The following is a 57,671-nucleotide window of genomic DNA, read 5'->3' as shown; positions in this document are numbered from 1 at the left end:
CCGCCCCGCGTGGCACCGAATCGCCCGATGCCTCCCCGGCGGGGCCCGGCGGCGCTCATCGGAGCGCTCCGCGGGCGAGCATCTGCGGCAGATCTCCGAGCGCGCCCACCGTCATGACGGCGAGCTCTCGGGCGGTGCGCATGGTCGGCTGCTCGCCGAGCTCGCTGCGGACGGCGACGGCCTCGACCGCGGCCGGCAGCTTCACGGACGCGTGGCGGAGTCTCTCGAGCGGCATCCGAGATCCGGTCAGCAGGAAGCCCATCGACAGGTCGGGATACGACTGCGCGGTGAGCGCGGTGACCGCCTCGAGCCGCATGACACGGTCGGCCGCATCGATCGTCGAGGTCGCGTCGAGCAGCGCCTTGGGGGTGACCGTCGGAAGGGTGCGGATAGACAGGACCTCGGTCGCGCTGTGCTCGGGGATCTCGTTGCTCACCGAGAACAGCACCTCACGCCCGTCTCGCACTCCCTGCAGGGCGAGGGATGCCGCGGCACTGACCGTGTTCTCGAACTCGTCATCGCTCTCGTACGATTCCGCATCGAGATCGAGGATGATCGCGATGCGCGCATGCCGCGACTCCTCGTACTGGCGCACCATGAGCTTGCCCGTCTTGGCGGTCGACTTCCAGTGCACATGGCGCTGCGAGTCGCCGACGACGTACTCGCGCACGGCGTGGAACGACAGGTCGGCGTCGACCAGCGCCGTGCTCGGCGTGCCCTCGAGGTCGCGGATGAGTCCCGCGCTCGTACTGGGCAGGCGCACGGTGACGGGATGCACGTGGATGCGCTGCACGTCGGGCCAGCGCAGTTCGCGGCGCAGGATGCCGATCGGGTCGCCGCGGGTGATGGTCATGGGCCCGACGTCGATCACACCGCGTCGATGCGCCGCGATCGTGAGCTGCTCCCGATGATGTGCGCCCGGCCGCAGGAGCGGGACGTGCGCCTCGACGAGCCCCTCCCCGACGGGCACGTCGACCACGCCAGGGAGCGAGAGTCGCTCGCCGTTGTTGCGGACGTCGAGCGTCGCACCGATCTCGGCACCGGCCACCACACGATCCCGATCGAGTTCGAGGTCGATGCGGTAGTCGTGCGCACCGAGGATGAACGGGATGCAGACGATCAGCAGCACCAGGGCGATCGCCGCGACCGCCCACGCCTCGACCCACCCGAACGCGAGCCCGGCGACGACGCCGAGCACGAGGGCCACGGCGACCAGCAGCCCGGCGGTCGTGACCGTCTCCCGCACCCACTCGGCGCTCCGTCGGATCGTGCGCGTCGTCGTGCGCAGCGCGCGTCGCACGCCGAACACCGCGCCGCGGACGGGGCCGCGGCGCGTGCGGTCGTAGCGCGTCACCGTCGACGTGCGGGTCGAGGTGCTCGTGCCCGCCGTGGTGCGCGTCAGGCGCGATTCGGTGCTGAAGCTCACGCAGTGCCGTTCTCGCGCGGGGGCTCGACGTCGAGGAGGATCTGCCCGACCACGGCGACGGCCGTGACGCCGTCGAACTCGGCCTCGGGCTCGAGCACGAGACGGTGCGCCAGCGCGACGACGGCGAGTTCGCGGACGTCGTCGGGGGTCACGAAGGTGCGCCCGTTCTTGGCGGCCCAGGTCATCACCAGGCGGGAGAGCGCGAGCGCTCCGCGCACGCTGGCCCCGAGACGCACCTCGGAGGCGCGGCGCGTGGCGTCGACGATGCGCATGATGTAGTCGGAGACCAGGGGGTTCACGTACACGCCGCGCGACATCTCGGCCATCGTGAGGATGGTGTCGGTGCTGACGATGCCGTCGAGCACGTGCTTCGGCTGAGCGGCTCCCTGGAGGATGCGCATGGTCGCGGCCTCGTCGGGGTAGCCGATCGAGGTCTTGATCATGAAGCGGTCGAGCTGCGCCTCGGGCAGACGATACGTGCCGCCCTGCTCGATCGGGTTCTGAGTGGCCATCACCAGGAACGGCGAGCCCACCGGGCGGGTCACGCCGTCGACCGTGACCGTGCCCTCTTCCATGACCTCGAGCAGCGCGGACTGCGTCTTGGGGCTCGCACGGTTGATCTCGTCTGCGAGCACGATGTTCGCGAAGACGGGACCGGCGTGGAACTCGAAGGCGCCCTCCTTCTGGTCGTAGACGGTGATTCCGGTCACGTCACCCGGCAGCAGGTCGGGCGTGAACTGGATGCGAGTGCTCGTGCCCGTCACGGTCTGCGCGATCGCGCGGGCGAGGGCCGTCTTGCCGGTGCCGGGGAAGTCCTCGAGCAGCACGTGCCCGCCGCTGACGGCCGCGGCGAGCACCAGCTCGACGACGTGCCGCTTGCCCAGGATCGCCTGTTCGACGTTGGCGGTGAGGATCGAGAACGTCTCCTGGAACCAGGCGGCCTGTTCGGCGGCGATGGTCACGGGAGCAGCGGAGGGAGCAGGCATGGGGCAACCGTATTCGTCTCAGGCGCCTGCACGGTGCAGGGCGGTGGGCAAAGGCACGTGGGGGTGGTCATCACCGCGGGCTCATCCCTCGGGATCGACCGGGTCGAGAGGGTCCGCCGGGGGCGGGGTGCCGGTCGGTTCGGGTTCGGGCTTGGGCGGCTTCGGGGGCGGCGGCTGCGTGCACAGCGGCGCCCGGTGCGTGATCGCCTTGAGCGCGGCGAATGCCCCGGTCCAGGTGATCTTCGCGTCGATCACGGAGACGCCGTCGACGATCCTCGGCGTGAACGTCGGTGTGTAGGAGCCGCGGGCCGCGGCAGTGACACTGAACAGGTCGTTCGCGTCAGCCGGCACGCACTTCTGGAACTGCACCGCCACGGTGGTGGGCGCGGTCCTGGCGGTGATCTCGACGTTGTCGGAGCAGTACTGGGTCAGCACCGCATGGCACGAGCGCGCGCTGACCGGCAGCGGTGAAGCGTCGGAGCTGAGCTCGAACGCATCGCGCCACGATCCGTACAGGTAGTACTGCGGCGTGAAGCCGTCTCTCACCTGGATGTTCGGCGCTGACTCGAGTCCGTAGGAGTAGCGGTTGCCGTCGATCGTGGGCTGGGTCGCGACCGTGTAGCTGGTGTTGCCCTTCGGGCCGTCCACGAACACGAACGTGAACACCTGGGTCGTGGCGGACTCCGCGACGCCGTACCCGTTCGAGGCGCACGCCTTGACGTTGTAGGTCGAGTACTCGGCGAGCTTCGTGAGCGTCTCGGACGAGGACTGCACCTCGGCGCCCGAGACGACCAGGCGCCCGTCGCCGTCGGCGGTGCAGCTCGCGTTGCCCGATCGCCAGGCGAGATACACGACGTCGAGACCCTGCGCACTGCCGTTGGCCTGCGCGCGCACGCCCGAGACGTTCACCGAGGTGTTCGACGCCGCAGCCGCCTGTGTGCCCGCGGGATCGAAGTACACGGTTCCGGCGACCGTCACCGTGGTGCGGAACGCACCGCCCTCGTTGCCGCCGTCGCCCGTCGGGGGCTGGAACTGGCTGATCGGCACGAGCGTGAGCGTCTGCGCACCCGGCGACAGCGTGATGTCGGCCGTGGTCGTCACCCCGGTGCGTTCGATGACCTGCCCCGTCTCCTCGATGCGGAACGCGCGGGCGTCGTCGGATGCGGCGACCGACAGCGCGGCGACTCCGCGACCGCGCTCGGTCACGCCAGGGCGATAGACAGGGGCAGCCGAGGCGTTCGACACGACCGGAGCCGCGTATGCCCAGGTGGTGTGGGCGGAGGTCGCGGCGGATGTTCCGACCGCGTTCACGGCGGATGCGGTGAACGCGTGGGGCTCTCCGTTGACCAGGCCGCTGACGGTGCAGCGGTAGACCCCGCCACCCGACGGGCTGCAGGATGCGTTCGCGGGTGCGCCGTCCTGCAGGATCGTGATCGCGCTGACGGCGGGATGCGCGCGCCCGGCCTCACCGAGCGGCACCTCGAGTTCGACGGTCGACCGTGTGAATCCGACCGTCGAGACGCTGGCCGGCGCCTGCGGGAAGCCCTGCAGGTCGAGGGTCAGCGTGCCCGTGCCGGTGCGTCCCTGCGCATCGGACACGACGAACGGGATCACGCACTGACCGCCGGGCGCCTGACCGCCACCCGGCCAGGTGGCCGTGATCGCCGTGCTGCCCGACGCCGAGATCGACGCGACGTCGCACCGCGCGCCGCCGCCGAGTGACACCAGACGCAGGCCGGAACCGGCCTTGCCCGCGAAGGGGTCGTACTCGCCCGCGACGTCGACGACCTCGATCGAGCAGCTGGGGTCCGTGACGACGCACTGCCGTGTGAGGGTGGCGCCTCGCGGCGCATCCGGTGGTGCGGCTCCCACGACGAGCCGCACGGAAGCCGAGGGCTCGCCGTACCGGGGCACCGTGACGCTCACCGTCTCGCTGTTCCCCGGTCGAGCATCCGCGCGGGCCTCGATCGTGAGCGACGACCCGTTCTGCGTCACGACGAACGCCGAGCCGTTGTAGACGACGCGGTAGTCGAGGGATCCGACGTCGCCTTCACGACCGCCCTCCCAGCTCGCCATGTTCGCGTACAGGTCGATGGTCTCGGACGCTCCGGGGGCGACCGTGTGCGAGATCGACGAGAGCAGCAGCTGCGGCTCCGCCGGGCGGATGCTGATCGGCACGTCGATGTACGACCACCGTTCCTGCCCCTGCAGCCGGACCGGCACGAGGCACGTGTCCGACCAGGGTGCTTCCCGGCCCGCCTCGTACGTGGCACCACCCGCACCGTCTGCGGCACAGGTGGCGGCGGCGCGCTGGGCCGTGAAGTCTCCGGTACCGACATCGATGCTGTCGGAGGGCGCCAGGTCGACGTAGTCGCTCAGCCCGAACGAGACCGACGCGTCTTCGTCGACCACGACGGGAGTCGTCCCGGGCTTGATCTGCACCTGCATGTCGTCGAAGGCGGGGATGTGCAGGAAGCCGTGGCCGACCACGTCACGCCCGCCCTGCGCCGTGCCGGTGAGCTGGAAGGGCACGAGCGCACCTTCTTCGGGTGCCTGTCCGATGATGCGGTCACCCTGCACCGTGAACCCGGGCTGGTCGCCCCACAGGCTCAGCTTCAGCGAGCCCACATCTCCCGAGGGCCAGCTGACGCGGTTCGTGACGACGTCGATGCCGCGCTCGGCGATCTCGTCCCGATCACGCGTCGTGAGCACCGTGTCGGCGACCGCCGGCTGGTCGGTGACCGCACCGTCGGTGACCGTCACGACGATCAGACCCTGCGACGTGCTCGATGACCGCGTCGATCTGACCGTGTAGAAGTAGGAGTTCGTGCCTGCCGTGTCGCCGGCACGCAGCACGACGCGACCGTCCTTCAGCGAGGTGTCGGGGTCGATCAGCGACGTGAGCCGGTCATAGAGCGGGTTCCCCTTGACCGGCGGCGCGTTGGGCACCAGCTCCGTGATCTCGAGTTCGCTCTGTGCCGGGTCGAGGTCGTTCGATCGCGGGTCGAGGACGACAGGCGTCGACGACCCCGCCTCGACGCGCACGTAATCGCTGAACGTCACGGGCGCGGTGTCGTCGATGTCGGCGTCCAGGACTCCGACCCTGACGATGCCGGTACCGGTCTCTCCCTGCGGATCGCGGACGGTGTACCGGAAGGACGCCTGCCCACCGGGCACGCCGCCGGCGGGTGCTCGATAGACGATCGCGTCTCCGCTCGCAGAGATGGTCGCCGTTCCCGTTCCGCGTTCGGGCTGATCGACCCCTGCGAGCACGACCCGGTCGCCGTCGCTGTCCATGCCCGTCGTGGGCACCGGCATCGATACCGTCTGGCCGCTCAGCACCCGACCGGTGAGGGTGGTGGGCGTCGGCGCCCGGTTCGTGCCGGCAGGCAGCACCGTCACTGTGACCGCGCCGTTGTCGTAGAGCGAGGGGTTGCGCTCGAGAGAGACCGAGTAGGTGAGGCGATACGTCCCGGGCGTCGTCGGCGCGAGGTAGCGCAGCGCGTTGCCGTCGGCGAAGACCAGCTCCCCCGCCTCTCCGGAGCCCGTGACCTCGGGGAGCACCACGAGGGGCTCACCGCGGGGGGCGACGTCGTTCGCCGCGACGCTGATGCGTGTGAGCGAACCGGCGCGCACCGTGATCGCATCCGGGAAGACGATCGGGCGGGTGACCGTGGATGGCGGTGCGAGGAAGACGGTGACGGTGCCCTGCACAGCGGCGCCCGCCCCGTCGGCGACCGTCACGGTCGCCGTGCCGATCACGCCGGGGTCTCCGCTCTCGGTCGTGCCGTTCACGCGGATGCTCTCGTTGCCGACCACGCGCACGTTGAGCTGCGGGGTGGAGCTCACGGCATCCGAGAGCATCAGCACCCGACCGCTGGTGTTGGCCACGGAGTCGAGCACGTCGACCGTCGTGTCCTCGCCCTCGCGCACGAAGGCGGTCAAGGGCGCCATCGCGAGCGCCGCCGATCCGTCGACCGCGGTGACGCGGATGACCGCCGACTGCTCGGCCTGGGTCGACGTGTCCTGCGCGGTGTAGGTGACGACGTACTGGCCGGGTTCGGCGACCGTCAGCTCGACCGTGCCGGCGGCCGTGTTGGGGGTGACCTCGAGACCTTGCGCCGTCGCCGCGGTCTGCACGGCATCCACCAGCCGGTACGAGCCGGAGCCGCCGGAGAGATGGTCGGAGACCCGGATCGACTGCCGCTCCCCCACCCTTGCGGTCACGGCGACCGGTGCCGCGATCAGCGCCGGGCTGCCGGTGACCTGCACCTCGAGCGTCTTCTCCGCCGTCGCTCCGTGCACATCTTCGACCACGACCGTGACGGGGATCACGGCATCCGCCGCGTTGGGATCCGTGTGACGGATCGCGACCCGTCCGTCGGCCATCGGGACGACCATGACCGGCGACGACGGATCGGTCTCGTAGGCGTCGCTCAGGACGAAGGGGTCGCCCTCGGGGTCGACCCATCCCGACAGGGCGGACACGATCGTGCTGCCGCCGGGGAGCAGCTGCGGGGTCGGCCACTCCTGCTGACAGGCGTCGACGCCGCACCACACGGGCGCGGAGTTCGACGCGTCGTCGACGACGGTGAGAGTGACCGTCGCGGGCGCCGAGGTCGCGGCGCCGTCGGTCACGGCATACGTGAAGCTTGTCTGTCCCGACCCCGCGCGCACGCTCACGACGAGCGACTGGCCGTTCGCGACGAGCGACAGGTCTCCGAACTCGGCGTCGGCGAGTCCGGAGATCGACCCGGGCTCGATCGACAGGACGTCCTTCTTGTTCGGGTCGTGGTCGTTGAAGAGCACCGGCAGGATCACCTGCTGACCGGAGCGCACACCGAAGGCGTCGTTCACGGCCACCGGAGGCATCTGCTCGGCGACGTCCTCGACGATGACGGTGCCCTCCTCCTGCTCCGTCTCGTCTTCGATCGCCCACTGCTCGAGAGGGATCAGGACTCCGTCGGGTGCCGTCCAGATGAGCCCGGTGCCGAGCTCGCTCAGCACCGCGCGATCGCCGTTCTGCTGGAAGACGGGTTCGATGGTCGCAGAGTCCAGTGCCTCGTCGGGCACGATCAGGGGCACGGTCTCGTCGCCGGTCCACAGAGTGCCGGATGCCGTGTCCAGCCATGCGGCGAACGTTCGGTCGCCGACCACGACCGGAGTCGCCGGCACGCCGGACGCGTCGACGGTGCGGTCGGCTTCGCCGGAGGAGAGATCGACGGTCATGAGTCCGTCGGAGTCCGCGATGACGAGCTCGTCGCCGCTGGCGGCGCCGGCCTGAAGCGCGGCGTCTTCGGCGACGTCGAGTGTCGTGGGCTCGTCGCGACCCGAGAGCCAGAGGTCGCCCGTGCTCGCCTGCAGCATCGCCCACCGGTCGCCGATGACGGTGAGCGCGAGGTCGTCGCCGGCGTCGGGGGCGCCGGTGAGCGCGGTGCCGTCATCGAGGAAGCGGTACTCGTCGACGTCGAACCGTCGGACCGCGCCCTCCTCCGCCGAGTAGAGCACGAGCAGGCCGTCGGGCGACAGACCGACGGCATCCGCGGTGTACGTGGGCGGGTCCTCGCCCTCGTCGACCTCGACCTCGGCGAACGGGTCGACGAGAGCGGTCGCGGCCCCGGACTCGAGCGTCGACACCGAGACCTGGCCGGTGTCGGTGCGGTACGCGACGTAGGCGCCGGCCGAGATGATCTCGCGTGTGCCCGCCGGCGTCGGCTCCGAGGCGATCGGGGCGCCCTCTGCCGCCGGATCGGAGAGGAGGTCGGTGGGGCTGGCCGGATCGACGTCCCAGCGCTGCCGGTTGCCCTGCGCGTAGAGCACCGCAGCAGAGCCGCTCTGCCAGACCGCCTCGGGATCGTCGACGGTGCGGACGGTGTCGATCTCGGCGAGCTCGGTGTTGACGCGGGCGTACTGTCCGCTGTCGCGCATCACCCAGACGGCGGACTCGAGTCGCGGGACCTCCTGCGACTCGTAGCCCTGCGCGGTGATCGCGAGGGTCACGACGACGGCGAGGGCGGCGATGCCCGAGATCGCGGCGATGAGTCGGCGACGCGGGCGCGGGTTCGCGTCATTCCTCGTGCGGTCGCCGATCGCCATCACAGGACCCCCGTCAGGAACAGCGCGGCGATACCGACGCCGGCGAGGACGGCGGCCCCGATGACGGCGCCGATCACGCCCGCGACGAGTGGTGAGCGGGTCTTCGACCGCGGTGTGGACGGAAGGTCGTCGCGGTCGCGGGGTGCGGCCTGGGGGCGTGCTGCTCGTGCGGCGCGGCGCGAGTCCGGCGCGACCGTCGTGATGACGGGACCACGGGGCGCCGAGTCGGAGAAGCTGACCGGCGCGGCCGCGGCCCATTCGGCGGAGGCGGCTTCGAAGGCGGTCGGGTGGATGCCGAGTTCGTACTGCGCCCAGCGCAGGCGCTCGGCGAACTCGGCCATGCTCGTGAAGCGCTTGGCGGGATCGCGCTGCATCGCGGTCGCGAAGATGTCGTCGATGATCGGTGGGATGCCCGGCACGGGCACCGCCGTGTACCGCGCCTTGACGATGCGGTCGGTCAGCTGATCACGCGAGTTGGAGCCGCGGTCTGCGCGTTCGAACGGGCTCCGGCCCGCGAGAAGCGTGTAGAGCGTGGCACCGAGACTCCAGATCTCGCTGGGGACGGATCCGGTGACCCGTTCCTGCAGCACCTCCGGCGAGCTCCACGGTACGGACATGGCGATCGTCTCGCCGTCGCCCTCGTCGATGACGGCGGCGGCGATGCCGAAGTCGGCGAGCACGGGCGCGCCGAGCGAGTTGATCAGCACGTTCGAGGGCTTGATGTCTCGATGCAGCAGCCCGGCGCGGTGCACCGTCTCGAGCGCACCGGCGATGCGCACGCCGGTGTCGAGCACGTCGGCGAGCGGAAGCGGGGCCTTCTTGTAGCGCGCGCTCATGGTGTCGGGGCAGTACTCCATGGCGAAGTACGGGCGCCCGTCGGCAGAGATCGAGGCCTGATAGATCGTGACGATCGACGGGTGCGCGCTGAGGCGGGCGGAGATGTCGGCCTCGACGTTGAAGGTGCGCAGCACCTCGGGGTTCACGGCGTCGGCCAGCAGCACCTTGACGGCGGCGACACGGCGAGGCATGTCCTGCTCATAGAGGAAGACGTCGGCGAACCCGCCGGAGCCGAGGGGGCGCACGTAGCTGTAGCCCGCCAACGTCGGCGGGGTCGATGCCATGCGCGTGGCCACTCATGCTCCTCACGGTCGGTGCAGGGAGACCGCGCCGTGCCTGAGCCTGACGCCACGCGCAAGGCGTTCCCCCCGGTCACCGAGTATATCCGGGGAGTCCGCTCAGCCCCGCCAGCATCCGATGACGTGGTCGTCGACCATTCCGGTCGACTGCATGAGCGCGTACATGGTCGTCGGCCCCACGAAGCGGAACCCTCGTCGTCGCAGTTCTGTGCTCATGGCCGTCGACTCGGGCGTGACGGGCGGGACGTCGGACAGCGTCGCGGGCCGCGCGCCGGGCACGGGCGCGAAGGACCACATCAGCTCGTCGAGCTCGCCGTCGGCCATCGTGCGGACGATGCGCGCATTGTCGATCGTCGCCTCGATCTTCGCGCGGTTGCGGATGATGCCGGCATCGGTCATGAGCCGCTCGACGTCGCTCTCGTCGAACTCTGCGACGGCGGCGACGTCGAACCCGGCGAACACCTCGCGGAAGCGCGGCCGCTTGCGCAGGATCGTGATCCACGAGAGCCCGGCCTGGAACCCCTCGAGCGCCATCTTCTCGAACAGGGCCCGATCTCCGTGCAGAGCCGTGCCCCATTCTTCGTCGTGGTAGCGACGATATTCGGCGTCGTCACCCACCCAGGCGCAGCGGGCGCGTTCATCGGGGCCGATGGCAAGGGAGGTCATGCGACCACGTTAGCGACGAGCGCCGACATCGGTCCGGAGAACACAGAACCGCGGACGGGAGCCGAAGCCCCCATCCGCGGATCGCGCGCTGCTCGCCTGCGTCAGGGATCACGCAGGCAGGCGGCTCAGTCCGCGAAGGTCGACCCGTCGATCACGAAGCGGTACCGCACGTCCGACGCCAGCACGCGCTCGTACGCTTCGTTGATCTGCGCGGCCGAGATGACCTCGATCTGCGCGGCGATGCCGTGCTCGGCGCAGAAGTCGAGCATCTCCTGGGTCTCAGCGATGCCGCCGATGTTGGACCCTGCCAGCGAGCGGCGGCCTCCGATCAGCGACGAGACGTTCACCGCGAGCGGCTCGGCCGGAGCGCCGACGCACACCATCGATCCGCCCACGTCGAGCAGTCCCAGGTAGGCGCGCAGGTCGACAGGAGCGCTGACCGTGTTGAGGATGACGTCGAAGGAGTTGCGCAGCGAACGGAACGTGTCGGCATCGCCCGTCGCGTAGTAGTGGTCCGCTCCGAGCCGCAGCCCGTCGTCCTTCTTGTTCAGCGTCTGCGACAGCACGGTCACCTCGGCGCCGAGCGCATGTGCGATCTGCACACCCATGTGTCCGAGACCGCCGAGACCGACGACCGCGACGCGCGAGCCCGGACCCACGTTCCAGTGCCGCAGGGGCGAGTAGGTGGTGATGCCCGCGCACAGCAGCGGCGCAGCCACGTCGAGTGCGAGGGCGTCGGGGATGCGGACGGCGAACGACTCGGTCACGACGACCTGCTCCGAGTAGCCGCCCTGCGTGACCGTGCCGTCGCGGTCGGTGCTGCCGTACGTGAAGATCGCACCGTTCGCGCAGAACTGCTCGTCGCCCTGCAGGCAGCTGCGGCACTCGCCGCACGAGTTGACGAGGCATCCGACACCGACGCGGTCTCCGACGGAGTGCTTCGTGACGTCGGCGCCGACGGCGGCGACGGTTCCGGCGATCTCGTGCCCCGGGGCGAGCGGGTACTGCTGCGGACCCCAGTCACCGCGCACGGTGTGGATGTCGGAGTGGCAGATGCCGGCGAACGCGATGTCGATCAGGATGTCGTTCGGGCCGAGCTCTCGACGCTCGATGACGGTCTTCTCGAGCGGAGCGGCTTCGCTGGGTGCGGCATAGGCGTGGACACGGGTCATCGAAGACTCCTCGGGTCGGTTCGGGTGGGCCAGGTCGACACTACTCGCGCCTGGCTCTGCGACACCTGACCGCACACGAGACGGGCCGGGATCGCACGATCCCGGCCCGTCTCGCCGATGCTGCGGATGCGGCGTCAGCGCTTCGACTTCTTCAGCGTCTTCTCCTGCACCGGTGCCTCTCCGGATGCCGCGAGGTCCGCGTAGTACGCACGGGCCTCGTCCTGGCGCTGCTTCTCGGCACCCGATGCGATGGGCGCTCGCACGTGCTCGGGCTCGTAGCCGAATGCGTCGACGAGGTCGAGGGCGTAGGGCCGCAGGCGCGCGCACAGACGATCGATGTAGCTCGAGACCGCGGCCGCCCGCTGCGTCGAGAGACGCCCGTTGATGAGGTGCCAGGCCAGATGCTTCTCGATGAGCTGCAGACCGAAGAGGTCACGCAGCCACGTGAGCACCTTCTTGGTGTCGGCGTCGTCGACGCGGCGAACGGCATCCGTGAACGCCTCCCACTGCAGCAGCTCGCCGTGCGCCCGCGCCGCCTCGATCAGCTCGGCCTGGTTCTCGTTGAAGAGCCGTGCGCCGAGCACCTTGTCCTTGCCCGCGGGCCGCAGCCGACCGGCGACATCGGCCACCATCTGCTGCACACGCTCGGCGAGCAGCTGGTGCTGCTGCTCCTCGCGCAGGCCGTTCTCGACCGATCGCGAGACCTGGCCGAGATCGACGACGGACTGCCCGAATTGACGCAGCCCCGCGCCGTGGAACACCTTGCCGGCGGTCATCCCCACCGCGAACTTCGCCAGGGCCGCGGCATCCTTGCCGGTGAACTGCTTCGCGTAGTCGGTGAGCAGTCGCTTGCCGACGAGCTGCAGCAGCACGTTGTTGTCGCCCTCGAAGGTCACGTAGATGTCGAGGTCGGCGCGCAGTCCGACCAGGCGGTTCTCGAACATGAAGCCGGCCCCGCCGCAGGCCTCGCGCGCCTCCTGCAGAGTGTCGAGGGCGTGCCAGGTCGACAGCGGCTTGAGCGCCGCGGCCAGGGTCTCGAGATCCTCGCGGTCGGCAGGCGTGTCGATGCGACCGGAGAACACGCCGTCGAACTTCTGCAGGAACTCGTCGTGCGCGAAGATCTGCGCATAGGTCGTCGCGAGACGCGGGAACAGGCGGCGCTGGTGCTTGCCGTAGTCCATGAGCACGACCTCCTGCCCGTCGGCACCGTCGAACTGCCTGCGCTGCGTCGCGTAGGTGATCGCGATCTTCAAGCCGAGGGCGGATGCCCACGAGGCGGCTCCGTCGAGCGAGACGCGACCCTGCACCAGGGTGCCGAGCATCGTGAAGAATCGACGACCGGGGCTGTCGATCGCGCTCGAGTACGAGCCGTCGGCGGCGACGTCGCCGTAGCGGTTCAGCAGGTTGGTGCGCGGGATGCGCACGTGGTCGAACGACAGCCGGCCGTTGTCGATGCCGTTGAGCCCACCCTTCAGGCCGTCGTCCTCGCGGCCGATGCCGGGAAGATCGATGCCGTCGTCGCCGCGCAGCGGCACGTAGAAGCAGTGAACGCCGTGGTTGACGCCGTTCGTGATCAGCTGGGCGAACACCGTCGCCGCGACACCGTGCAGCGCCGCGTTGCCGAGGTACTCCTTGGTCGCTCCCCGGAACGGCGTGTTGACCACGAACTCCTCGGTCTCGGGATCGTAGGTCGCCGTGGTCCCCACAGCCGCGACGTCGGATCCGTGCCCGATCTCGGTCATCGCGAAGGCGCCGGGGATCGAGAGGTCCATGACGCCGGGCAGCCACTTCTCGTGGTGCTCGGCCGTGCCCAGCTGCAGGATCGCCGAGCCGAAGAGCCCCCACTGCACGCCCGACTTGATCTGGAGGCTGGGGTCGGCGACGACGAGCTCCTCGAACCCCGCGATGTTCGCGCCGTTGTTCTCCTCGCCGCCGAGCGACTTCGGGAACGCGCGATGCACGGCCTTGTTCTCGACGAGCAGGTGCAGCTGGCTCAGCACCCGCTCGCGATGCTCGTCTTTGCCGAGCGCATCGTCTCGCCAGAACGCGGAGTCCTTGATGAGCTCGCGTGCGTCACGACGGGTGTCGGCCCAGGTGCCCAGCAGCAGATCGGTGATCCGAGCGACATCGACCTGCAGTGCGGCATCGGTGGCGTGAGGAGAACCGAGAGCGGGACTCGACTTCGGACGGACGGCGGCGTCGACCATGTGCATTCCTCTCGAGGAGAAGTAGGGATGCTGTCATGGTAGATCTGCGACAATCGAGAAGGAACTCGCCTGTGGGCATCCTCCAACCGCTTCCGGCGGCGTCGCCGCACCCGATTGTCGTCAGGCCACAGTCCCCGGCGGTGCGCCGCCCGCCGTCGGATTCTTCGCGGCATTCCATCGCCGCACCGTGCCCGCGCTCAGCCGCGACCACGTGCGATCGCGGATGAAGATCGAGTCGATCGCGATCATGGTGAGCGAGAACCAGGGCAGGCCCATCAGCACGGCGATGCCGATGTGGAACGACAGGATGCCGAGCAGACCGAGCAGCCGAGTGGGCCGCGTCAGCAGCATGAGCGGGAACGCGACCTGGAGGATGATCGACCCCCAGCTCGCCGCCACGACCATCGGCCCCCACGCGGTGACCAGATCGCTCAGCACCGGCCAGGTACCGAAGCGAGCCGTCTGCAGCGGGTTGTAGACGGCGTATCCCTCTTTCCAGGGTTCACCACCGGCCTTGTACAGGGCACCCGAGGCATACACAAAGCACACCTGCGCAGTGAGGGCGACGAGGGCGAGGTTGTGGAACATGGTGCCCAGCAGCGCCGGCTGGCTCGTCGGCGGGAACCACTCGCCGCTCTTGGCCCGCCGCTTCGCATCGAGCGACCACCGCGCCGCGGGGTCGGCGAAGAGGAGCAGCAGCAGAGCGATGCGGAACATGTTGTCGCCCTGGTCGCCGACCATGTCGTTGGCCTCGATGAAGCCGACCCACAGGCAGAAGAAGACCGGAAGCACGATGCGGAACCGCCAGCCGAGCACGAACAGCACCGCGAGCACGCCCAGCAGCAGATAGAGGGCGGTGTAGAGGACGTCGTTGCCCATCGCCGCATGGAAGGCGCTGAAGAGCCAGATCTTCGGGAAGTCGCTGACGGGCTCGGCCATCTCGCCGTTCCACGCCGAGCCGGAACCGAACGTGTACAGACGAGTGGCGAAGTTCGATGCCAGCAGTCCGATCGCGGTGAGTCCGAACAGGATGCGGGTGACGGCGAGGCCATACAGGGCTTTCTTGCCGTTGAAGAGCCAGTCGCCGATGAACGCCGAGATCCTGTCGATCGCGGAGATCACCATGGCCCAGAGTCCGCCGATCATCGACGACACGAACGTGAGGACGCGAGCGGGCAGCGATGCGGGCGGTGTCGACGGGGCGGGCTGCGACGTCGGAGCCGTGGTCTCGTCCGGTGCCGTGGTCTTCGCCGCGCTCTTCGGCGCGCTCTTCGCCGCGGTCTTCACCGGCGCGCTCACGGCTGGATCCTCTCGAACTGACTCCGGAAGGTGTTCGCGAAGTTCTCGCGACTCTGCCCTTCCTCTTCTATAGGCGAACGCCATCCCGTGGTCGAGAAGGTCGGATCCGGGCGCTGCGCACCGGGGTCGTTCCGTTCCGCGTAGGGCACCACGTTCTGCCGGCTGACGCGGTACTGCACCTTGATCACGGCATCCGATCCCCAGATCGCGTAGGCGACCTGCGTCGCATACGCGGTGGAGAGGTGCTCCTCGGCCATGTACGCCTCGGTCGACGGGTTCTCGCCCTCGAGCTCATCGAAGGAGCGGACCATCCAGTCCTCCCACCCGTCCTCGGTGAAGTCGAGCGCGGCGACCGCCTGCTGCTGGTCGTTCAGCTTGTTGAAGGCACCCATCTGTCCGCTCGCGACCTCGCTCGACTGGATGCCGGCGCGCGGCGGGAAGAGGTTGTAGCGGATCATCGAGAGCTCGACGTCGGTCGCGCTGACCCATCCGGTCTCGACCTCCTCGCCGTCCTTCTCGATCACCGCGCGGACGTTGAAGTGGTAGTCGCCGTTGATGGGCTCAGGCGCGAACACGCTCCACGACTGACCGAACATCGGCAGCATGTAGCCGGCGAGCACCTGCTGCGTGGGGATCTCGCGCAGCGCGGAGTACGGTGCGATCCACAGGAAGGAGGCCCCGATGTGCCACAGCGTCAGCAGACAGGCCGCGAAGGCGATGAGCTTGACCCACCACGTGGGGCGGGTCCGCGGTGGGGCTGCCGCGGGGGGATTCTCGTCCTGTGCGTCCGGTGACGCCTCGGTCATCGTGCTCATTCCCATACCTTCTCATCACTGAAGGTCGGGACCGCCGCATTGACGGCCCCGACCTCTCAGCGTTTCCTACTCGATGCTCACTCGGTGTCGACGAGAGGACGCCGGGTGCGAGCGACCCGCATCGCTCCCAGACCGAACATGAGCAGCAGCGCCGCGAGTGCGATCCATCCGCCCTGCACCTCTCCACCCGTGGTGGCGAGGCCCGTCGCGACCACCTGGAACGTCGTCGCGATGCTGCCGGACGTGGGTCCGGTGAGCGTCACGGTGTGCGTTCCGAGGTCATAGTCGGCCGGGATCGTCCAGGTGAAGGTGACCGTACCCTGCGCGTTCGCCACCTGCGTGCCGAGTGCGATCGGGGCGGAGGTCATCACACCGGTGACCACCTCTCCCGGCCGGAAGCCGGTGCCGATCGCGGTCTGCTTCTCACCGCGCTCGATCACAGGAACCAGGACGCGGATGCCGAGCTGCTGCTCCGGGTCGGCCCCGGCGTCCGCGGATGCGGACGCCTCAGCCGTCGCGGAGGCGGAAGCCTCAGCCGTCGCTGCCGAGGAAGCCTCAGCCGTCGCTGCCGAGGATGCCTCGGCCGCCGCTTCCGCCGAGGCGTCAGCCGCCGCCGTCGCGGAGGCCGTCGCCGACGCCGAGGCGTTGGCGGCCGCTGCCGCGGAGGCGTTCGGGTCGGCATCGGCCGAGCCCGACGAATCCGCCGCGCTGGTCGAGGTCGCGTCGTTCTGCGCCGCCGCCTGAGCCGCCGCCTGAGCCGCCGCGGCCGCCGAGGCGTTCGCGTCGGTCGTCGCCGTCGACGAGGCGTCCGTGGATGCGTCATCGGTCGCTGCGGCCTGCGCTGCCGCGTTCGCGGTGACGTCAGCCGCGGCCGAGGCCGAGCTGGTCGCGTCCGCGAGAGCCGCCGCTTCCGCCGCGGCCTGGGCCGAGGCGTTGCTGTCGTCATCCGCCTGAGCCGATGCCGCCGCCGAGGCCGAGGCGTTGGTGTCGGCCTGTGCTGCGGCCGCCGCCTCGCTCGAGGCATCCGTAGACGCGTTCGCGATCGCTGCCGCATCCGCCGCCGACGAGGCGTTCGCGTTGGCGACTGCCGAGGCCTGAGCTGCGGTGTCGTCGGACGCATCCGCCTGTGCCGCCGCCTGCGCAGCCACTGCCGCGTTGGCGTTGGCCGCCGAGGTGGCGTCAGCCGTGGCCGTCGCCGAGGACGTGGCCGTGGCCGCGGACTGCGCAGCCGCTTCGGCCGACGGGTCGGCTGCCGCCGAGCCCTCGGACGTCGCGTCGGCGAAGGCCGCTGCCTGCGCAGAGGCTTCCGCGACTGCCGCGGTGGTGGCATCGGCGTTCGCGGAGGCGGATGCCGAAGCAGCCGCATTCGTGTTCGTCGAGGCGTCCGCCGAAGCGTCGTCGCTCGAGTTCGCCACGGCTGCAGCCTGTGCTGCGGTCGAGGAGTTCGCGTCGGCGACGGCCGAGGCCGAGACGTTCGTGCCATCCGAGGCGTCGGCCTGAGCCGCAGCCTGAGCGGCCGCCGCAGCCTGCGCGTTCGCATCCGAAGTCGAGGTCGTCGACGCATCCGACGATGCCGCCGTCAGTGCCGCTGCCTCAGCCGCCGATTCGGCGCTCGCATCTGCCGCAGCCGACGCGGTCGACGTGGCGTCGGCGAAGGCCGCAGCCTCAGCCGCCGCCTGCGCGGACGGATCCCCGTCTGCGGTGGCGTCGGCGGACGCGGATGCCGAGGCGGCCGCGTTCGTGTTGGACGAGGCCTCAGACGAGGCATCCGTGGACGAATCGCTCGTCGCCGCCGACTCCGACGATGCCGCGGAGTTGGCGTCCGCCGCCGTCGATGCCGAGGCGTTCGCGTCGTCCGACGCATCGGCCTGAGCCGCAGCCTGCGCCGCGACCGCCGCAGAGGCGTTCACGTCGGAGGTGGCGTCGGCCGAGACCGCGGTCGAGGCGTCGGGCGTGGCCGCCGCCTCTGCCGCTGCCGTCGCGTCTGCGGTCGCCGCCGCCGAGGCGGACGACGTCGCGTCGGCGAGAGCCGCAGCTTCGGCTGCCGCCTGTGCGGAGGGGTCTCCGTCAGCGGTCGCATCTGCCGAGGCGGATGCCGAAGCGGCCGCGTTCGTGTTGACGTCGCCCGGGTCGCCGGCCGTCACCTCGGTGGTGTCGGTCGCCGTGATCGCGCCGGCGGTGGCCGTGATCGTGTAGCCGGTGGCGGGCGTCGCATCCGCGGGCACGGCATACACCGTCGCGAAGGCTCCGAATCCATCCGTCGTCACGTCGACAGGACCGCCGACGTCTGCTCCGCCGCCGGGGGCGGTCAGCTGCAGCGTCACGGTGGAGTTGATCGGCCAGCCCGAACCCGTCACCGACAGGTTGGTGCCCGCAGGAACCGACTCGGCCGCATCGACGACGACCGCGGCCGCTGTGACCTCGGTGGTGTCGGTCGCGGTCTGCGTGCCCGCCGAAGCCGTCACGGTGTAACCCGTTCCCGCCGGCGTTCCGGCCGGAACCGGGTAGCCGAGCGTGAAGGCACCGAGAGCTCCGGTCGTCACGGTCTCAGGACCACCGATGGCCTCTCCGCCAGGGGCGGTGAGCTGCACGGTGATCAGCGTGTTGGCGGGCCAATTCGCACCCGTCACCGTCAGATCGGTGCCGGCCTCGACCGTGTCCGCGGCATCCACTGTCGCGGCTGCCGTGATCTCCGTCGTGTCGGTCGCGGTCTGCGTTCCGGCGGTCGCGGTCACGGTGTAGCCCGTGCCCGGCTCGGCGTCGGCCGGAACCGGGTAGTTCAGCGTGAAGCCGCCCGTTCCGTCGGTCGTGACCGTTTCCGGACCACCGACCGTCGCACCACCGGGAGCGGTGAGCTGCACCGTGATCTCGGTGTTCGCGGGCCAGTTCGCACCCGTGATCGGCAGATCCGCGCCGGCCTGAGCCGTGTCCGCAGCATCCACTGTCGCGGCTGCCGTGATCTCCGTCGTGTCGGTCGCGGTCTGCGTTCCGGCGGTCGCGGTCACGGTGTATCCCGTGCCCGGCTCGGCGTTCGCAGGAACCGGGTAGTTCAGCGTGAAGCCGCCCGCACCGTCGGTCGTGACCGTCTCCGGACCACCGACAGTCGCGCCACCGGGAGCGGTGAGCTGCACCGTGATCTCGGTGTTCGCGGGCCAGTTCGCACCCGTGATCGGCAGGTCGGTTCCAGCCTGAGCCTCGTCCGCAGCATCCACCGATGCCGCCGCCGTGACCTCGGTCGTGTCGATCGCCGACTGCGCACCCGCCGTCGCCGTCATCACGTAACCGGTGCCGGGAACCGCGGAGGCAGGCACCGGGTAGTCGAAGGTGAAGGCGCCGGTGCCGTCGGTCGTGACCGTCTCGGGCCCGCCGACGTTCTCACCGGTGCCGGGAGCGGTCAGCTGCAACGTGACCTGCGTGGCTGCAGGCCAGGTGTTGCCGCTCACCGCCAGGTCCGTGCCCGCCTGGACCGTGTCGGCCGCATCCACGACCGGCACCGGCGCAGCCGTCACCTCTGTCGTGTCCGTCGCGGTCTGCGGACCCACGTTCGCGGTCACGGTGTAGCCGGTCGCAGCGGGGGTACCTGCGGGAACCGGATAGTCGAGCGTGAACACACCGGTGCCGTCGGTCGTCGCCGTCTCCGGCCCGCCGATCGCGCCGCCGCCGGGAGCCGTCAGCTGCACCGTCACGACGGTGTTCGCCGGCCAGTTCGCTCCGATGACTGCCAGATCGGTGCCCGCCTGCACCGCAGGAGCCGCATCGATCGTGGCGGCTGCGGTGATCTCGGTGGTGTCGGTCGCCGACTGTGCTTCGGCCGTCGCGGTCACGGTGTATCCCGTGCCCGGCTCGGCGTTCGCAGGAACCGGGTAGTTCAGTGTGAAGCCACCCGCACCGTCGGTCGTGACCGTCTCCGGTCCACCGACAGTCGCGCCACCGGGAGCCGTGAGCTGCACCGTGATCTCGGTGTTCGCGGGCCAGTTCGCACCCGTGATCGGCAGATCGGTTCCGGCCTGAGCCGTGTCCGCGGCGTCCACCGCCACGGCGGGGGTCACCTCGGTCGTGTCGATCGCCGACTGCGCACCCGCCGTCGCCGTCAACACGTAACCGGTGCCGGGAACCGCGGATGCCGGGACCGGGTAGCCGGTCGTGAAGGCGCCGGTGCCGTCGGTCGTGACCGTCACGGGACCGCCGACGTCTTCACCGGTGCCGGGAGCCGTCAGCTGCAGCGTGACGTCGGTGTTCGCCGGCCACGTGTCACCGCTGACCGCGAGATCGGTTCCGGCCTGCACGGTGTCGGAGGCATCCACCACCGGCACCGGCGCAGCCGTCACCTCTGTCGTGTCCGTCGCCGTCTGTGCGCCAGCGGTGGCCGTCACCGTGTAACCGGGCGCAGCGGGGGTTCCGGCCGGTACGGGATAAGCGAGAGTGAAGGTGCCGAACCCGTCGGTCGTCGCGGTCTCGGGACCGCCGATCGCACCTCCGCCGGGGGCGGTGAGCTGCACTGCGACGCTGGAGTTCGCGGGCCAGTTCGCGCCGGTCACCGCAAGATCCGTGCCCTGCTGCACAGCAGGTGCGGCATCGATCGTCGCAGCCGCGGTGACCTCCGTCGTGTCGGTCGCCGAGATCGCACCAGCCGTCGCCGTCACGGTGTAGCCCGTGCCGGGAGTCGTGGCCGCCGGGATGAAGAAGCCTGTGGTGAAAGCGCCGCTGCCGTCGGTCGTCACGACCACGGGGTCGTTGACGACTGCGCCGCCAGGAGCCGTGACCGCGATCGAGACGTCGGTGTTCGCGGGCCAGCCCGAGCCCGTCACGGGCAGGTTCGTACCCGCGGGAACGGTGTCTGCCGCGTCGACCGCGGGAACCGCGGCAGCAAGTTCGTTGGGCCCGGCTTGCGCATGCGCGAGGACCACGGTTGCTACGCCGCCGGCGCCCAGCACATCTCCTATGCCCAGAACGAAGGCTTCTTGGCTGTAAACAGGTCCGCTCTCAGGCTGGACATTTCCCCTGAGCGACACGACGCCGTTCAACAGGTCGACGACAGGGTCGAGGGCGAGAACGATCCCGCCGACCGCAGTTGTCACCGTCGGAATGACGGTTGAGATCACACCGGTGTCGCCGAAGAGCGTGTCCACGATGGGTCCGGTCAGCGCGGCGATAAGAGTGCCCACCGGGATCGTGATCGGCACGGCCGGCACCTTGATTGTGATGGCGGCGTTCACATCGTCCGGATTGTTCAGGATGGTCCCCAAGGTCTGGTTGGGAACCGAAATCTGGATGCCGACTCCGAGATCTGGGAAACCTGTCGTGCACGTCGGGCCGGTCCCGACGACGCACACCGCCACGTTGACGTTCAGGATTGCAGCGTCGAGAGTCTCGGTCAGAGTGTTCTCTACGAGATCAGGGACCGTATCGAGCACTGCTCCAACTCGCTGGATCAGGTTGTTGAGCACGTCTGCCGACAGGACCTCCTCATTCACCTCGAGGTCGTTGAGGCCGTGACCGGTGGTGTCCGCGAGCAGCGCGTCGAGATCGACCTCGACCGCCCCCGTTCGCAGATTGACGGTCACCACGCCGTCACCCACCGGCGTGTCAAGAATGCCGTTCAATGCGCCAGCGATATCCGTCGTGATCGCGATATTCACGCCACTGTTGCCGAGGATGGGGCCAGGCAGTCCTGGGATCGCAGAGAGCGCCTGGGCAAGGAGACCGTTCGGGCCCACGAGAGTCCCGACCGCAGTGTCGACCGTCGCGGCGACTCCGCCTGCGCCGGTCAGGGTGTCTTCCAGTTCTGCGACGGCAGGAAGCGTCAGGGTGAGTCCACCCCCGGCGACGTTGTATTCACGCGTCACCACGCCCGCACCATCGAGCGCCACTTCGGCACTGATCGCCTCAAGCGAGATGTCGAGATCCGCAACGGCGTCAGTGACGGTGGCACCGAGGAGACCCTCGAGGTTCAGCGAGGCGTTCGCGGGGTAGTCCCCCGTGCCCGTCGTATCGACGACGCCCGCATCGCTGACAGCGCCGGTCGCTGCCCGCGAGACACCCGCGTCAGAGGACTGCGAGTACTGGTTCACCGCCCCGAGCTCGAGGAACCCGCCGAGGGGCACGCTCAGGCCGCCGGGAACCGTGACATTCAGGGCGTTCAACGCGGTGAGGTCGAGCGACCCGGATTCCGTCTCAGGCGTCGGAACCCCGCTGTTGCTCGTGGCGACGCCTTGAAGCTCGGCGATATCGTCGAGCGCCACGTTATCGAGCAGAAGACTTCCGCCCAGGAACTGCGAACTCGATGCCGATTGGTCCCCGGGAGCGGCATTCGCCGCCGATGGGATCAATGCACTCGCGAGGACGACCGCGGCTGCCGTAGCCCCCGCGATTCCCCCTCCGATGGCTCTGCGCGTGCGCAGAGTCTTCCCCTCCATGTTGCCCATTCGCCTCTCCTGTGATGCAGATATTCCGCGTCATAGGCCCTCCCCAGGTGTCGACGACTTCATCGACAGAGCGCATGTGGGGACAGTATTGCCGTTTCTCACGGCGTAAGTCCAGGTTTTGTCTTAAGGGGGCGCGTCATAGAGAGACGTTTTGAGACATTCTGCAACTTGACTGTGCGTTCAATCAACTTAACGTCGAGCTGAATGCGTGTTCAACCAACAGAATGCTCAAGGCGATCTCGTTGCTGCTCGTCGGCGTGTCGCGCTTCGCGCTTCTGGCGAGTGCGCCCGGCACACGGGAGTCCCACACATGTGTCCCGACACGCAGAACGCCCCGCAGGAGTGAACCTGCGGGGCGTTCGAGAAGGCAGCCGAGACGACTGCCGGAGCAGCGCTAGAGAGTCAGACCGTGGCCGAACCGGAACAGCGGATCGGCGGTGTCGAAGGGCACATCCGGGCGCGATGCCTCGACGGCGGACATCGATCGCGGCAGGTCGAACGGCAGCCGACCTCCGGCGGTCGCCCGACCGCTGAGGACATCGAGCAACGCAGCGCCGGATGCACCCCAGTTGACCGTGACCGCAGCAGCAGCATCCGTCATCGGCTCGAGGATCGGCGGACGGTCTGCCAGGACATCGACGACCGTGGGCACGACGCCGGCGACCTCGCGGACATGGTCGATGACATCAGCCGGAAAGTCGAGAGAGCCCGCGTGGAAGAAGTTCTCGAAGGTCGTCGCGCGCTGCTCGAAGGGAGCATGCAGGCGGATGATCGCGAGGTCGGCCTCAGCCGGCGTTGCGACGAGATCGCCATACGACGCCGCGACCTCGGCATCGATGCCCTCGACGTAGAGCTTGGTCGCCGCCGCGAACGGCAGCGCGCCGTCGTTCGTCAGCACGGTGATCGATGCCCGCTGCGCCGCGTCGCCCGCAGCCCGGAAGTCGGCCCGACCGACCACGGCGTCTGCGGCATCCTCGTCGACGAACGGGTTCTCGAAGAGCCCGAGCTCGAACTTCTCGCGCAGGATGCGTCGGGCCGAGACGTCGAGGCGCGCCTCCGAGACCGAGCCGTCGGCGACGAGTGCGACGAGCATCTCGGGGCAGTCCTCACCGCCGAACTGGTCGGCGCCCGCGTCGAGCACCTTGAGCATCCGCTCGCGCGGCGTCAGATCCTCGACGCCCCACGCACGCGCAGGGAAGGGCTGGCCGAAGATCTCCGCATCGTTGATCAGGCCCCAGTCCGTGCACACGAGTCCGTCGAACCCGAAGCGCTCGCGCAGCAGGCCCGTGATGACCGAGCGGTTGAAGCCGAAGCCGACCTCTTCGTACTCCGTGCCGACGGGCATGCCGTAGTACGGCATCATCTGGCGAGTGCCCGCCGCGATGGCATCCTCGAACGGCTTGAGGTGCAACTCGAACTGACCACCGGGGTACACCTGCTCGCGCCCGTAGGGGAAGTGCGGATCCTCGCCGTCCTTCTGCGGTCCGCCGCCCGGGAAGTGCTTCGTCATGGTCGACACCGACCCGGCGCCGAACGACCCGCCCTGGAACCCACGGATATATGCCGCTCCGAGAATGCCCGCCAGCTCGGCGTCCTCCCCGAACGTCGCTGTCTGCCGGGCCCAGCGCGATTCGGTGGCCAGATCGACCTGCGGATGCAGCGCGACGCGCAGGCCCACCGCCGTATATTCCTGACGAGCGATATCCGCGAAGCGCTCGACCAGTTCGGGGTCGCGCGTCGCCGCGAGGCCCAGAGTCTCGGGCCACTGCGAGAACGGCCCCGCCAGGATCGACGCACCGGGGTTCTCGCTGAACGAGTGCCGCGGGTCAGTCGAGAGCGTGACGGGGATGCCGAGACGAGTGGAAGCGGCGAGCCGCTGAAGAGCGTTCTGCCACGCGGCGATCTCGCGACCTGTGGGCGCTGCGCCCAACAGGTTGAAGTGATTCATCTTCTTGACGTCGATGAAGTCGCGGGCGCTCGGCGTCGCGAACGTCGGGTTCTTCTCGTCGAGATCGCCGATCGCGATCATCGTGTGGAAGAACAGCCCGGCCTTCTCCTCGACGGTCATCTCGTCGAGGAGAAGCTGCACGCGGTCGTCGATCGGCAGAGACGCGTCGAGCCAGGGACGCTCGGATGCCGTGGGCGATGTCGTCACGTCTGCCATGGTCACTTGACTCCCTTGATGCGGTAGACGAGCACGGCCCCCGCGAGCGCGACGAGCGCCCCGAACAGGTACCAGGTGGTGTAGCCGCCGAGCGGCGTGGCGGCGCCGATCGCGATGATGCTCGGCGCGATCGCGGGAGCGATCGACTGCGGGAGGGCGTTGGCGATATTGAGCACGCCGAGGTCCTTCGCCACGTCGTCGGGATTGGGGAGCACCTCGGTGGCCAGGGCGAGGTCGACGGACAGGAACGACCCGGCTCCGAGGCCGATGATGGCCTGAGCGACGATGACGACGGCGATCGACGGAGCGAGGGCGAGGATCACGAGCCCGACCACCATGATCACTCCGGCGATCGCGACAAAGGGGCGACGCTTGCCGATCTTGTCGGACAGGAAGCCGCCGAGCGGGGCAGAGATCGCCATGGCGGCCATCGACGCGAGGTTCGCGACGAGGATCGTGCCGACGGCGCCCTGCTCGTCGAGCTCGAACTTGTTGACGAGGTACAGCGGAAGGAAAGTCGCGATGCCGGCGTAGCCGAACATCACGAAGAATTTGGTCAGCCAGGTCCACCCGAAGTCAGGGTGCTTGCGGGGGTTGAAGACGAACGAGCCGAAGAACGTGCCGATCGTGAACCGCGTGGCCGGCTTCTCGGTGAGGCGGCGGTCCTTGAGCGTCAGCACGAACACGACTACCAGGATCAGCGCGATCGCGCCCGGCACGACGAATCGCTCGAAGTCGCCGGGGAGGAAGTTCACGATGAAGCTTCCGGCGAGGATGCCGATGGGGGTGGTGATGCCGATGATGCCCGAGACCTTGCCGCGGCTGGACACGGGGACCTGGTCGGGCAGGGTCGCGTTGGCAGCGGCGAGCACGGCGTTCATGGACGCCTGCACGAGGCACCAGGCCAGCATGACGACGAACACAGAGGTCGCGGCGCCGATGATGGCGAAGCCGCCGAGACCGACGATCGCCCCGCCGAGGATCCACGGCCGACGCATGCCCCACTTGGAGGTGGTGCGGTCGGAGAGACGGCCCACCAGCGGGTTCGCGATGAGCGCGAAGGCGGCGCCCACACCCATGACGAGGCCGAGACTGCCCTCGGTGTTCACCGGGTCGAGGCGCTGGATCTTGAACGCCATCGACACCATCACCGGGGTGAGGAGCGCCAGGTAGACGCCGAAGTTCACGGCGGCAAGTCCGGGCGTGTAGCCGCGCGGCGTCTTGCGGGGTGTGGTGCCGGGGGCTTTGAAGCCGGTCGTTCCGACGGCCGCCGCGGTGGCGGCCGATGACAGCTCTGTCATGGGGGGTCCTTTCGGGCAAAGGTGCACCGGTCCTCCGCGACTCGGCGTCGAGAGATGACGATACACGAATCTCGACCGGTTGGTAAGTGAATGTCTACCGATTGGTAATGAGAGAGAATGGGACGGAAAGGGGCGGCGATGACGACAGTGGCGACAGGCTCCCGTCAGGCGCGCGCGGCCGAGACCCGTCAGCGCATCGTGGACGCTGCCCGCGAGCTCTTCATCTCGAACGGCTACCGGTCGACGTCTCTGCGCGACATCGCGGCGGCGGCCTCGGTCAGCCACCCCGGCCTCCTCGGCCACTTCGCGTCGAAGGACGATCTTCTCGCCGAGGTCGTCGCGGGCTTCGAAGCCGACGACGAGAAGGACTTCGACCTGATCGCCGCGGCATCGGAGCCCGGCGGGCTGATCTTCGCGGACGTCGCGCGCCGCAACGCCCGCACACCGGGCTACCTCGAACTCTTCGCCGCGCTCACCGGCGAGGCCTCAGCCCTCGAGCATCCCGCCCACGAGCGGATGCAGGCACGGTACGCACGCCTGCGGTCGCTGAGTTCCGAGGTCCTCGAGGATGCGGCGCTGCACGGTTCCGTCGACTCCGACCGAGACGTGTCGGCGGAGACGACTCGCCACATGGCCGGCTGGGACGGTCTCCAGCTGATCTCGCAGTACCTCCCCGACCGCGTCGACGTCGTGGACATGCTCGAGGAGCGCGAGTCGCTCTGGGCGATGCCGTTCGGCTGGCGCGATCCCGACCAGCCCTCTCCTGCCGCGGAGTCCGCGGGCCCGCTGCCCGCGCTCGACGGCACGACCGTCGACGGAGCCCCGGAGAGCGATCCCGGTTATGCCGTCGGGCGACGACGGCGAGCGCAGATCCTCGCCGATGCGATGCGACTCTTCTCCCGCGCCGGCTACGGTGACACGAGCCTGCGCGACATCGCTGAGGCCGTCGGGGTGTCGAAGTCGACATTGCTGCACCACTATGCCTCGAAGGAGCTGCTGCTCAGTGCCGTGCTCTCGGAGCGCGACCGGTCGATCCAGGAGCGCACGAATGCTCACCGGGAGGAGCGAGCCGCCGACGTGCTCCGCGCCATCCACCGGGGCGCCCTCGTGAATGCCCTCGACGAACCGGGGCTGATCGAGGTCTACGCGGTGCTCTCGTGCGAGGCCGTGCCCGCGGGCCATCCCGCCCACGAGTACTTCACCGAGCGGTTCCGAAAGGTGATCGACCATTTCGCGGAGCTGTTCCGGCTCGCGCAGGTCGACGGGGACCTTCCCGATCACCGCGATCCCGAGCACGAGGCCGTCTGGCTTCTCGCGCTGTGGGACGGACTGCAGTATCAGTGGCTGTACGACCGTGAGACCATCGACGTCGCGGCGCATCTGAGCGCGCACCTCGCCGACGTGCTCCCCCGAGTGTGAGCGACGCCAGGGATCACGCGGCAGCGATGACCGCGAGCACGCCCTCACCATAGGCATCGCGCTTCTTCGCGCCGATGCCGGTGATGCCGTCGAGATCGCCCAATGATCCAGGACGATGCTCGGCCAGCGCGCGCAGCGTGGCATCCCCGAAGACGATGTACGCCGGCACGCCCTGCTCCCGAGCCGTCTCGGCTCTCCACGCGCGAAGCGCCTCGAACAGGCCGCGGTCGGCCGCGTCCAGCGCATCCGCCGCACTCGCCTTGCGGGCACGCGGAGAGGAGGCCGGGCGCCCGATCGTGTCCTTGCGCAGCGGCACCGGAGTCTCGCCCTTCAGCACTCCGCCCGCCTGCTCCCCCGGCGCGAGCGTGCCGTAATCGCCCTGCGCCACGATGATCCCGCGGGCGAGGAGCTGCCTGACCACGCTGCGCCAGTCCTGATCCGACAGGTCTGCGCCGATGCCGTAGGTCGTGATCTTCTCGTGCCCCTGCTGGCGGATGCGCTCGGTCGAGGCCCCCCGCAGGATGTCGATCAGGTGCCCGGCGCCGAACGACTGGTTGCGCTCGCGCTTGAGGCGCACGATGGTCGACAGCAGCTTCTGCGCCGGCACCAGACCGTCGAAGGTCTCGGGGTTCTCGAGACAGGTGTCGCAGTTGCCGCACGGCTGCGATTCCTGACCGAAGTAGCCGAGCAGATTCTGTCGGCGGCACTCGACGGTCTCGCACAGCGCGAGCATCGCATCGAGGTGCTGTCCCAGGCGCATCTTGAAGGTGCGGTCACCGGGACTCTGGTCGATCATGCGACGCTGCTGCACCACGTCGCCCAGGCCGTAGGCCATCCACGCGATCGACGGCTCGCCATCACGACCGGCACGGCCGGTCTCCTGGTAGTAGCCCTCGACGGACTTCGGCAGGTCGATGTGGGCGACGAAGCGCACATCGGGCTTGTCGATGCCCATTCCGAACGCGATCGTCGCGACCATCACGACACCGTCTTCTCGCAGGAACCGCGATTGATTGGCCGCCCGGACCTCGGCGGGCAGACCCGCGTGGTACGGCAGGGCGTCGAACCCCTGCGCTGCGAGATAGGTGGCCGTCTGCTCGACGGACTTGCGGCTCAGCGCATAGACGATTCCCACCGATCCCTCGGGCTGCGCACGGATGAACGAGACCAGCTGCTTGCGCGGGTCGACCTTCGGCACGATGCGGTACTGGATGTTCGGGCGGTCGAAGCTCGCGACGTAGTGCTTCGCGTCGTCGAGGCGCAGCCGCTCGGTGAGCTCCTTGTGCGTGGCCCGGGTGGCGGTCGCCGTGAGTGCCATGCGCGGGACGCCCGGGAACCGCTCGCCGAGGTCGCCGAGCGCGAGGTAGTCGGGGCGGAAGTCGTGGCCCCACTGCGACACGCAGTGGGCCTCGTCGATCGCGATCACACTCAGGGTTCCGCGCTGCAGCAGGGCCGTCGTCTGGGGGGACGACAGCCGCTCGGGGGCGACGTAGATGAGGTCGAGCTCGCCGGCGACGTAGGCGCGCTCGACCTCGCGACGCTCGTCGATCGACTGCGTGGAGTTGAGATACGCCGCACTCACGCCGTTGGCGCGCAGGGCGTCGACCTGGTCGTGCATGAGCGCGATGAGCGGGCTGATCACGAGCCCCGTGCCCTCGCGCACGAGCGCGGGCACCTGGTAGGTGACGCTCTTTCCGCCACCGGTCGGCATGAGAACGACGGCATCGCCGCCACCGATGACGTGCTCGACGATCGCCGCCTGGTCGCCGCGGAACGCGTCGTAGCCGAAGACCGTGTGCAGCGCCTCGCCGGCGGTCGGGTACCGGCCGGGTGCTGCGCGCCGCACTGCCGGCGCTGCAGCAGTCGTCGCCGGAGTCACCGGTGTCGCGGGCCCAGGACCCCAATCGAGCGGCGGCTCGTACCCCGCCCCCTGCGGCTCCCAATCCATCGGCTCGGGCGGCTCGGAGGGCTCCCAACCGGCACCGTCCCACGGCTCGTCCGCCCCTTCGACAGGCTCAGGGACCCATCCTTCATACGGGTCACGGGGAGTCTGCGGCATCCCTCCAGCGTAACGACCCCCGCCGACGCCGCCCGCCCTTCCACAGTTCGGGCGGGCGTAGGTTGGACGCAGACGCCCGAAGGAGCATCCGATGACCCACATCACCGTCACCCGCGACGACGCCGCCTCCCGCTACGAGATCCGCTCGGATGGGACACTCGCAGGCTTCGCCGAGTTCGATCAGCGACCCGGCGCGGTGCGCTTCACACACACCGAACTCGACCCGGCCTTCCAGGGGCAGGGCCTGGCGAGCATCCTCGCGGAGCGAGCACTCGCCGACGTCGTCGCATCGGGCGACGCGATCGTGCCGCTGTGCCCGTACATCGCGAAGTACCTGACGACCCACGAGGTCGCCGGGGCGGAGATCCGCTGGCCGAAGCGCCCGGGCACGGCCCCTGCGGAGGCATGATGATCGGCGAACGCCGCATCGTGCTCGAGCCACGCGAGGTTCCACTCGGCGGCGTGCGCGGCATGAACGTCCTTCGCGTGCTGCCGCATCGCAACCTGCCGACGATCGGCGCCTGGTGCTTCCTCGACCGCTTCGGCCCGGCGGACACCCGGATGCGCGTCGAACCGCACCCGCACATCGGACTGCAGACGGTCACCTGGCCGCTGGTCGGCGAGATCCGCCACCGGGACTCGCTCGGCAGCGACGCCGACCTGCGACGCGGCCAGCTGAACCTGATGACGGCGGGCAACGGCATCTCGCACTCGGAGTACTCGATCGGCGATGACCCGATCCCCCTCGATGCGCTTCAGTTCTGGGTGGTGCTCCCCGACGGCGCTCGCCAGGGCGTCGGCGGCTTCGAGCGCCACACCGACCTCCCCCATGTGTCGCTGACGGCCGACGAGGGGACGGATGCCACGGCCACCGTCGTGCTCGGCGAGTTCGCCGGCACCGTGTCGCCCGCGACCGTGCACACCCCGATCGTCGGCGCGGAGATCGTCGTCCCCGCGGGAACGCGCCTGCGCCTGCCCCTGCGCGCCGAGTGGGAGCACGCGATCATGCTCGTCGAGGGCGATGCGACCGTGTCGACCCATGCGCTGGCGCAGAACGACATGCTCTATCTCGGCGATTCGCGGGATGCCGTCGAGGTGACGAGTTCGCAGGGAGCGCTGCTCTTCATCGTCGGCGGGGAACCGTTCGAGGATGAGATCGTCATGTGGTGGAACTTCGCCGGCCGCACCCACGAGGAGATCGTGGAAGCCCGCACCGAGTGGGAAGCCGCATCCGATCGCTTCGGTGTCGTCGACGGCCACGACGTGCGCATCCCCGCGCCGCCACTGCCGGATGTGCGACTGATGCCGCGCGGGCGCAGGATCTGATCCACCCTTCGACAGGCTCAGGGACCGGGGTCGCTGAGCCTGTCGAAGCGGCACTGCTACTGCGTGTCGACGGTGACGATCGTGCGCACGTCCGACTCGCCGTACTGCACGAGTCCGAGGTAGCGGGTGCCGGCGGTCAGACCGGTCCAGCTGAGCTCGTAGCTCGTCGCCTCACCGCGGACGGCGGCGATCGGGTTCGGGTTCGCGGTGAACACGCCCTCACCCTCGGGCTGCACGTTCGCGTAGGTCATGTCCCACGTGATCGGAGCAGAGGTGGAGTAGACGTTCGCGACCACCAGATAGGTGCCCGCGGTCGGCGCCGGCAGTGTGACCTGCTCGTCGGCCGAGCCGGTCGCCGACTGCCAGCGCTCGTAGTAGCGCAGGTCGTCGGGGCTCACGACCCGGTAGACCGTGAGGTCGAGGTCGCTGCCGGTGTCATCCGACGAGTCGAGGTCGAAGCGCGAGAGCGTGGTGCCCTCGGGCACGTCGACGATCCACGACACGTCCTTGTTCTCGTCGCCCGATGCCTCGTCGCCCGAGTGACCCACGACGCGGCCGTCCGGGTCCTCGAGCAGCGTGAACGGCGTCAGACCCGACAGCCCGAGGGCGAGGTCGCCGTCGACTCCCGGAGTGATCTCGACCGTGGTCGAACCGTCGACACCGGTGCCCTCGACCTCTGCCGGAGCATCCGCCGTGACCGGGAACACCGCGATCGGCGACCGTACCGTGTTCTTCTTGCTCGTCCAGGTCAGCGATCCGGTCGCCCACTGCTCGGCCGGTGCGCTCTGATTGTCGAACGTGACCGTGTAGGTCGCCGTCTGGCCGGGCTTGTCGAACTTCAGCGTCGACGGCTCCACCGTCACGTTCACGCCTGGCAGATCGACGGACGCTGTGAACGTGCCCTTCTCCGTCGCGGTGACCGTGCGAGTGACCGTCTGCGCACTGGCGAGCGATCCGATCGAGAAGGAGGCGATGTTGAGGTCGCTGCCGTCGATCGGCTCGACACCGTCGAACTCCGCCAGCCCCTTGCCCTCGAGGAACGCCGCCCAGTCGGGCACGTCGTTCAGGTAGAGCAGACCCGGGGTGAAGAAGCGCTTCGGATCGACCTGACCGGCCCCCTGCTGGAACGGATCCCTGTTCGCAGAGCCGTCGGCGTTCACGGTGTCGTATGCGGTCGTCATCATCGCCGACTTGACCTCGGCGGGCTTCGCATTCGGACGCTCGCCCAGGTAGAGAGCCGCGAGACCCGCGATGTGCGGTGACGACATCGACGTGCCCGACAGGATGCCGAAGGTCGGCGCCTCACCGGGCGCGTTCTGCGTCGCCGCGAGGATCGCGACGCCGGGGGCCGCGATGTCGGGCTTCATGATGTCGCTGCCGTCGGCCAGCATGGGTCCACGGCTCGAGAAACCGGCGATCTGTGGCACCGGTGTCGAGACGCCGGTGGTGTTCTCGCCGACGAGGCTGATCGGACGATCGACGCCGCTCTGCACGTAGGCGAGCACGGGGGCGCGGTATGCCGACGACAGGTGCACGGTGGGCAGGGCGTGGAAGTCGTTGTCGAGCGAGTCGGCACCGCCGGGCACGTTCACCAGGACGACGCCCAGGCCACCCGCATCCTTCACGACCTGCGACTTCTCGGCGCGGGCGTTGCCGCCGCGATCGCAGACCACGATGTGCCCGGCGACCTTCGCCGGGTCGAGCGAGCCGGGAAGGCAGAGGGCCGCATCGGCGGCGGCCTGACCGGCGGCCGCCGCGTCACCCGCGTAGATCGACGGCCCGGTGACCGTCTCACCGAACGGCACGCTCACCGACGTGCCTGCCTGGGCGAAGCCGTCGAACTGCACGGTGCCCTCCCAGGTCGGAACGGTGGATGCCGCGACCGTGGTGTACCACGGAGACGCGTGGTCGGCGGTGACGGGATCGGGACCGTCGTTGCCGGCGCTGGTCGCCACGAAGACGCCCGCTGCCGCCGCGTTGAAGAACGCGATGTCCTCGGGGGCGAGCACGGTCGAGGCCGCGCCACCGCCGATCGAGTAGTTGATCACGTCGACGCCGTCGGCGACGGCCTGGTCGATCGCGGCGATCAGGTCGCTGCCTGCGCAGATGTCGTCGGTCGTCACCGCCTCCTCGGGGCCGACGTAGCAGGCCTTGTACGCCGAGACCTTGGCGCCGGGGGCGACGCCCGAGATGCGACCGAAGTCGACATCCTCGATCGATGCCCTCACTCCGAAGTTGCCCGCCGCGGTGCTCGCGGTGTGCGAGCCGTGTCCGTCGCCGTCACGCGGCGAGAGGTAGTCGTACTGGAAGTCGAAGCCCGCCGCCTCCGCGCCCGCGTGGAAGTACTGCGCGCCGATGAGCTTCGAGGAGTAGTCGCTCTTGTCCCAGTCCTGACCTTCGACCATCGCGGCCTGGAACCGACCGCCGTCGGACTTGTCGAAATAGACGTGGGTGCCGTCGGTGTAGGGCTGCGAGCCCTTGTGACGCTTGTCGTTCTTCTTCTGGTTCTTGAGCTTCTTGCCCTCGAACGACGGGTGCTCCGGGGCGATGCCGGTGTCGATGACACCGACCACGACACCCTCGCCGGCCTTCTCGACGCCTCCGGTCTGCTGCCAGACGCCGCCGCGGCCCTTCTTGTCATCGCCGAGGCCGAGGAAATCGGTGGAGGTCTGCGCATCGGGGTGCCGGATGAAATCGGGATAGACGCCGTAGACATCCTTCGAGGCGCGGAGCTTGTCGACCTGCTCGCCCGAGAGGTCGGCGCTGAAGCCGTTGAGCACCACCTGATAGGTGGTGTCGGGCGTCACCCCGACCTCCTGCGCGAGCGTCTGCTGCTGCGTCTCGAGGTGCTCGACGTAGCGCTGGGAATCCTGCGACTGCGGTTCGAGCTGCTCGCCCTCGGCCGGCTTCGTCGCCTTGAGTCCGTTCACGTCGCCGGTGTAGCTCGCGAGCGGGTCGGACTTCATCACGACGATGTAATGCCCTGGCGTGCCTTCGACCGGAGTGGGGTGGTTCACCTCCTCAGCCGCATAGCCCGTGGTTGCCGTCGATGCGATGAACAGCGTTGCCAGGGTGGTGGCCGCTGCCATCCGGAGGGGTGTTCGACCCATGTGCTTCTCCCGATGATCTTCGTGCGACCGGGTTGCCGCACCGCCGCTCAAGCTACGCCTCAGTCAGCTGCCGGTTCCAGGTTCACGGGTTATTACTGGACGATCAGCCAGCCGACTCGCCATTGGTCGACAGTAGGCTGAGAGGGTGGCCCCCTCCCCCGTGCTGACGACCCGTGTGCTGCTGATCTGCGCCGCGATCGGCGTCGCCACCGGCATCCTCGGCGGGATCGCCGGGCTCATCACGCCGGGCGTCATCGTGCTCACTCCGTACCTCTACGGCCTGGTGCTGGGTTCGCATGTGCTGCCGGGAATCATCGCGCAGGAGGTGCTGCGCCGACCGTTCGTGGCCCTCGTCACCCACCTGATCGCGGCACTCATCTCGAGCGCGTTCAACCCGGCCTGGGCACTGCGGTTCATCGGCACAGCGCTGCTGTTCGGCGCGATCCAGGAGGGCATCGCCGCCCTCACCCGTTACCGGTCGTGGGGCCCGTGGCGTTTCTTCATCTCGGCCGGGGTGATCGGTGTGATCGTGGCGGTCGTGGTCTTCTTCGCGGTCGATCTGGCGACCTTCGCCCCGTGGGTGCAGATCGCCTATCTGGTGATCTCCGTGCTCGGCCCCCTCGTGTGGACCGCCGTCGGACTCGCGATCGGCGCAGCCCTGTCCCGCGCCGGCGTCGCGCGGCGCTGACACCGGCCCACACCGAATCCGGCGCGTGGCGATTCAGGTAAGGCTCAGCTAAGTTAGAACGGTACCGATCCGCAGAACCGGGGTTATGCCGTGCGCACATCTGCGCCTCTTCTCCGCGTGCGTGACCTCTCGATCACCCACGTCGATTCTGTGCGCCCCTCCCCCGAAGACGCCACCTTCGACATCGCCGAAGGGGAGGTCGTCCTGCTGCTCGGCCCCTCGGGCTCGGGCAAGTCGACGCTGACCCTCGCGCTCAACGGGCTCGTCCCGCACGCCGTGCCGGCCAGCATGACAGGCGCCGTCGAGGCCGGCGGCGTCGACACGGCACACGCGACCACCGCCGAGCTGAGCACACGGGTCGCGATGGTCTTTCAGGATCCGGATGCCCAGATCGTCACCGGAACCGTCTACGACGAGGTGGCCTTCGGCCCCGAGAACCTGCTGCTCCCCCTCGCAGAGGTGCATCGGCGCGCCGAAGACGCGATCCGCCGAGTGGGGCTGTGGGATCGACGCGACGAGAACCCCGACCGACTCTCGGGAGGCGGTCGGCAGCGTCTCGCGATCGCCTGCGCACTCGCGATGGGTTCGCCGCTCGTCGTGCTCGACGAGCCCACCGCGAACCTCGACCCGCAGGGCATCGACGACGTCTACTCGGCGCTGCGTGACGTGATCGCTGCCGGCGATCGCGCCATCCTGCTCGTCGAGCACAACCTCGATGCAGCCATGGGATTCGTGACCAGGACGATCGTGCTCGATCGTGCCGGGCGTGTGGCATTCGACGGATCACCGGCCCGGATCATCCGCGACCACGTCGACGAGCTGATCGCGCTGGGCGTCTGGCTGCCCGCGGCGACGCTGGCTGCACTGCGCCTGCGGGATGCCGGGATGCAGTTCGCCGAGCTGCCGCTCACGCCGGACGAGCTCGCAGCGGCACTGGCCGCGGCCACGACTCACCCCGTTTCGTCTCGCTCCGCTCGCTCGACGACCGAGGGGGGCGCCCACTCGACGACCGAGGGGGGCACCCACTCGACGACCGAGGAGCGCAGCGACGAGATGACACGGGCCGACGCAGCCGAGGCCGCTCGCTCGACGCCCGATGACGACGACACCGCACCGATCATCACCGCCCGCGGTCTCACCGTGCACCGCCGCCGCACCGAGATCCTGCGCGGTGTCGACCTCGACATCGACCCGGGCACCCTCACCGCGATCATCGGCACGAACGGTGCGGGCAAGACCACGCTGCTGCAGGCGCTGGCCGGTGTCGTGCCCCCGCCCCGACGACAGGTGACGGTCGACGGCATCGACCCGGGATCCGCATCGCCTCGTGAGCTCGCGAGCCGCATCGGCTTCGTGTTCCAGAACCCCGAGCATCAGTTCATCGCGCACACCGTGTTCGACGAGCTCGCGCACGGGCTCCGGCTGCGCCGCACCCCGGATGCCGAGGTCGACGAGCGCGTCGATTCGATGCTCCGGCGATTCGGGCTCGAGGCGAAGGCCGCCGTGCATCCTTTCCTGCTCTCCGGCGGGGAGAAGCGGCGCCTGTCGGTCGGGACGGCGCTGATCACGCGTCCGCGGGTGCTCGCACTCGACGAGCCGACGTTCGGGCAGGATCGCGCGCGAGCATCCGAACTCCTCGCGCTTCTGAACGACCTGCGAGACGAGGGCACCACGATCCTGATCGTCACGCACGATCTGCAGCTCGTGGCGGAGCACGCCTCGCACACCGTGATCCTGAAGGACGGACGCGTGCACGCCGCCGGCCGCACCGGCGATCTCTTCCTCGATGAGACGCCGTTCGTCGAGGCCGGTCTGCGTCTGCCCGCACTCCAGCGGATGCTGGCCGCGACAGGACAGGCCATCGCATGAGCGTGCAGGCCTTCGATCCGTACGCCAAGGTGGCGGCATCCTCTCCCCGCCAGTTCCTCTACGCGCTGAACCCGCTCGCCAAGGTCGCCGGCGTCGCGCCGGCGATGCTCGTGCTCATCGCCGTGCGCGATCTCGCCACCCCCGCCGCCTTCCTGATCCTGGCCCTCACCACGATCGTCGTGGGGTCTCGACTCACCGCACGCATCGCGGCCCTGCTGTTCCTCGCCCTGCCGATCGGCCTGCTCGCGATCGGCGTCGGGTTCTCGCTGTGGGTCGATGCGGGACTCGTCGACGGCACCCCTGCGGTGGTGGAGCTCGGCGACTGGACTCTGTACCGGGGCGCTCTCGCGATCGGCTTCGCCACGGCACTGCGTCTCGGTGCCATCGTCGCGCTGGCGCTCATCGGCGGTCTGACCACGAGCGGCCCCGACCTCGTGCGCGCGAGCGTGCAGCAGCTGCGGGTGCCGTACCGGATCGGATACACGGCGCTCGCGGCATTCAGGTTCGTCCCCCGCTTCGGGCACGAGCTCGCCGTGATCCGCGCGGCGCATCGGGTTCGCGGACACCACGGCGGCAGCGGGCCCTTCGCACGCATCGCGCGCGGATGGGGCTACATCGTTCCCCTGCTCGCCGGAGCGATCCGCCACGCCGAGCGGGTCGCGCTCGCGATGGACTCCCGCGCCTTCGGCGCGCACACGACGCGCACCGAACGCCATCTCGTGCCGTTCCGCACACGCGACACCGTCTTCATCGTCGTCTGCGTGCTCGCATCCGCTGCGATCTTCACTCTCTTCTTCCCCTGGCAGCTGCCCTGAAAGGCGCCCGCATGGCATACAGCAAACTCGTCAAGCCCGAGTCGTCCGAACTCATCCACCTCAGCGTGCTGCGCACCGAGCGGCTGTCGGAGCACTGGATGCGGATCACGTTCGGCGGCGGTGAGATCGAGAAGTTCCGTCCGATGGGCTTCGACCAGTGGTTCCGCCTGTTCCTGCCGATCGGCGGGGACGCCGGGCTCGACCGCGTGCCCGCCAAGGCCAACAGGATGTTCGGGTACATGAAGTTCCTGCGCATCCCCGACGGCGAGCGCCCGGTGATGCGCAATTACAGCGTGCGCGCGCACCGGCCGGCGACCGCGGATGCCGGGGCCGAGATCGACGTCGACTTCGTACTGCACGGGTCTGCCGCCGAGGGAACCGCCGGCCCCGCCTCCCGGTGGGCCGAGACGTGCGAGCCCGGCGAGAACGTGCTGATCATCGACGAGGGACTCACCTTCAACCCGCAGCGCGGCACCGATCGCGTCGTGCTCATCGGAGACGAGACGGCACTGCCCGCGATCGCCTCGATCTGCGCCTCGCTGCCGGCAGACGCCACGGGCACGGCCCTGATCGAGGTGCCCACAGACGAGGATGCTCTCGAGTTCGCGCATCCGAGCGGTGTCGACGTGGTCTGGCTCGTGCGCCCGCATGAGTTCCCTCCGGGGTCGTTCGCGCTCGCCCGACTGGGTGAGCTGACGCTGCCGGAATCGCCGTTCCACGCCTACGCGGCCGGTGAGCAGTCGCTGGCGTCCGGTGCCCGCAAACATCTCGTCGGCGGGCGCGGAGTCGACAAGAACGCCGTCAGTTTCTGCGGCTACTGGAAGATCGGCGCGGCGTCGCCCAGCTCCAAGGCCGCCCGCGACGCGGCGGCGGAGCCCCTCTCGTGAACGGTGCGGATGCCGGCGGCACGAACCCGTACGTCGATCCGCGTCCCGGTGCTCGGCCCGGCGCTCGGCCCGGCGCTCGGCCCGGTGCGGGGCCAGAACCGCACCCCGCGCCCGATGCGGGGCCAGAAGCGCACCCGAATCCGTCATCCGGGGTGCGGAATCGACCCCGCACCGCGGGTGGTCGGTCACGCCTGCGGTTCCCGACCGCGATACTGCTGACCTGCGCGGCGCTCGGCGTCGCGGGCGGCGCGCTGCTCGCCCCGGCGAACTGGATCTCGACGATCCTCTTCCCCGGTCTCCCGTTCGTCAGCGTCGGACTGGCCGGACTCTGGCTGCTGCCCTCGGTCGTCGCCCTCCGGCTGCTGCGGCGCCCGCTCGTCGGCCTTCTGGTGGGCCTCCTCGCGGGCCTCGTGATCGTACCCTTCTCGGGCTACGGCTTCAGCAGCGTCGCGACGAACCTGTGGTGGGCGGCGTTCACCGAGCTGCCGTTCCTGTTCGTCATCTGGCGCTATTGGGGAACCTGGCTGCACTACGTCGGAGCGGCGATCGTCGGCGTCGTGTACCCGATCCTCGCCTGGGCGTCGTTCGACCTCGGAAGCTTCAGTGTCGCGCTGCAGATCACGTTCTTCGCCGTGACGCTCGCCAGCTGCCTCGGCGGCACCGCCCTCGGCATCCTCATCGCCGACCGGCTGCGCACGGCCGGCGTCGGAGCTCGCCTACCCCGCTGACCGGCCCTTCCGCACTGCGGACACGACTTCGGAGTCGGAGGGCGTCAGAGTGAGAGGTGCAGACGAAGGGCATCATCGATCGCGGCGACGAGTTCGGCCGGCACCCATCCGATAGGGCGCACGATCCGAGTGACGGCGATGGTCCGCACCTGCTCGGCCTGCGCCTTCGAATCGTGATCGAGGCCAGTCGCGTCGGCGGGCAACAGCACCTGGAACGGCCAGATCCGCGTCGTGTTGGACGTGACCGGCACGACCGTCACCGTGGCGCGTGGCGACCGCACCGCTTCGGCATTCGCCGCATTGTTGCTCACCAGCACGGCAGGCCTGATCGTGCTCGCTTCCGAACCGACCGCCGGGTCGAAGGACACGAGCACGATCTGCCCCCGGCGCAGGAGGGGGATAGACGAGTCGGTCATGCGGATGCGAGGCCATCGGCGTCAGCGGCATCCCACGCGTCGTCGTACTCCTCGGCGAAAGCCTCTGCATAGGCATCAGCCAGCCGGCTCTCGCGCAGGAGTCGAACGGCATCCTGCACGGCGGCAGAGCGAGAGGCGTATCTGCCGCTCAGCGTCTCCAGATCGAGGAATGCGACGTCAGCTTCGCTCAAGCTCAGACTCACCTTCGCGTTTGTCATGCCGCGATGCTACCCAGGTAGGAATCTTCTTACCACCGTCAGCGCGGCAGAAGGGCCCAGGATGCCGGCACCCTGGGCCCTTCTCGAGGCGTCTCGTCAGCGCTTGCCGACGATCTGACGACCGACGAGGTCGCGCATGATCTCGTTCGTGCCGCCGTAGATGCGATGTACCCGGGCATCGGTGAAGGCGCGGGCGATCGGGTACTCCATGATGTAGCCGTAGCCGCCGTGCAGCTGCACGCCCGTGTCGAGCACCTCCCACTCGCGCTCGGTCGCCCAGAACTTGACCTTCGCGGCGTCTTCGGCGGTGAGCGTGCTGTTCTTGTAGGCGATCAGGGCGCGGTCGATGTAGGCCCACATCGCGTCGGTGGTCGCGGACATGTCGGCGAGTCGGAAGCGGGTGTTCTGGAAGTCGGCGATTCGCTCGCCGAACGCCTCTCGGTCCTTCGTGTAGGCGACGGTCCAGTCGAGGGCGGCCTGCGCGGCGGCGGCCGCGGCCACGCCGATCGAGAGACGCTCGAGCGGCAGGTTGAGCATCAGCTGGATGAAGCCCTGCCCCTCCTTGCCGCTGATGAGGTTCTCGTCGGGGATGAACACGTCGGTGAAGCTGAGCTCGGCGGTGTCCCAGCCATGGAAGCCCATCTTGCTGAGCTTCTTGCCCTGGTCGAAGCCCTCCATGCCCTTCTCGACGAGCAGCAGGCTGAACGCGTCGGGACGATTGCCCTCGCCGGTCTTGACGAAGGTCACGACGACGTCGGCTGTCGTGCCCGACGAGATGAACGTCTTCGCGCCGTTGAGGATGTACCCGCCGTCGACCTTCTTGGCGTTGGTCTTGATGCCGCGCAGATCAGACCCCGCACCGGGGTCGGTCATCGCGAGAGCGCCGAGCACCTCACCTGTGGCCATGCGGGGCAGCCACTTCTCCTTCTGCTCCTGCGTGCCCATGTGCACGAGATAGGGCACCGCCAGGTCATCCTGGATGCCGAAGGCACCGGCCAGCGAACCGGCACCGGCGGCGATGACCTCTTCCATCACGATGGTTCGGAAGCGGTAGTCCTGCAGCATCCCGGCGCCGCCGAACTCCTCGGGGACGGAGAGTCCGATCAGGCCCGCCTCGCCGGCGGCCAGCATGGTCTCGCGGTCGATCTCACCGGCGGCATCCCACCGCTCGATCGACTCGTTGCTCACATGGCGCTTGACGAAGTCCTTGACGAGGTCGCGGAAGGCCTCGTGATCCTCTTCGTAGATGTCGCGTTCCATTGCGTCCTCCCGAACGTCTCGTGCGTCTTTGCTCCCGGTGATTCTATGCCGGTGCACCGACACGCGACAGTCGCTTGTGGGAATTCATCTCACAGTACGTGAGACTGGGTCCCGCGTTTGCCGGATGCCGCCACACCGCCTTTATCGCTGATCAGTGCGCGTAATCGGGAGCCGCGGGAAGAGCGAAGAACTCCTCGAGTGTGTGATATCCACCGTGGTGGTACGCGGCCGCGAGCTCGGCGCCGAGGTAGCGGAGGTGCCAGGGCTCGGGCTTGTAGCCGGTGATACCCGTGCCCACCTGCTCGTAGCGCACGATGAATCCGTACTCCCACGCGTTCTCCGCCACCCACGCACCCTGAGCGGTGCCGCCGAAGGCGTCGATCCCTCCGCACGCCGGATCGCATGCCACGAGGTCGAGCGCCAGGCCGGTCTGATGCTCGCTGTGACCGGCGCGAGCCGACGATGCATCCGCCCCCGCCTGGCCGCTGTTGCGCACATGAGACGCGTGCGTGGCGACCTGCAGGTCATACGACCGGTATCCGTTGTTCGCGCCGATGGTGCCGGCACCCTCGGCGGCCGCGTCCGTCACCAGAGCTCCGATCGCCGCGGCGACGTCGGCACGCGCCTGACCCGACCTCGTCGTCATCGGCATCGGGAGGTCGGCGAGAGACGTCGGCGAGAACTCGATCGGCTCGAGAGGTCGAGCCTTGTTCACCACGACCCACACGTGCGCGGGGTCGGCGAGCGAGACGCAGGGCGCGTTTCCCGCCACCACGGCGGCCCGGAAGCTCTCACCGCCCCCGAAGCCGGCGATGATCGCCGCATCATCCGCCACCGCGATCGCCTCGAGGACGCTCGGCTCGGAGCACGGATCGGCGGCGGTCGTCGCACCGACTTTCACCTCGGGCACGGACGCGATCATGACGGGCTCGGGGAGCGCCTGCTCGGACTCGGCAGGAATCTCGGTCGAGGCGCCCGAGATCGACAGCAGGATGCCGACGGCGGTCACCGCGAGACCGAGGGGCAGGGAAGCTCCGAGCACGCGGGAACGCCGGGCCGCATGCTGAGGCTGCGGCGAGGAGAGCATGCCTCCATTGTCACCCATCCGTGGCCGGGTGCTCGCTGAGACAGTCGAAGGCATATCGGTCGCAGGTTGACTTGACTGTCGTTCATATGTTCGAATGAAGTATGCGGTGGCAGGGGCAGAAAGTCGGAGAGATCGATGACTCGGCTCTGCCCGGGCTTGAGAACCGTGCCGGCATCGTCCGCTCCGTGACCACCCCGGAGTTCGCGGGAATGACGTTCCACGAGGTGCTGTCGAAGTCGGCCCTCAACCATGTTCCCGGCGCATCGCGCATGCCCTTCGCCTGGACGATCAACCCGTACCGCGGATGCAGCCATGCATGCGTGTACTGCTTATCACCCGACACCCTCATCCTTTGCGGTGATGGTCGCCAGCGCCCTCTGCGTTCACTCGAGATCGGCGACGAGATCATCGGGACCGAGCGGCGGGGCAGCTTCCGCCGTTACGTTCGCACCACGATTCAGGCGAAGTGGACGACGAAGAAGCAGGCCTACAGGGTCACGCTCGCCGACGGAACCACGCTCGTCGCGAGCGGAGATCATCGATTTCTCACGGAGCGCGGCTGGAAGCATGTCGCGAATGCTGATTCCGGGCAGAGACCGCATCTCACGACGAACAATCGACTTGTCGGATTCGGTGTGGGCTCCGCGGGGGCCACGGTCGACGTTCGCTCTGTCGGGTATCGTCGCGGCTATCTCTCGGGCATGATCCGAGGGGACGGGATGATCTTCCACGGCGCCTATCCGAGCGCGACCAGAGCGCGAGAGATCCACAGTTTCCGCCTCGCACTGATCGACGCGGAGGCTCTCGACAGAACTCGACAGTTTCTCGAGAACGAAGGGGTCCAGACGAGGACCAGACCGTTCGCAGAAGCGAGCACGACTCGCAGCGCCGCCGACGCGATCCATACCGCAGCCAGGCGCAACGTCGAGACGATCGAGTCGCTGATCCGCACTCCGCGCTCTCCCGATATCCATTGGCACGCGGGATTCCTGGCCGGAATCTTCGATGCAGAGGGAAGCTGTTCACGTGGTGTGCTGAGAATCTCGAACAAGGATGCAGAGATCATCGCTCTGATCGAGCGCAGCATGCAGGTATTCGGCATACCTCACGTCGTCGAAGATCCACGCCCGAGCGGCGTAGTGACTGTACGGGTCGTCGGCGGGCTTCCCAGCCGCCATCGGTTCTTCGCGATCTGTTCGCCAGCGATCACCCGCAAACTCTCCATCGAGGGGACCGCAGTCAAGAGCGCCGCAGATCTGCGGGTGATCGACATCATGCCGATCCGGGGAGAGCAAGAGCTCCTCGACATCACGACCGGCACGGGAGACTTCATCGCCAATGGGGTCATCAGCCACAACTGCTTCGCTCGCGGAACCCACGAGTACCTCGACCTCGACGGCGGTGCGGACTTCGACTCGCAGATCGTCGTCAAGACGAACGTCGTCGAGGTGCTGCAGAAGGAGCTGCGCCGTGGCAGCTGGCAGCACGAGACCGTCGCACTGGGCACGAACACCGACCCGTACCAACGCGCCGAGGGTCGCTACAAGCTCATGCCGGGGATCATCGAGGCTCTGGCGGACTCGGGCACCCCTATCTCGATCCTGACCAAGGGAACGCTGATTCGGCGCGATATCCCCGTGCTGGTGCAAGCCGCACAGCGCGTGCCCGTCGACATCCAGATGTCGATCGCGATGTACGACGACGAGTTGCAGAAGACGATCGAGCCGGGCACGCCCACCACCCAGGCGCGGCTCGACACCGTGCGGGCGCTGAGGGATGCCGGCTTCCGCGTCACGGTCTTCCTCATGCCGATCATGCCGCACATGACGGACTCGATCGATGCGATCGACACCGCGCTGCGGCGCATCAAGGAGGCGGGCGCGAGTCGCGTGATCTACGGAGCGCTGCATCTGCGGCCGGGCGTGAAGCCGTGGTTCATGAAGTGGCTGGGCGAGGCTCGGCCCGACCTCGTCTCGTCGTATCTCGGCCTCTATCCCGGCGTCGCGGCAGAAGCGCCGAAGGGTTACCGCCAATGGCTCGCCAAACGGACACGTCCGCTGATCCGGCTGCACGGGCTCGACGGGCGACACGAGGATGACTACCCGGCACGCGGGACACGCGGCGGGCAGGGCCACGTCGGCTCGGTCTGGAGCCAGAACGAGTCACAGGGCGGCGGCCGCGTGACGACGTCGGTCGGTTTCCGCACCACGGGGTCGAGCGCCGAAATGCCGGCACAGCCGATGCTGTTCTGACGGTCGCCGTCGGCCTCCGCTCGTCTGGCCGGCAGTGTCGCAGCCCGTAGGCTCGGAGATTATGGCTACCGGCTCCACCATGCACACGTTCGAGGTCCAACTGGCCGACACCGATCGGGGCGTCTACGAGGACTACGCGCTGCGCGCCGCCCGACATCCGTCCGAGACCGACGCGTACATGCTGACCCGCGTGCTCGCCTACGGGCTCGAGTTCACCGAGGGCATCGCCTTCGGAGGCAGCGTGTCGTCGACCGAGGAGCCGGCCGTCATCGCCCGCGACCTCACCGGCGCGATCACGGCGTGGATCGAAGTCGGCGCCCCCGACGCCGAAAGGCTGCACTACGCGTCGCGCCTCGCCGAGCGCACCGTCGTCTACACGCACCGCGATCCCGTGAAGGTCATGGCACCGTGGGCCGACAAGCGCATCCATCGCGCCGAGGACATCCGTGTCTACAGCTTCGACTCCGGCTTCATCGAGTCCGCCGCGCCGCTCATCGAACGGCGCAACACCATGACGATCACCGTCACCGAGGGCACCCTGTATCTCGACCTGAACGGCACGAGCGTGACCACAGCGGTGCACGTGCACGAATTGGGCTGAGCCCGGCGCGCGGTAAAGAGGGAGATTGTGTCGGGCGGTGAACTCCCCGTGGGGAGGCCGACCCGAGCGCACTCCTCCGCCCCACAGGGAGTTCACCGCCCGAAAGCACACACCCTTACGCACGACGAAGGCCCCGCCCTCGCAGGGACGGGGCCTTCGTCGTGACGGATCAGGCCGTGAGGTCTGCCGCAGTCGGCATGCGACCGGCGATCTCCTCGATCAGGTCATCGTTGAGGCGAGCGGTCTCGAACGGCGCGTCGATCTCGGCACGCTCCAGCAGCTCGGTCATGCGACGCTGGCGCTGACGCGTGATCAGCGTGACGACGCGACCCGAACGACCCGCGCGACCCGTACGGCCCGAGCGGTGCAGATACGTCTTGTACTCGTCCGGAGCGTCGGCCTGAACCACGAGATCGATGTCATCGACGTGGATGCCGCGGGCGGCGACGTCGGTCGCGACGAGCACGCTCACGCGGCCCGAGGTCAGACGCTCGAGGTTGCGCGTGCGCTTGGCCTGGTTGAGGTCACCGTGCAGCGAGACCGCGGGGATGCCGGCGTCGTCGAACTGCTCGGCGAGCATGTCGGCGTACGCACGCGTGCGGGCGAAGACCAGGGTCTTGCCGGCGCGGTCGACGAGCGAGGTGAGGATGTCGGCCTTGTCACGGTGCTCGATCACGAGCACGCGGTGCTCGATCGTGCTCGAGTCCTGGTCCTCACCGGCGACCTCGTAGACGGCCGGGTCGACGAGGAACTCGTCGACGAGAGCCGCGACCTCACGGTCGAGCGTGGCCGAGAAGAGGAGCTTCTGGCTGCCGTCGGCCGTGTGACGCAGGATGCGCTGCACGGGCTCGACGAATCCGAGCTCGCACATGTGGTCGGCCTCGTCGAGCACCGCGATGCGGCAGTCCGAAAGATCGAGCTTGCCCTGGTTGATGAGGTCCTCGATGCGACCGGGCGTGCCGATGACGATGTCGACGCCCTTCTTGAGCGCACCCACCTGGCGGCCCTGCGGCACGCCACCGTAGATCTGCGTGGTGAAGAGGCCCACGCTGCGGGCGATCGGCTGGATGGTGCGGTCGATCTGCAGCGCGAGCTCGCGCGTCGGAGCGAGGATGATCGCGCGCGGCGACCGACCGAACTCACGACGCTTGCCGGCCTGCGACTGCAGCACGCGCTCGACGAGCGGTGCGCCGAAGGCGATGGTCTTGCCCGAGCCGGTGCGACCGCGAGCGAGCACATCGCGACCCGCGAGCACAGCGGGGATGCTGGCCGCCTGGATCGGGAACGGCGTCGCCGCCCCCATGCCGACGAGGGTCTCGACGATGTTGGATCCGAGACCGAGGTCGCCGAACGTCACGCCGTCGACCTCGACCGCTGCGACGGACTTCGCCTCGAGGCGCTCGTGCACGACGTCATCGGTCTGCTCGAACTTCTTGGCCGGTGCCGCCGTGGCGTTCCAGTCGTTGCGGCTGGGACGCTCGTTGCGCGACGGCCGCCCACGGGTGTCCGACGTCAACGGGCGCGGACGCTCGGTGCGGTACGCGCCACCGGTCGAGGGACGCGAACGCTCGTCGCGGCCACCCTCGATCGCACGCTGAGTGCGGTCACGGTCGAAGGCACGACGCGCACGGTCTGCGTCGTAGGAGCGCTCGGGACGGTCGAAGCCGCCGCGGTCGTCACGACGCAGGCCTGCGCCACGCTCGTCGCGACGCGGGCGCTCGTCGCGGTCGAAGCGCGGACGCTCGGTGCGGTCGCCCGAGCGGGAAGGACGCTCGTCACGGGAGAAGCGCTGGCCACCGCGATCGTCGCGGAAGCCGCCGGAACGCTGGTCACGGCGGTCGTCACGACCCGGCCGTCCACCATCGCGGTGATCGTTGTCACGGAAACCCTGGCGCTGCGTGCCGGCACCGCGGTCGTCACGGCGCGGACGCTCGTCACGCTGGCCGCCGCGCTCATCGCGGTACGTGCCGGGACCGGTCGGACGCTGGCCGCCACGGTCGTCCCGACGGGGACGGTCGTCGCGGGTGAAGCGCTGGCCGCCGGTCGGACGGTCGCTGTTGTAACGCGGACGCTCACCGCGGTCGTCGAAGCGGGGGCGCTCGTCGCGGTTGTGCGGGGCGTTGTGGCGACCCGACTCCGCGCGGTTGCGGATGCCGCGGGCCTCATCCCGACCTGCGCGCTCCTGAGCGCTCCAGCGCTGCTTGGGAGCGCCACCCTCTTCTGCGGGACGGTATCCGCGGTGGCCGACGCTGCGGCTGCCGGGACGACGGTCGACGCCGGCCGATGCGGTGCGGCGCTCGCCGGCATCCGCACGTCCGCCACGGGCGTCGCGCGAGTCGCGCGTATCGCGGGCGTCGCGTCCTGCGTCACGACCACCGGCGCGGCGATCGTGGAACGAGGTCTTGTTCGCGCCGTAGCGCGGCTCGAAGTTGGCGGCGGGACGTCCGCCGCGGGGCTTCTTGTTCTTGGGCATGGGTGTGTCCTTCTGAGTTCTCGCACGAGAACGGCGCCGCGCACACGCGCGAGCACCCTGCGCCGGATCGGATGCGATCGGACGGGGTTCCGGACTGTCAGCGGCCGGGGCCATTCATGTGATGGTTGATTAGCGTCGAGCGACGCTCACCATCGGCCCCTGGACTCACACTTCTTACACAAAAACGTCCGCGCACTGCGCGGGTGTCCGAAGCCGACGCAACAAGTGTAGCGGTCCCACCTGAGAGACCCCTCAGTCCCCCAGGCTCCGGCCTCGGTCTCCTCGCTCCGGCGTCGCGCCATACGATTGCGGGGTGAACTCCGCATCCCCCACCGGCACCCAGGTGCACCTCCAGCTCGGCGACGTCAGCGCACAGGTCGCGCAGGTCGGCGCCTCTCTCCGCTCGCTGCGCATCGGCTCCGTCGACCTGATCGCCCCGTATCCCCTCGACGCGCCGACGCCGTCATGCTCGGGCGTCGTGCTCGCGCCGTGGCCCAACCGCGTGCGCGACGGCCGCTGGAGCGACGACGGCACCGAGCGGCAGCTCGCGATCATCGAGCCGAAGTTCGGCAACGCCAGCCACGGGCTCCTGCGCTTCACGTCGTACGACATCGAGCAGACGGCATCCGCGACGACGCTGAGCGCCACGATCGTGCCGCAGACCGGGTACCCGTACCTGATCGAGACGAGCGTGACCTATGTGCTGCGCGCCGACGGCATCGATGTGACGCACGCGCTCACCAACCGATCCGCGACCGCGGCGCCGGTCGCCCTCGGAACGCATCCGTTCGTCACGATCGGCGATGTCGACCCGCACGACCTCGTGCTCACCGTTCCGGCGCACACGGCCTTCGACACCGACGAACGGATGCTGCCGACGGGCACCAGTCCCGCCGATGCCGCTCTGCGAGACGGGGTGCGCCTGGGCGATGTGAGCCTCGACACCGGATTCACCGACCTCGACCGCGACGCCGACGGTCTGGTGCGGCACTCGCTGACCGCGCCGGACGGACGACGCCTCACCGTCTGGCAGGGCGAGGGCTTCGACGTCGTGCAGGTCTACACGACCGACAAGTACCCCGGTCAGTCTCTCGCCGTCGCGATCGAGCCCATGACCGCACCCGCCGACGCGCTGAACAGCGGCGTCGGCCTCCGTCGACTCGCCCCGGGCGAGACCTGGACGCTGCAGTCGGGCATCACGCTCGACTGAGCTCGTCAGCGACCGAGCTCTGAGTCACGTCTCAGCAGGAGACGGCCGATGCCCGCCCGGAAGCCGATTCCGGGCGGGCATCGCGCGTTCTCATGCTGAGTAGTGAACGCGGCTCCGGCTACTCGCCCCGCTCGCGCAGTTCCCGGCGGGTCAGCTGGTTCGCGTGCGGCAGACCCGAGTCACCACCGGCACCCGCACCTGCGTGCACGCGTCCGTCCGCGGGCACGGGCCCATCCGACGGCGCCGATGCGTCGACCGGCGCAGAACCGTCATCGCCCGAACCGGCCTTGCGGGCCAGGCGCCGCTCCTTCGCACCCTCGACGAGGTTGTAGAGCGTCGGCAGAACGATCAGCGTCAGCACGGTCGACGAGATGAGTCCGCCGATCACGACGATCGCGAGCGGCTGCGAGATGAATCCGCCGTGCCCGGTGATGCCGAGCGCCATCGGGGTCAGCGCGAAGATCGTCGCGAGCGCCGTCATGAGGATCGGGCGCAGACGCTTCTCACCACCGGCCCTGACCGCGTCGATGGTCGAGAGCCCTTTCTCGCGGTACTGGTTCACGAGGTCGATCAGCACGATCGCGTTGGTGACCACGATGCCGATGAGCATCAGCACACCGATCAGCGATGCGACACCGAGCGGAACACCGGTGATGATCTGCAGCAGGATCGCACCGGTCGCCGCGAACGGCACCGACACGAGCAGCAGCAGCGGCTGGCGCAGCGACTTGAAGGTCGCCACCATCACGACGTAGACGATCAGGATCGCGGCGAGCATCGCGAGACCGAGCTGCGAGAACGAATCGGCCTGCTGCGTCGCGACGCCACCGACCTCGGCCGAGGCTCCGTCGGGCAGGTCGACCGCAGCGAGCGCCTCGTTCACCGACTGGGTCGCCACGGCGAGGTTGTCGGATGCCGGCGGCACCGTGATCGTCGCGGTGCGGCGGCCCTGCTCGGTCGTGATCGACGTGGGGCCGTTGCGCTCCTCGACGGTCGCGATCTCCTGCAGCTGCACGACCCCGAGCGGCGTCGGAATCGTCAGCTCGCGCAGAGCCTGCGCGGTCGTGGGCGGCTCGGCCGATGCGAGATAGATCGTGAGTGCGGTGTCGTCGATCTCGACGGTGCCCACCTGCTGCGGACGCATCGTGTTCGACACGATCGACCCGACGGCCACTTCCGAGAGACCGCGCTGCGCGGCGGCATCCCGATCGACGACCACGGCCAGGTACGGCAGCGCCGCGGCGAGGTTGTCGGTGACCTGCCCGACGCCGTCGCGACCGTCGAGCTCGTCGACCACGGCGGTGGTGGCGGTCTGCAGATCGTCGGCGTTCGAGGCGGAGACCGAGATCTCGATGTCGCTCGAGCCGAAGCCTGCGGCCGATTGCACCGACACCTCTCCAACGTCGGTGAGATCCTTCACGGCATCCTGCACCGCGGCGCGGAGCTCCTCCTGATCGGCGTCCGAGTCGGTGAGCACCGAGTAGGTGATGCCCGCTCCGCCCGAGAACGCGTCACGCAGGGCCGAGCCGCTGGATCCGATCGACGCCTGCACCGTGGTGACCCCGTCGATCTCCATCAGAGCGTCTTCGACGGCGACAGCCGCCTCCGACTTGGTCTCGAGGCTCGCGGTCGGGCCGAGGTCCTGAGTCACGGTCATGGTGTTCTGACCCGAGTCGCTGAGGAAGTTCACCTTCATCAGAGGCGCGGCGGCGAGCGTGGCACCGAGCACGACGACGGCGAGGATCACGGTCACGCCCGAGTGCTTGAGCGTCCACCCGAGGATCGGCCGGTACGCGCGCTGCAGCGGCGTCGGCGGTGCGGCGGGGTCTTCCGGGTCGATCTGCACGCCGTTCTCGTCGAGCAGCGGCTTGCCGGGGCGGAGGAACCAGTACGCGAGCACCGGCACGATGGTGAGCGACACGAGCAGCGAGGCCACCATCGCGATCGACACGGTCATCGCGAACGGTCGGAAGAGCTCGCCGACCATGTCGCCGACGAACACGATCGGAAGGAACACCGCGACCGTGGTGATGGTCGACGAGGTCACGGCCATCGCGACCTCGCGCACGGCGAGGCGGATCGCGTCGCCCTTGTCGGCATCGCCGACGTAATGCCGCTTGATGTTCTCGATCACGACGATCGAGTCGTCGACCACGCGACCGATCGCGATCGTGAGCGCGCCGAGGGTCAGGATGTTCAGCGAGTATCCGAACGCCTGCAGACCGATGAAGGTGATGAGCACGCTCGTCGGGATCGAGATCGCCGTCACGAGCGTCGACCGGATCGACAGCAGGAAGACGAGGATGATGATCACCGCGAACGCGAGGCCGAGCAGACCCTCGGTCGCGAGGGTCTCGATCGACTGCTGGATGAACGGCGCCTGATCGAAGATGATCGTGAACGTGGCGTCGGGGAACGCCTCGCCGATCTCGTCGAGCGCGGCGATCACTCCCTGCGAGACCTCGACCGTGTTGGCCGCGGGGAGCTTCGTGATCGAGATCGACAGGGCGTCCTCACCGTCGACACGCGAGATCGACGAGATCGGGTCGGACTCCTGCACGACCGTCGCCACGTCTCCGACCGTCGCCTCGGTGCCGACCAACGGCAGTGCCGCGATCTCCTCGACGGACGTGATCTTCGCCCCCGTCTGCACCGTGAGGGTCTGGCCGTTCTCGGTGATGTCGCCACCGGGGAACAGCGTGCCGTTCTGCTGCAGTGCGGTGCTGATGGCCTGCGTGCTCTGCCCCAGAGCCGCGAGCGCCGCGACGTCGGGCGTGATCGTGATGCGCTGACCGACGCCGCCGATGAGCTGTGCGGCGTTGACGCCGTCGACGTCCTCGAGATCGGGAATCGCGACGCTCGTCAGTTCCGCCTGGGCGTTCTCGGCGTCATCGAATCCGGTGACCGCGACCTGGATCACGGGGAAGTCGTCGATCGACACCGCGAGCACCTGCGGACTGATGTCTTCGGGCAGCTGACCCGAGATGCGGTTGATCGCCTGCTGGATCTTCTGCTCGGCGGTCGCGAGGTTCGTGCCGTAGGCGAACGTCGCCTGCACGATCGAGGCGTTCGTCGTGCTCGTCGCCGTGGTGCCCTCGAGCCCCGGCACGCCCTGGATCGCCGACTCGATCGGCGTCGAGACATCGTTCTCGACGACCTCGGGCGAGGCGCCCGGGTACGTGGTCATGACCATGAGGTTGGGCAGTTCGAGCGACGGGATGAGCTCCTGCTTGAGGTTCGTCAGAGCGAGCCCGCCGAACACGGCGGCGACGATCGTGATCAGGGCGATCAGCGCGCGGTTCTTGAGACTCAGGACGGCGAGGTTCGACAAGGGCGGATTCTCTCTCGGTCGGATCAGGCGGATGCTGCGGCGGTGGATGCTGTGGGGGACGCCTGTCGCGGAGTGAGGATCCCGGCGAGGGCGTCGCGGATGAGCTCTTCGTCGAGCGGCTCGTCGTGGATCTGTGCATGCCAGAGTACGCCGTCGATGAAGACGGCGGCCGCCCTGGCCCTGTCGAATCCGTGAACGGGGGCGATGAATCCGACGACCTCGTCGGACCACTGTCGGGCGAACGCGCGGACCCGGGGGTCGTGCACGGCCGCGGTGACGACGGCGCGGTCTGCCTGGATCGCGCGAGCATCCGTGAGCCCCTGGTGCACGAGTCGCGCGAGCCCCTCGGGAGTGACTCCTTCGACGACCACGGCCTTCCTGGTCTCGTCGATGCGCGCCTCGATCTCAGCGGCGAGCGCACCGATCGCCGCTTCGCGCAGGTCGTCGAGAGTGGCGAAGTACTGGGTGGTGGCGCCCAGCGGCACGCCCGCGCGGGCGGCGACCTTGCGGTGCGTGAGAGCGTCGACGCCGATCTCGACGATCAGCTCGGCAGCGGCCGTGACTATCTCGAGACGGCGCGCCTCGGGATCGCGGCGGCGGCGTGTGCCCTCACTCATCGATCCCCCTGCGCAATCACGGGTGTACATGTGTCTGTACGCGCGTACATGTACGTTTGTACATTCTGCACCCCGAACCTGGAGATTCGCCCGGCGCGCGGCGGCATCATCAGCGGTGCGAGCACGCCGCCTGAGGCGTTCGGAGCACAGCGCCTGAGGCGTTCAGAGCACAGACCCGAGCGCGAGCCCGAGGCCGGCGAAGAGCAGACCCAGCAGCAGCATCCCCACGGCATTGACGACGGATGCGCGACGCTCGCCGTCGTGCCACAGAAGGACCGTGTCGAGCATCGCGGTGCTGAAGGTCGTGTAGCCACCCAGGAGGCCGGCTCCCAGCAGGAATGCCTCGGAGGGAAGGGCCGCGGTCACCATGCCGAGCGCGAAGGACCCGCTGAGGTTGACGATCAGGATGCCCCAGGGAAAGCGGCGACCGACGGCCTTCGCGACACCGAGATCGACGAGGTAGCGCAGCACGGCGCCCACTCCGCCGGCGAGCCCGGCGCCGACGAACAGCAGCGGACTCATGCGTCAGCTCCCGCGCGGGCGAGCCCGGCGCCGACGAACAGCAGCGGACTCATGCGTCAGCTCCTGCGCGGGGCGCAGATCGGCGGGGGCGTCCGAGACGCAGCCCCAGCGCCGCCGCGGCGAGGCCGAGCACGAGACTGCCCGCCGCGTAGACGAACGCGAGCAGCGGAGCATCCGCCCACAACACCACCGTGCCCGTCATGAACGCGCTGTAGGTCGTGAAACCGCCGAGCACGCCCGTGCCGAGGAAGACCCGCACACCGGCGGTCGAGGCGAGCCGCGCGGCGACCACGCCGATGAGCAGCGAGCCGACCACATTGACCAGCAGCGTCGCGGTGGGGAAGCCGCCGGCATCCGGCATCCACAGCTCCACGGCCAGCCGCACAGCGGTGCCGATGCTGCCGCCCACGAAGACGAGGAGCAGGCGCCGAGGGGTCACGCGGCAACTCTAGCCGCGCACCGCCGATGCATCCGTCGATTGTCAACCGGGTGCGCGCCGAGCGGCGCCGGGTCGAGACTGTCCCCATGAAGCCACTGTGGAAGCTCGACCGGACTCCGCCCACCGGCACACCGTTCGACCCCGGCGCGCGGCACGACGTCGTCATCGTCGGCGCCGGCCTCACCGGACTCACCACCGCCGTCATGCTCAGCCGCGCGGGCCTCGACGTCGCGGTGATCGAGGCGGGCGAGGTGGCCCAGCTCGCGACCGGAGCGAACACCGGCAAACTGTCGCTGCTGCAGGGCAAGCGTCTCGCCGAGATCCGTCGCCACCACCCCGCTCCGCTCGTGCAGGCCTATGTCGATGCGAACCGGGCGGGCATGGACTGGCTCCTCGCCTTCGCCGATCAGGCAGGCGTCTCGTACGAGCGGCGCACCGATCACTCGTACGCGCAGGACCCCTCCGGGCTCGAGACGCTGAACGAGGTGCACGCCGCGGCGAGCGACGCGGGCCTGCCGACCAGGATGCTCACGCGTGCCCAGCTCTCGTCGCTGGCATTCCCCGTGTTCGGGGCCGTCGCGCTCGACGAGCAGGTGACGATCGATCCGGCCCTCGTGGCGCAGGCGCTCGCCGAGGAGCTGCTCGCGGCGGGCGGGGCTCTGCACACCGGCGTCCGGGTGACCGCGACCCACGTGCTGCCCGACCCCCGTGTCGAGACCACGGCGGGGCCCATGTTCGCGGAGCACATCGTGATCGCCACCGGATCGCCGATCCTGGACCGCGGTCTGTACTTCACGAAGATGCGGGCGTTCCGCTCGTACTGCGTCTCGTTCTCGATCGCCGGCGACCTGCCGGACTCGACCTTCATCTCGGTCGACGGCGCGACGCGGTCGATCCGCCCCGTCTCCCCCGCTGACGGTCCGGGTGGTGCGGCGCGGCTCGTCGTGGGCGGCAACGGGCACCCGGTCGGGCGATCCGACAGCGAGGCCGCCGCGATCGACGGGCTCGTCGAGTGGACGCGCCAGTACTTCCCGGATGCGGAAGAGACCCACCGCTGGGCTGCGCAGGACTACGAATCGCACAATCAGATCCCCTTCGTGGGGGCGATGCCGCGCGGACTCGGTGTCGTGCGCTTCGCGACCGGTTACGCGAAATGGGGCCTGTCCAACGCGCCCGCCGCGGCACTGCGCCTCACCGCCGAGATCCTCGGGGCGAGCTGGCACGACCGGCCGTCGTGGATGGTGAAGATCGGCACCAGACTCACCGTTCCCGCAGACCTCGCCCGAGGTGCCGCCGAAGGGGCGAAGGTCGCGGCCGCTGCGACGAGCGGATGGGTGGATGCCGAACGCCGGCCCGTTCCCGTTCCGAAGCCGGCCGAGGGACAGGGCGTGGTCGCGAACCGCGGCGGACGCCCGGTCGCGATCTCGACCGTCGACGGCGTCACCCGGGCCGTGTCGGCCGTGTGTCCGCACCTGGGCGGCATCCTCGCCTGGAACGACGCCGAGTGCACATGGGACTGTCCGCTCCACGCCTCACGCTTCACGGCCGACGGCACACGCATCGAGGGGCCGGCCCTGCAGGATCTGAAGCCGCAGCCGCGGACGAAGGAGAGCTGAGGTTCAGCTCGAGGGCGCAGTCATTCCGTGTCGATCATCGTGCAGGTCGTGAGGAACTCCACGAGACGCGTGCCGTCGTCGGTGCGGAAGAGTTCATCGAGCGCGACGTTGAACTCCTCCTGTCTCGCGAACGGGATGTTCACGGGCTCGTATCCCGCATCGATCAGCGCACCCGTCATCATGATGCGCGCGGTGCGCTTGTTCCCGTCGAAGTAGAACTGCGATCGCGTCGCGGAGGCGAAGTACACGAGCGCGCGAGCTCGCGGATCGGCGAGGGCGTCCAGCGCCGCGAGCAGGTTCCGGTAGTCCGCCTGCAGCTGCTCACCACCGGCTCCGGCGGGGTCGCCGTCCACGGTCCCGCCAGCGGCGAGGCGCACGGCGCCGCCGCCGTTGACCACTCCTTCGCCCCGAAAGGCGCCGGACTCGATCGCCTCATGCTTGGCGACCGCGCCGTGGATGCGGTCGCTCATCCCCTTGTTCAGGGAGAACGACCGATCGCGCACGGCCCGGATCATCATGTCCATGCCCTCGCTCAGCGCGAGGATCTGCTCCGCTTCCTCGATCCTCTTGCCGCCGACGGTCACCCCGTCGAGCAGTGTCTGCACCTGGGGCAGCGTGAAGGTGTTCCCCTCCAGGGCCGCCGCGTTCCACACCAGCTCCGGCAGCGACTTCTCCAGTCGGAAGAGCGCACGCTCCACCGTGGACGGCCTGATGCGGTCGAAGTCGACCGACCCCGGACGCCAGGTGATCCTCCCCGTGCGCAGCTGACGCGTCGTGTCACCGGCGAAGGGGTCGCGGGGGCTCGATCCTGCCTGGTGACGCGCCCGGTTCGCAGCTGCACGCTCGGCGAACTCCGCCGACGTCAGGCCCCATTTCTCCTCACGGTCCGGATTCTCACCCCACGCGCTCATCCCGAGTCACCACCCTTCCGTGATCTCGTCAGCCAGGTCGGTGTAGCCCAGCCCATAGAGGTCGATAGCCGCCTGGATCGGTGCGACGATCCGGTGATGCCAGACCGGAGGCATCATCACGTCGACCAGGTAGGGACGCATGGTCGGCGCCAGGAGCACCCCTGCCGGTTGATACTCATCGACCTCGCGCAGAGTCGCGGCCAACCGATCGGCCGCTGCATCCGTCTCGATCGTCCACACCACGATCGGTCCCGGATCCGGCGCGTGGCCGAGATAGACCGCCGCAGCAGCCACTCCCGAGAGCGCTCCCTCACCTCGTCCGATCGCACCCCCGGCCACATCGATCATCTGTTCCTGGCTGAAGTCGGATCTCGGAGCGAAGAACCGTGCGCCTTTCCGATGCTGCGGCGCTGAAGAGCGACCAGCCAGTTCCAGCAGCCGCCTGCGGCCATCAGGTGCCTGACGCTCGAGCCGCGACACCCACTGCGCGATCGCCTCCACCTCATCCGAATCGACCAGTCCCCAACCCGCGAGGTCTTCTCTCGCCGGCGTCGCGGGATCCGCCATCACCCGAGCCGCGACCGCGGCTGCCGGATCGCTCGCGGGCACCAGGGCCAGGTCGATGTCGTAGCCGGCCGCCAGTGCGAGCTCTCGCAGGGTCTCCATGGTCGGCGAAGACTTGCCGTCGCGAACGCGCTGGATGGTCGAGCGCGCGAGTCCGGTCGCGCGCGCCGATGCGCTCGGGGTACTGCCGAGTGCATCGAGAAGCTCCGGGACGTCCATCTCGTCATTGTAGCGAGGATGCTACACATGTCGCAAGGATGCGGCAGGTGTAGCATCTGCGCGCCAGTGATTCAGGAAGCCGCGCCCGGCGGCGGAGCATCCCACCCCTGCTGAGGCTGGTCGCAGCTCTCGCGGAACACGTACTGCGAGGCGAGCTTGCGCTGGTGGCTCGACCAGTCGATCGCCGGTCGGCGCTGCTCCGGCGGCAGATAGCCGAGGCGGTACACCGCCATGAGCTCGAGGTCGTCCGGCACGTGGAGCAGGTCGATGATCTCCTCCCAGCGGCCGGGAACCTCCATCGGGAACGAGATGAACTGGATGCCCATGCCGAGCTCGACCGTCGTGAGCCAGACGTTCTCCATCGCGGCGCCCATGCTGAACACCGAGTAGAACGACGACAGCTGGCCCGGCCGGTACTCGCTGCGATCAAGCATCACGCCGAGCAGCAGCGGCGAGCCGGCGACGAGCTTGTGGTTCTCCTCACCCAGGGTCTTGGGCACCCCGAAGGTGTTCATCAGCTTCTGGCCGCGCTTGGTGAACACCTGGCTCGTGAACGGACGAAGAGCTGCGGGGAGCTTGTCGAACAGCATCCCGCTGCGCTTCTGCTCCATCTCAGCCTGGCTGAACCGGAAGTACGGCTTGTAGCGCTCGAAGAACGTGCCGTTCGACATCGCCTCGGTCATACTCTCGCCCGAGATGCGTGCGATCCGGTCGATCGTGTCGCGGTTCTCGATGACCACGAACCGCCACGGCTGGCTGTTCAGCTGCGAGGGTGCGCGGCCGGCCGCCTCGAGCAGGATGCGCTGATGCTCCTCCGACACCGGGTCGGGCAGGAAGGGCCCGTTCGTGGTCTTGCGGCGGCGGATGGCGTCGAGCAGTTCCATGCGTTCACTTCCGGTCGGTGGCGAGGCGCGAGCAGAGGAGGCCCGCGATGATGAAGGGCGCTGCGGCGAGCGCGATGATCGGATGCCGTCGGCCGTGCGTTCCGAGGTACGGGATCGCGGCGAGCGGCGCGGCGGCGGGCGCCAGGACCAGAGCGGCACGGCGGCTGGCGTGCTTCGGGCGACCCCAGATGATCGCCGAGAACGCGGCGGCCGAGCTCACGCAGGTGGCGATGTAGATCGCGTGATGCAGCCAGCGAAAGTTGCTCGTATCGATGAGTCTGGCCGCGACAGCCGTGCCGAGGGCGACGTTCGCACCGTAGGCCGCGGCCGCCACCGCGAACAGCGGCGCAGCATCCGTGCGTCTCCGTCGGTGGCTCATGCCCCGACCCTACGCCCACCCCCGGCATCCGCTCTCGGCCTTGCCGTGGTGTCTCGATCTGTGCGAAAGCGCCCGCCC

The 57,671-nt window shown here is 69.0% G+C and carries 40 protein-coding genes (1 of these 40 running past the window's edge); 12 read left to right on the top strand and 28 right to left on the bottom strand.

What is annotated here, in order from left to right; genetic code table 11:
- The 13 genes from IXW21_RS16385 to IXW21_RS16325 all read right to left on the bottom strand — a co-directional run.
- Nucleotides 1–59: the 5' end (the start) of a DUF3488 and transglutaminase-like domain-containing protein gene (locus IXW21_RS16385; protein ID WP_194765309.1), read on the bottom strand. It extends 2,524 nt beyond the left edge of the window; the window shows 59 of its 2,583 coding nt (coding positions 1–59); the start codon lies at nucleotides 57–59; its stop codon lies off the left edge, out of view.
- The gene (locus IXW21_RS16380; RefSeq protein WP_194765308.1) at nucleotides 56–1,426 is read right to left on the bottom strand and encodes a DUF58 domain-containing protein; all 1,371 of its coding nucleotides are present in this window, start codon (nucleotides 1,424–1,426) and stop codon (nucleotides 56–58) included. The genes IXW21_RS16385 and IXW21_RS16380 overlap by 4 nt, the downstream gene beginning before the upstream one ends.
- On the bottom strand, nucleotides 1,423–2,388 hold the full coding sequence (locus tag IXW21_RS16375) for an AAA family ATPase (protein WP_194765313.1): 966 nt from the start codon (nucleotides 2,386–2,388) through the stop codon (nucleotides 1,423–1,425). The genes IXW21_RS16380 and IXW21_RS16375 overlap by 4 nt, the downstream gene beginning before the upstream one ends.
- Before the next feature lie 105 nt (nucleotides 2,389–2,493).
- Nucleotides 2,494–8,508 carry an Ig-like domain-containing protein gene (locus tag IXW21_RS16370; protein ID WP_194765307.1) on the bottom strand — a complete coding sequence of 2,005 codons (6,015 nt, stop codon included), beginning with the start codon at nucleotides 8,506–8,508 and terminating at the stop codon, nucleotides 2,494–2,496.
- Nucleotides 8,508–9,641, bottom strand: coding sequence for a serine/threonine-protein kinase (locus IXW21_RS16365; RefSeq protein ID WP_323742285.1), 1,134 nt, complete (start codon nucleotides 9,639–9,641; stop codon nucleotides 8,508–8,510). The genes IXW21_RS16370 and IXW21_RS16365 overlap by 1 nt, the downstream gene beginning before the upstream one ends.
- Before the next feature lie 102 nt (nucleotides 9,642–9,743).
- Nucleotides 9,744–10,310, bottom strand: coding sequence for a DNA-3-methyladenine glycosylase I (locus tag IXW21_RS16360; protein ID WP_194765306.1), 567 nt, complete (start codon nucleotides 10,308–10,310; stop codon nucleotides 9,744–9,746).
- A 125-nt stretch (nucleotides 10,311–10,435) separates the two neighbouring features.
- The gene (locus tag IXW21_RS16355) at nucleotides 10,436–11,482 is read right to left on the bottom strand and encodes an NAD(P)-dependent alcohol dehydrogenase (RefSeq protein ID WP_194765305.1); all 1,047 of its coding nucleotides are present in this window, start codon (nucleotides 11,480–11,482) and stop codon (nucleotides 10,436–10,438) included.
- Nucleotides 11,483–11,616: 134 nt separating this feature from the next.
- A complete protein-coding gene (locus tag IXW21_RS16350; RefSeq protein ID WP_194765304.1) occupies nucleotides 11,617–13,689 on the bottom strand; it encodes an acyl-CoA dehydrogenase in 2,073 nt (690 codons plus the stop codon).
- A gap of 120 nt (nucleotides 13,690–13,809) precedes the next feature.
- Nucleotides 13,810–14,988 carry an HTTM domain-containing protein gene (locus IXW21_RS16345; protein WP_194765303.1) on the bottom strand — a complete coding sequence of 393 codons (1,179 nt, stop codon included), beginning with the start codon at nucleotides 14,986–14,988 and terminating at the stop codon, nucleotides 13,810–13,812.
- Nucleotides 14,985–15,803: a DUF5819 family protein gene (locus IXW21_RS16340; protein ID WP_194765302.1), complete on the bottom strand. Its 819-nt coding sequence runs from the start codon at nucleotides 15,801–15,803 to the stop codon at nucleotides 14,985–14,987. The genes IXW21_RS16345 and IXW21_RS16340 overlap by 4 nt, the downstream gene beginning before the upstream one ends.
- Nucleotides 15,804–15,880: 77 nt before the next feature.
- Nucleotides 15,881–22,219 carry a choice-of-anchor G family protein gene (locus IXW21_RS16335; protein WP_228528676.1) on the bottom strand — a complete coding sequence of 2,113 codons (6,339 nt, stop codon included), beginning with the start codon at nucleotides 22,217–22,219 and terminating at the stop codon, nucleotides 15,881–15,883.
- Nucleotides 22,220–22,622: 403 nt separating this feature from the next.
- Complete coding sequence (locus IXW21_RS16330; RefSeq protein ID WP_194765311.1) at nucleotides 22,623–24,392, bottom strand: glycoside hydrolase family 3 protein; 1,770 nt, start codon at nucleotides 24,390–24,392, stop codon at nucleotides 22,623–22,625.
- A gap of 2 nt (nucleotides 24,393–24,394) precedes the next feature.
- Entirely contained in the window at nucleotides 24,395–25,693 is a 1,299-nt protein-coding gene (locus IXW21_RS16325) for an MFS transporter (RefSeq protein WP_194765300.1), read from the bottom strand.
- Between the two features lie 138 nt (nucleotides 25,694–25,831).
- Between IXW21_RS16325 and IXW21_RS16320 the strand changes: the two genes are divergently transcribed.
- The gene (locus tag IXW21_RS16320; protein WP_194765299.1) at nucleotides 25,832–27,112 is read left to right on the top strand and encodes a TetR/AcrR family transcriptional regulator; all 1,281 of its coding nucleotides are present in this window, start codon (nucleotides 25,832–25,834) and stop codon (nucleotides 27,110–27,112) included.
- A 13-nt stretch (nucleotides 27,113–27,125) separates the two neighbouring features.
- Here the strand turns inward: IXW21_RS16320 and recQ are convergent, their stop codons facing one another.
- A complete protein-coding gene (gene recQ, locus IXW21_RS16315) occupies nucleotides 27,126–29,171 on the bottom strand; it encodes a DNA helicase RecQ (protein WP_194765298.1) in 2,046 nt (681 codons plus the stop codon).
- 91 nt (nucleotides 29,172–29,262) lie between these two features.
- On the opposite strand from recQ, the gene IXW21_RS16310 reads away from it, so the two are divergent.
- Together IXW21_RS16310 and IXW21_RS16305 are read left to right on the top strand one after the other, a co-directional pair.
- Nucleotides 29,263–29,580 (top strand): GNAT family N-acetyltransferase, encoded by a 318-nt coding sequence (locus tag IXW21_RS16310; protein ID WP_194765297.1) that lies wholly within the window; start codon nucleotides 29,263–29,265, stop codon nucleotides 29,578–29,580.
- Nucleotides 29,580–30,497 (top strand): pirin family protein, encoded by a 918-nt coding sequence (locus IXW21_RS16305; RefSeq protein WP_194765296.1) that lies wholly within the window; start codon nucleotides 29,580–29,582, stop codon nucleotides 30,495–30,497. Before IXW21_RS16310 ends, IXW21_RS16305 begins: the two co-directional genes overlap by 1 nt.
- Nucleotides 30,498–30,553: 56 nt before the next feature.
- Here IXW21_RS16305 and IXW21_RS16300 read toward each other — a convergent pair whose 3' ends face one another.
- The gene (locus IXW21_RS16300) at nucleotides 30,554–33,607 is read right to left on the bottom strand and encodes a S8 family peptidase (protein WP_194765295.1); all 3,054 of its coding nucleotides are present in this window, start codon (nucleotides 33,605–33,607) and stop codon (nucleotides 30,554–30,556) included.
- A gap of 145 nt (nucleotides 33,608–33,752) precedes the next feature.
- Between IXW21_RS16300 and IXW21_RS16295 the strand changes: the two genes are divergently transcribed.
- The 5 genes from IXW21_RS16295 to IXW21_RS16275 all read left to right on the top strand — a co-directional run bounded on the left by IXW21_RS16295 (nucleotide 33,753) and on the right by IXW21_RS16275 (nucleotide 38,594).
- A complete protein-coding gene (locus IXW21_RS16295) occupies nucleotides 33,753–34,295 on the top strand; it encodes an ECF transporter S component (protein WP_194765294.1) in 543 nt (180 codons plus the stop codon).
- Between the two features lie 90 nt (nucleotides 34,296–34,385).
- Nucleotides 34,386–36,164 (top strand): ABC transporter ATP-binding protein, encoded by a 1,779-nt coding sequence (locus IXW21_RS16290; protein WP_194765293.1) that lies wholly within the window; start codon nucleotides 34,386–34,388, stop codon nucleotides 36,162–36,164.
- Nucleotides 36,161–36,979: an energy-coupling factor transporter transmembrane component T gene (locus IXW21_RS16285; RefSeq protein WP_194765292.1), complete on the top strand. Its 819-nt coding sequence runs from the start codon at nucleotides 36,161–36,163 to the stop codon at nucleotides 36,977–36,979. Before IXW21_RS16290 ends, IXW21_RS16285 begins: the two co-directional genes overlap by 4 nt.
- An 11-nt stretch (nucleotides 36,980–36,990) precedes the next feature.
- Entirely contained in the window at nucleotides 36,991–37,866 is an 876-nt protein-coding gene (locus IXW21_RS16280; protein ID WP_194765291.1) for a siderophore-interacting protein, read from the top strand.
- Between the two features lie 152 nt (nucleotides 37,867–38,018).
- Nucleotides 38,019–38,594, top strand: a complete 576-nt coding sequence (locus IXW21_RS16275) for an ECF transporter S component (RefSeq protein ID WP_194765290.1) — start codon at nucleotides 38,019–38,021, stop codon at nucleotides 38,592–38,594.
- A gap of 44 nt (nucleotides 38,595–38,638) precedes the next feature.
- On the opposite strand, the gene IXW21_RS16270 is transcribed toward IXW21_RS16275, so the two are convergent.
- The 4 genes from IXW21_RS16270 to IXW21_RS16255 form a co-directional block, all read right to left on the bottom strand.
- Complete coding sequence (locus IXW21_RS16270; RefSeq protein ID WP_194765289.1) at nucleotides 38,639–39,010, bottom strand: type II toxin-antitoxin system PemK/MazF family toxin; 372 nt, start codon at nucleotides 39,008–39,010, stop codon at nucleotides 38,639–38,641.
- Nucleotides 39,007–39,228, bottom strand: a complete 222-nt coding sequence (locus tag IXW21_RS16265; protein WP_194765288.1) for a ribbon-helix-helix domain-containing protein — start codon at nucleotides 39,226–39,228, stop codon at nucleotides 39,007–39,009. The genes IXW21_RS16270 and IXW21_RS16265 overlap by 4 nt, the downstream gene beginning before the upstream one ends.
- A gap of 96 nt (nucleotides 39,229–39,324) precedes the next feature.
- Nucleotides 39,325–40,488 (bottom strand): acyl-CoA dehydrogenase family protein, encoded by a 1,164-nt coding sequence (locus tag IXW21_RS16260; RefSeq protein ID WP_194765287.1) that lies wholly within the window; start codon nucleotides 40,486–40,488, stop codon nucleotides 39,325–39,327.
- Between the two features lie 151 nt (nucleotides 40,489–40,639).
- Entirely contained in the window at nucleotides 40,640–41,575 is a 936-nt protein-coding gene (locus IXW21_RS16255) for a M15 family metallopeptidase (protein ID WP_194765286.1), read from the bottom strand.
- A gap of 101 nt (nucleotides 41,576–41,676) precedes the next feature.
- On the opposite strand from IXW21_RS16255, the gene IXW21_RS16250 reads away from it, so the two are divergent.
- Nucleotides 41,677–43,827 (top strand): intein-containing Rv2578c family radical SAM protein, encoded by a 2,151-nt coding sequence (locus IXW21_RS16250; protein WP_194765285.1) that lies wholly within the window; start codon nucleotides 41,677–41,679, stop codon nucleotides 43,825–43,827.
- 61 nt (nucleotides 43,828–43,888) lie between these two features.
- A complete protein-coding gene (locus IXW21_RS16245) occupies nucleotides 43,889–44,428 on the top strand; it encodes a YaeQ family protein (protein WP_194765284.1) in 540 nt (179 codons plus the stop codon).
- A 169-nt stretch (nucleotides 44,429–44,597) separates the two neighbouring features.
- On the opposite strand, the gene IXW21_RS16240 is transcribed toward IXW21_RS16245, so the two are convergent.
- Nucleotides 44,598–46,901: a DEAD/DEAH box helicase gene (locus IXW21_RS16240; protein ID WP_194765283.1), complete on the bottom strand. Its 2,304-nt coding sequence runs from the start codon at nucleotides 46,899–46,901 to the stop codon at nucleotides 44,598–44,600.
- Between the two features lie 313 nt (nucleotides 46,902–47,214).
- Between IXW21_RS16240 and IXW21_RS16235 the strand changes: the two genes are divergently transcribed.
- Nucleotides 47,215–48,111: an aldose 1-epimerase family protein gene (locus tag IXW21_RS16235; protein ID WP_194765282.1), complete on the top strand. Its 897-nt coding sequence runs from the start codon at nucleotides 47,215–47,217 to the stop codon at nucleotides 48,109–48,111.
- Between the two features lie 118 nt (nucleotides 48,112–48,229).
- On the opposite strand, the gene IXW21_RS16230 is transcribed toward IXW21_RS16235, so the two are convergent.
- The 4 genes from IXW21_RS16230 to IXW21_RS16215 all read right to left on the bottom strand — a co-directional run bounded on the left by IXW21_RS16230 (nucleotide 48,230) and on the right by IXW21_RS16215 (nucleotide 53,020).
- Complete coding sequence (locus tag IXW21_RS16230; protein WP_194765281.1) at nucleotides 48,230–51,442, bottom strand: efflux RND transporter permease subunit; 3,213 nt, start codon at nucleotides 51,440–51,442, stop codon at nucleotides 48,230–48,232.
- A gap of 23 nt (nucleotides 51,443–51,465) precedes the next feature.
- The gene (locus IXW21_RS16225) at nucleotides 51,466–52,059 is read right to left on the bottom strand and encodes a TetR/AcrR family transcriptional regulator (protein WP_194765280.1); all 594 of its coding nucleotides are present in this window, start codon (nucleotides 52,057–52,059) and stop codon (nucleotides 51,466–51,468) included.
- Nucleotides 52,060–52,221: 162 nt separating this feature from the next.
- On the bottom strand, nucleotides 52,222–52,581 hold the full coding sequence (locus IXW21_RS16220; protein ID WP_194765279.1) for a fluoride efflux transporter FluC: 360 nt from the start codon (nucleotides 52,579–52,581) through the stop codon (nucleotides 52,222–52,224).
- A 49-nt stretch (nucleotides 52,582–52,630) separates the two neighbouring features.
- Entirely contained in the window at nucleotides 52,631–53,020 is a 390-nt protein-coding gene (locus IXW21_RS16215) for a fluoride efflux transporter FluC (RefSeq protein ID WP_194765278.1), read from the bottom strand.
- An 86-nt stretch (nucleotides 53,021–53,106) separates the two neighbouring features.
- Here IXW21_RS16215 and IXW21_RS16210 point away from each other — a divergent pair, with 86 nt between their 5' ends.
- Complete coding sequence (locus IXW21_RS16210; RefSeq protein WP_194765277.1) at nucleotides 53,107–54,636, top strand: FAD-dependent oxidoreductase; 1,530 nt, start codon at nucleotides 53,107–53,109, stop codon at nucleotides 54,634–54,636.
- A 20-nt stretch (nucleotides 54,637–54,656) separates the two neighbouring features.
- Here the strand turns inward: IXW21_RS16210 and IXW21_RS16205 are convergent, their stop codons facing one another.
- From IXW21_RS16205 to IXW21_RS16190, 4 genes are all read right to left on the bottom strand, one after another.
- Nucleotides 54,657–55,547, bottom strand: coding sequence for a hypothetical protein (locus tag IXW21_RS16205; RefSeq protein WP_228528670.1), 891 nt, complete (start codon nucleotides 55,545–55,547; stop codon nucleotides 54,657–54,659).
- 6 nt (nucleotides 55,548–55,553) lie between these two features.
- Nucleotides 55,554–56,330 carry a helix-turn-helix domain-containing protein gene (locus IXW21_RS16200; protein ID WP_194765276.1) on the bottom strand — a complete coding sequence of 259 codons (777 nt, stop codon included), beginning with the start codon at nucleotides 56,328–56,330 and terminating at the stop codon, nucleotides 55,554–55,556.
- A gap of 71 nt (nucleotides 56,331–56,401) precedes the next feature.
- Nucleotides 56,402–57,214: a nitroreductase family protein gene (locus IXW21_RS16195; RefSeq protein WP_194765275.1), complete on the bottom strand. Its 813-nt coding sequence runs from the start codon at nucleotides 57,212–57,214 to the stop codon at nucleotides 56,402–56,404.
- Between the two features lie 4 nt (nucleotides 57,215–57,218).
- Complete coding sequence (locus tag IXW21_RS16190; protein ID WP_194765274.1) at nucleotides 57,219–57,593, bottom strand: hypothetical protein; 375 nt, start codon at nucleotides 57,591–57,593, stop codon at nucleotides 57,219–57,221.
- Nucleotides 57,594–57,671: the final 78 nt, after the last annotated feature.

It is taken from the genome of Microbacterium sp. UFMG61 (genome assembly GCF_015354505.1).
Lineage (GTDB): Bacteria > Actinomycetota > Actinomycetes > Actinomycetales > Microbacteriaceae > Microbacterium.
This window is presented reverse-complemented; position numbering and strand designations above follow the sequence as displayed.

Excerpts from the sequence above, each read along its gene's own strand:
- IXW21_RS16195 (WP_194765275.1), bottom strand. The coding sequence starts at position 57,214 with ATGGAACTGCTCGACGCCATCCGCCGCCGCAAGACCACGAACGGGCCC.
- IXW21_RS16340 (WP_194765302.1), bottom strand. The coding sequence starts at position 15,803 with ATGAGCACGATGACCGAGGCGTCACCGGACGCACAGGACGAGAATCCC.
- IXW21_RS16280 (WP_194765291.1), top strand. The coding sequence starts at position 36,991 with ATGGCATACAGCAAACTCGTCAAGCCCGAGTCGTCCGAACTCATCCAC.
- IXW21_RS16350 (WP_194765304.1), bottom strand. The coding sequence starts at position 13,689 with ATGGTCGACGCCGCCGTCCGTCCGAAGTCGAGTCCCGCTCTCGGTTCT.
- IXW21_RS16225 (WP_194765280.1), bottom strand. The coding sequence starts at position 52,059 with ATGAGTGAGGGCACACGCCGCCGCCGCGATCCCGAGGCGCGCCGTCTC.
- IXW21_RS16335 (WP_228528676.1), bottom strand. The coding sequence starts at position 22,219 with ATGGAGGGGAAGACTCTGCGCACGCGCAGAGCCATCGGAGGGGGAATC.
- IXW21_RS16270 (WP_194765289.1), bottom strand. The coding sequence starts at position 39,010 with ATGACCGACTCGTCTATCCCCCTCCTGCGCCGGGGGCAGATCGTGCTC.
- IXW21_RS16320 (WP_194765299.1), top strand. The coding sequence starts at position 25,832 with ATGACGACAGTGGCGACAGGCTCCCGTCAGGCGCGCGCGGCCGAGACC.
- IXW21_RS16300 (WP_194765295.1), bottom strand. The coding sequence starts at position 33,607 with ATGGGTCGAACACCCCTCCGGATGGCAGCGGCCACCACCCTGGCAACG.
- IXW21_RS16285 (WP_194765292.1), top strand. The coding sequence starts at position 36,161 with ATGAGCGTGCAGGCCTTCGATCCGTACGCCAAGGTGGCGGCATCCTCT.
- IXW21_RS16355 (WP_194765305.1), bottom strand. The coding sequence starts at position 11,482 with ATGACCCGTGTCCACGCCTATGCCGCACCCAGCGAAGCCGCTCCGCTC.
- IXW21_RS16305 (WP_194765296.1), top strand. The coding sequence starts at position 29,580 with ATGATCGGCGAACGCCGCATCGTGCTCGAGCCACGCGAGGTTCCACTC.
- IXW21_RS16245 (WP_194765284.1), top strand. The coding sequence starts at position 43,889 with ATGGCTACCGGCTCCACCATGCACACGTTCGAGGTCCAACTGGCCGAC.
- IXW21_RS16210 (WP_194765277.1), top strand. The coding sequence starts at position 53,107 with ATGAAGCCACTGTGGAAGCTCGACCGGACTCCGCCCACCGGCACACCG.
- IXW21_RS16260 (WP_194765287.1), bottom strand. The coding sequence starts at position 40,488 with ATGGAACGCGACATCTACGAAGAGGATCACGAGGCCTTCCGCGACCTC.
- IXW21_RS16330 (WP_194765311.1), bottom strand. The coding sequence starts at position 24,392 with ATGGCAGACGTGACGACATCGCCCACGGCATCCGAGCGTCCCTGGCTC.
- IXW21_RS16265 (WP_194765288.1), bottom strand. The coding sequence starts at position 39,228 with ATGACAAACGCGAAGGTGAGTCTGAGCTTGAGCGAAGCTGACGTCGCA.
- IXW21_RS16250 (WP_194765285.1), top strand. The coding sequence starts at position 41,677 with ATGCGGTGGCAGGGGCAGAAAGTCGGAGAGATCGATGACTCGGCTCTG.
- IXW21_RS16220 (WP_194765279.1), bottom strand. The coding sequence starts at position 52,581 with ATGAGTCCGCTGCTGTTCGTCGGCGCCGGGCTCGCCGGCGGAGTGGGC.
- IXW21_RS16360 (WP_194765306.1), bottom strand. The coding sequence starts at position 10,310 with ATGACCTCCCTTGCCATCGGCCCCGATGAACGCGCCCGCTGCGCCTGG.
- IXW21_RS16370 (WP_194765307.1), bottom strand. The coding sequence starts at position 8,508 with ATGGCGATCGGCGACCGCACGAGGAATGACGCGAACCCGCGCCCGCGT.
- recQ (WP_194765298.1), bottom strand. The coding sequence starts at position 29,171 with ATGCCGCAGACTCCCCGTGACCCGTATGAAGGATGGGTCCCTGAGCCT.
- IXW21_RS16190 (WP_194765274.1), bottom strand. The coding sequence starts at position 57,593 with ATGAGCCACCGACGGAGACGCACGGATGCTGCGCCGCTGTTCGCGGTG.
- IXW21_RS16325 (WP_194765300.1), bottom strand. The coding sequence starts at position 25,693 with ATGACAGAGCTGTCATCGGCCGCCACCGCGGCGGCCGTCGGAACGACC.
- IXW21_RS16200 (WP_194765276.1), bottom strand. The coding sequence starts at position 56,330 with ATGGACGTCCCGGAGCTTCTCGATGCACTCGGCAGTACCCCGAGCGCA.
- IXW21_RS16310 (WP_194765297.1), top strand. The coding sequence starts at position 29,263 with ATGACCCACATCACCGTCACCCGCGACGACGCCGCCTCCCGCTACGAG.
- IXW21_RS16255 (WP_194765286.1), bottom strand. The coding sequence starts at position 41,575 with ATGCTCTCCTCGCCGCAGCCTCAGCATGCGGCCCGGCGTTCCCGCGTG.
- IXW21_RS16240 (WP_194765283.1), bottom strand. The coding sequence starts at position 46,901 with ATGCCCAAGAACAAGAAGCCCCGCGGCGGACGTCCCGCCGCCAACTTC.
- IXW21_RS16205 (WP_228528670.1), bottom strand. The coding sequence starts at position 55,547 with ATGAGCGCGTGGGGTGAGAATCCGGACCGTGAGGAGAAATGGGGCCTG.